Origin of the sequence: Streptomyces sp. NPDC056486 (assembly GCF_042795295.1) — a bacterium.
Lineage (GTDB): Bacteria > Actinomycetota > Actinomycetes > Streptomycetales > Streptomycetaceae > Streptomyces.
Window position 1 is genome coordinate 1 of record NZ_JBHTSF010000061.1, and the last position, 52510, is coordinate 52510.

Annotated in this window: 39 protein-coding genes; 19 read left to right on the plus strand and 20 right to left on the minus strand. The window is 69.4% G+C overall.

All coding sequences use genetic code 11. The features are described from left to right. Nucleotides 1-18: 18 nt before the first annotated feature. The 4 genes from ACFQ7F_RS23505 to ACFQ7F_RS23520 all read right to left on the minus strand — a co-directional run bounded on the left by ACFQ7F_RS23505 (nt 19) and on the right by ACFQ7F_RS23520 (nt 7398). Nucleotides 19-1641, minus strand: coding sequence for an ABC transporter substrate-binding protein (locus ACFQ7F_RS23505; protein WP_383273468.1), 1623 nt, complete (start codon nt 1639-1641; stop codon nt 19-21). A gap of 641 nt (nt 1642-2282) precedes the next feature. Further along, entirely contained in the window at nt 2283-4157 is a 1875-nt protein-coding gene (typA, locus tag ACFQ7F_RS23510; protein WP_383273470.1) for a translational GTPase TypA, read from the minus strand. A 159-nt stretch (nt 4158-4316) separates the two neighbouring features. After that, nucleotides 4317-4943, minus strand: coding sequence for a hypothetical protein (locus tag ACFQ7F_RS23515; protein ID WP_383273472.1), 627 nt, complete (start codon nt 4941-4943; stop codon nt 4317-4319). 136 nt (nt 4944-5079) lie between these two features. Beyond that, a complete protein-coding gene (locus ACFQ7F_RS23520) occupies nt 5080-7398 on the minus strand; it encodes an ABC transporter family substrate-binding protein (RefSeq protein ID WP_383273474.1) in 2319 nt (772 codons plus the stop codon). A 377-nt stretch (nt 7399-7775) separates the two neighbouring features. Between ACFQ7F_RS23520 and ACFQ7F_RS23525 the strand changes: the two genes are divergently transcribed. From ACFQ7F_RS23525 to ACFQ7F_RS23550, 6 genes are all read left to right on the plus strand, one after another. Then, nucleotides 7776-8090, plus strand: coding sequence for a hypothetical protein (locus ACFQ7F_RS23525; protein WP_383273476.1), 315 nt, complete (start codon nt 7776-7778; stop codon nt 8088-8090). 73 nt (nt 8091-8163) lie between these two features. Further along, complete coding sequence (locus ACFQ7F_RS23530; protein WP_383273478.1) at nt 8164-8997, plus strand: hypothetical protein; 834 nt, start codon at nt 8164-8166, stop codon at nt 8995-8997. Then, complete coding sequence (locus ACFQ7F_RS23535) at nt 8997-10964, plus strand: fumarate reductase/succinate dehydrogenase flavoprotein subunit (RefSeq protein ID WP_383273479.1); 1968 nt, start codon at nt 8997-8999, stop codon at nt 10962-10964. The genes ACFQ7F_RS23530 and ACFQ7F_RS23535 overlap by 1 nt, the downstream gene beginning before the upstream one ends. Beyond that, the gene (locus ACFQ7F_RS23540) at nt 10961-11761 is read left to right on the plus strand and encodes a succinate dehydrogenase/fumarate reductase iron-sulfur subunit (RefSeq protein WP_383273481.1); all 801 of its coding nucleotides are present in this window, start codon (nt 10961-10963) and stop codon (nt 11759-11761) included. The genes ACFQ7F_RS23535 and ACFQ7F_RS23540 overlap by 4 nt, the downstream gene beginning before the upstream one ends. A 113-nt stretch (nt 11762-11874) precedes the next feature. Continuing rightward, entirely contained in the window at nt 11875-13248 is a 1374-nt protein-coding gene (locus ACFQ7F_RS23545) for an alpha/beta hydrolase family protein (RefSeq protein WP_383273483.1), read from the plus strand. A gap of 215 nt (nt 13249-13463) precedes the next feature. Next, nucleotides 13464-14594: a LacI family DNA-binding transcriptional regulator gene (locus ACFQ7F_RS23550; RefSeq protein ID WP_383273541.1), complete on the plus strand. Its 1131-nt coding sequence runs from the start codon at nt 13464-13466 to the stop codon at nt 14592-14594. Here ACFQ7F_RS23550 and ACFQ7F_RS23555 read toward each other — a convergent pair. Then, entirely contained in the window at nt 14591-15766 is a 1176-nt protein-coding gene (locus ACFQ7F_RS23555; RefSeq protein ID WP_383273485.1) for an acetylxylan esterase, read from the minus strand. The two genes, ACFQ7F_RS23550 and ACFQ7F_RS23555, sit on opposite strands and share 4 nt — an antisense overlap. A gap of 329 nt (nt 15767-16095) precedes the next feature. Here ACFQ7F_RS23555 and ACFQ7F_RS23560 point away from each other — a divergent pair, with 329 nt between their 5' ends. The 7 genes from ACFQ7F_RS23560 to ACFQ7F_RS23590 all read left to right on the plus strand — a co-directional run bounded on the left by ACFQ7F_RS23560 (nt 16096) and on the right by ACFQ7F_RS23590 (nt 25097). Beyond that, nucleotides 16096-17340 carry a sugar ABC transporter substrate-binding protein gene (locus ACFQ7F_RS23560; protein ID WP_383273487.1) on the plus strand — a complete coding sequence of 415 codons (1245 nt, stop codon included), beginning with the start codon at nt 16096-16098 and terminating at the stop codon, nt 17338-17340. A gap of 5 nt (nt 17341-17345) precedes the next feature. After that, on the plus strand, nt 17346-18350 hold the full coding sequence (locus tag ACFQ7F_RS23565; protein WP_383273489.1) for a carbohydrate ABC transporter permease: 1005 nt from the start codon (nt 17346-17348) through the stop codon (nt 18348-18350). After that, nucleotides 18347-19243 (plus strand): carbohydrate ABC transporter permease, encoded by an 897-nt coding sequence (locus ACFQ7F_RS23570; RefSeq protein ID WP_383273491.1) that lies wholly within the window; start codon nt 18347-18349, stop codon nt 19241-19243. The genes ACFQ7F_RS23565 and ACFQ7F_RS23570 overlap by 4 nt, the downstream gene beginning before the upstream one ends. A gap of 54 nt (nt 19244-19297) precedes the next feature. Then, nucleotides 19298-20539, plus strand: a complete 1242-nt coding sequence (locus ACFQ7F_RS23575; protein WP_383273493.1) for a glycoside hydrolase family 1 protein — start codon at nt 19298-19300, stop codon at nt 20537-20539. Nucleotides 20540-20718: 179 nt separating this feature from the next. Continuing rightward, nucleotides 20719-22131: a glucoamylase family protein gene (locus ACFQ7F_RS23580; protein WP_383273495.1), complete on the plus strand. Its 1413-nt coding sequence runs from the start codon at nt 20719-20721 to the stop codon at nt 22129-22131. Between the two features lie 103 nt (nt 22132-22234). Then, the gene (locus tag ACFQ7F_RS23585; RefSeq protein ID WP_383273497.1) at nt 22235-24328 is read left to right on the plus strand and encodes a TPM domain-containing protein; all 2094 of its coding nucleotides are present in this window, start codon (nt 22235-22237) and stop codon (nt 24326-24328) included. 55 nt (nt 24329-24383) lie between these two features. Beyond that, nucleotides 24384-25097, plus strand: coding sequence for a PspA/IM30 family protein (locus tag ACFQ7F_RS23590; protein ID WP_383273499.1), 714 nt, complete (start codon nt 24384-24386; stop codon nt 25095-25097). 21 nt (nt 25098-25118) lie between these two features. On the opposite strand, the gene ACFQ7F_RS23595 is transcribed toward ACFQ7F_RS23590, so the two are convergent. From ACFQ7F_RS23595 to ACFQ7F_RS23635, 9 genes are all read right to left on the minus strand, one after another. Continuing rightward, the gene (locus tag ACFQ7F_RS23595) at nt 25119-27737 is read right to left on the minus strand and encodes a SpoIIE family protein phosphatase (protein WP_383273501.1); all 2619 of its coding nucleotides are present in this window, start codon (nt 27735-27737) and stop codon (nt 25119-25121) included. Nucleotides 27738-27903: 166 nt separating this feature from the next. Next, the gene (locus tag ACFQ7F_RS23600; protein WP_383273503.1) at nt 27904-28320 is read right to left on the minus strand and encodes an ATP-binding protein; all 417 of its coding nucleotides are present in this window, start codon (nt 28318-28320) and stop codon (nt 27904-27906) included. Between the two features lie 159 nt (nt 28321-28479). After that, on the minus strand, nt 28480-28866 hold the full coding sequence (locus ACFQ7F_RS23605; protein WP_383273505.1) for a (deoxy)nucleoside triphosphate pyrophosphohydrolase: 387 nt from the start codon (nt 28864-28866) through the stop codon (nt 28480-28482). A 10-nt stretch (nt 28867-28876) separates the two neighbouring features. Beyond that, nucleotides 28877-29068 carry an SPOR domain-containing protein gene (locus tag ACFQ7F_RS23610; protein WP_383273507.1) on the minus strand — a complete coding sequence of 64 codons (192 nt, stop codon included), beginning with the start codon at nt 29066-29068 and terminating at the stop codon, nt 28877-28879. A 204-nt stretch (nt 29069-29272) separates the two neighbouring features. Next, nucleotides 29273-30967: a purine-cytosine permease family protein gene (locus tag ACFQ7F_RS23615; protein WP_383273509.1), complete on the minus strand. Its 1695-nt coding sequence runs from the start codon at nt 30965-30967 to the stop codon at nt 29273-29275. A 179-nt stretch (nt 30968-31146) separates the two neighbouring features. Next, nucleotides 31147-31899 (minus strand): GntR family transcriptional regulator, encoded by a 753-nt coding sequence (locus tag ACFQ7F_RS23620; protein WP_383273511.1) that lies wholly within the window; start codon nt 31897-31899, stop codon nt 31147-31149. 204 nt (nt 31900-32103) lie between these two features. Further along, nucleotides 32104-33369 (minus strand): alpha/beta hydrolase fold domain-containing protein, encoded by a 1266-nt coding sequence (locus tag ACFQ7F_RS23625; RefSeq protein WP_383273513.1) that lies wholly within the window; start codon nt 33367-33369, stop codon nt 32104-32106. A gap of 141 nt (nt 33370-33510) precedes the next feature. Continuing rightward, nucleotides 33511-34782, minus strand: coding sequence for a DUF4190 domain-containing protein (locus ACFQ7F_RS23630; protein ID WP_383273515.1), 1272 nt, complete (start codon nt 34780-34782; stop codon nt 33511-33513). Between the two features lie 205 nt (nt 34783-34987). Further along, the gene (locus ACFQ7F_RS23635) at nt 34988-36562 is read right to left on the minus strand and encodes a S8 family serine peptidase (RefSeq protein ID WP_383273517.1); all 1575 of its coding nucleotides are present in this window, start codon (nt 36560-36562) and stop codon (nt 34988-34990) included. Nucleotides 36563-36819: 257 nt separating this feature from the next. Here ACFQ7F_RS23635 and ACFQ7F_RS23640 point away from each other — a divergent pair, with 257 nt between their 5' ends. Next, nucleotides 36820-37926 carry a threonine synthase gene (locus ACFQ7F_RS23640; RefSeq protein WP_383273519.1) on the plus strand — a complete coding sequence of 369 codons (1107 nt, stop codon included), beginning with the start codon at nt 36820-36822 and terminating at the stop codon, nt 37924-37926. A 417-nt stretch (nt 37927-38343) separates the two neighbouring features. Beyond that, a complete protein-coding gene (locus tag ACFQ7F_RS23645) occupies nt 38344-40989 on the plus strand; it encodes a discoidin domain-containing protein (protein WP_383273521.1) in 2646 nt (881 codons plus the stop codon). A 68-nt stretch (nt 40990-41057) separates the two neighbouring features. On the opposite strand, the gene ACFQ7F_RS23650 is transcribed toward ACFQ7F_RS23645, so the two are convergent. The 4 genes from ACFQ7F_RS23650 to ACFQ7F_RS23665 form a co-directional block, all read right to left on the minus strand. Then, a complete protein-coding gene (locus ACFQ7F_RS23650; RefSeq protein ID WP_383273523.1) occupies nt 41058-43025 on the minus strand; it encodes an HEXXH motif domain-containing protein in 1968 nt (655 codons plus the stop codon). Between the two features lie 373 nt (nt 43026-43398). Further along, the gene (locus ACFQ7F_RS23655) at nt 43399-43806 is read right to left on the minus strand and encodes a rodlin (RefSeq protein WP_383273543.1); all 408 of its coding nucleotides are present in this window, start codon (nt 43804-43806) and stop codon (nt 43399-43401) included. Between the two features lie 111 nt (nt 43807-43917). Next, nucleotides 43918-44853, minus strand: a complete 936-nt coding sequence (locus tag ACFQ7F_RS23660) for an LCP family protein (protein ID WP_383273525.1) — start codon at nt 44851-44853, stop codon at nt 43918-43920. Between the two features lie 608 nt (nt 44854-45461). Beyond that, nucleotides 45462-45872 carry a rodlin gene (locus ACFQ7F_RS23665; protein ID WP_383273527.1) on the minus strand — a complete coding sequence of 137 codons (411 nt, stop codon included), beginning with the start codon at nt 45870-45872 and terminating at the stop codon, nt 45462-45464. 206 nt (nt 45873-46078) lie between these two features. Here ACFQ7F_RS23665 and ACFQ7F_RS23670 point away from each other — a divergent pair, with 206 nt between their 5' ends. The 3 genes from ACFQ7F_RS23670 to ACFQ7F_RS23680 all read left to right on the plus strand — a co-directional run bounded on the left by ACFQ7F_RS23670 (nt 46079) and on the right by ACFQ7F_RS23680 (nt 48258). Continuing rightward, a complete protein-coding gene (locus tag ACFQ7F_RS23670; protein ID WP_383273529.1) occupies nt 46079-46489 on the plus strand; it encodes a rodlin in 411 nt (136 codons plus the stop codon). Nucleotides 46490-46697: 208 nt separating this feature from the next. Next, a complete protein-coding gene (locus ACFQ7F_RS23675) occupies nt 46698-46955 on the plus strand; it encodes a chaplin (RefSeq protein ID WP_383273531.1) in 258 nt (85 codons plus the stop codon). A 97-nt stretch (nt 46956-47052) separates the two neighbouring features. Then, entirely contained in the window at nt 47053-48258 is a 1206-nt protein-coding gene (locus tag ACFQ7F_RS23680; protein ID WP_383273533.1) for a chaplin family protein, read from the plus strand. 245 nt (nt 48259-48503) lie between these two features. Here ACFQ7F_RS23680 and ACFQ7F_RS23685 read toward each other — a convergent pair whose 3' ends face one another. Both ACFQ7F_RS23685 and ACFQ7F_RS23690 read right to left on the minus strand, forming a co-directional pair. Continuing rightward, the gene (locus tag ACFQ7F_RS23685) at nt 48504-49775 is read right to left on the minus strand and encodes an NAD(P)-binding domain-containing protein (RefSeq protein WP_383273535.1); all 1272 of its coding nucleotides are present in this window, start codon (nt 49773-49775) and stop codon (nt 48504-48506) included. Further along, on the minus strand, nt 49768-51048 hold the full coding sequence (locus tag ACFQ7F_RS23690; RefSeq protein WP_383273537.1) for an ATP-grasp domain-containing protein: 1281 nt from the start codon (nt 51046-51048) through the stop codon (nt 49768-49770). The genes ACFQ7F_RS23685 and ACFQ7F_RS23690 overlap by 8 nt, the downstream gene beginning before the upstream one ends. A 130-nt stretch (nt 51049-51178) precedes the next feature. On the opposite strand from ACFQ7F_RS23690, the gene ACFQ7F_RS23695 reads away from it, so the two are divergent. After that, nucleotides 51179-52450 carry a glycosyl hydrolase gene (locus ACFQ7F_RS23695; protein WP_383273539.1) on the plus strand — a complete coding sequence of 424 codons (1272 nt, stop codon included), beginning with the start codon at nt 51179-51181 and terminating at the stop codon, nt 52448-52450. The last annotated feature ends 60 nt before the right edge of the window (nt 52451-52510 follow it).

Here is a 52510-nt window from a genome sequence, read left to right on the forward strand (position 1 = left end):
GGAACTGGGCTCCGACGCCTACTTCTCGAAGACCTGAATGTCGGTGAGGACAGGGTCTCCGGCCTGGTCGAACTTGACGTTCTTCACGTTCTTGGAGGACGCGGAGAGCACCTTGTTGTACCAGAGCGGGATACCCGGGAAGGTCTCGGCCAAGCGCTTCTCAGCGGCCTGGTAGAGCTCCGCGGACTCGTCGACGGTCTTGGCCGCATCGGCCTTCTTGGTCAGCTCGTCGAACTTCTTGTCCGAGAAGCCACCCTTGTTGCCGTCGACGCCGGTCCCGTAGAGGTCGGCGAGGAAGTTGCCGTTGAACGGGTAGTCGAGCACCCAGCCCGACCGGTACATCGCCTTGACCTGCTTCTTGTCCCGCACCTCGGTGTCGGCCTGGAAGTCGGTCTTCGGGTCGCCGACGCATGCCACGCCGGTCGACTTGGTGATGCTGTTGCACACCGCCGTGACCCAGCCCTTGTGCGGCTGGTCAGCGTTGTACTGGATGGAGATCTTGTTGCCGGGGACGCCGCCGCCGTCCTTGATGTACTGCTTGGCCTTCTTGGCGTCGAACTTGCAGAACTCGCCACAGGCGTCGTCCTGGTAGCCCTTGACGCCCTTGGCGACCCAGCCGGTGGCGGACTCACGCGTACCGGCGAAGGTGGTCTTCGCGATGGTGTCGCGGTCAATGGCCATCGACAGGCCCTGGATGACCTTGACGTCGATGTCCTTGAACGTCTTGCTGTAGAACGCCGGGTTGACCGTGTTGATCGCCGAGAAGTCCTGCTCGATGGCGCGGTCGCCGAAGTCCTGCTTGAAGTTCGCGAGCTCGCTGTCCGGGATGATCGGCATCGAGTCGACGTTGTCCGAGCGCAGGTCGTTGTACGCGGCCTGCGGCGTCGTGTACGCCTTGAAGTTGACGCCGCCGTTCTTCGGCTTGCTGGCGCCCTTGTAGCCGGACCACGCGGTCACCTGGACCGACTTCTTGTGGTCCCAGCTCTTGAACTTGTAGGGGCCGTTGCCGACCGGCGCCTCGCCGTACTTCTTCGGGTCCTTCAGCGCTGCCGAGGGCATCGGGAAGAAGGGCGAGTAGACGAGCTTGTACGCGTAGTACGGGATGCCCGTGTTCAGCGTGATGGTGAAGGTGTTGTCGTCGACGACCTTCAGGCCCTCCATCGCCTTCGACTTGGCCTTCCCCTTCTCGGGGTGGACCTTGTCGTAACCGACGATGTCGCGGTACCAGGCACTGTTCTGCTGACCGTTGGCCGGGTCGGCCGCCCAGTTCCAGGCGTTGACGTACGACTTGGCGGTGACAGCCTCACCATTGTGGAACTTCCAGCCCGGCTTCAGCTTGACGGTCCACACCTTGTTCGCCTTGTCGGGGGTGACCGACTCGGCGTTCTCGTAGGTGATGTTGCCCTGCTTGTCGTAGTGGACCAGGCCCGTGAAGAGCGAGTCGATGACGACGCTGCCGTACGCCTCCATGGTGTTGGCGGGCTGCAGGGCGTTCTGCGGCTCACCGTTGGCGTAACTGACGATCCCCTTGGGGTCGACCTTGCCGCTGTTGCCGCTGTCGCTGCCGCCGCCGCAGGCCGTTGCCGTCAGCGCCACGACACCCGCTATCGCGACCCACTTGGCGCTCTTGGCACCACGCATGGGGTTCCTCCTCATGAGTCCACTGGTTCACTACAAGAGGGGGTACGGGAATCCGCGCCGACACCCCTGACGGCGCGTAGATCAAGTACCCCAGTGTGCTCGTGAGTCGGCGCTCCCCACAGCGCGTGACCCATTGACCCGAGCTATACGCGGTCAACTATTAGCCATGAGGTACCGCCCGACCACACTCTTTTGGTCTCGGTTCAATCACACCTGGTGCGTACATCTTCCAAAATCCGGACAAACCGATCCGAGATAGATGGTTGCGAAACGGACGTGTTACACATCTAACGGTCAACGGTGTCCGCATTCCGGACAGATGGTCCAGAAAAACAGGTTGCGGAGGCGCGCGCCGGAGACGACTCGCGACGCCTTCGGGGGCGGCTCTGTGGACGCGCGTAGATGCGCGGAGAGTCGCGACGGTGGAGAACCGTCACCCCGGGAGATCTGGGCCAGCGTAGTGCCGCTGAGGGCCGCGCAAGGGGGTAACCCCCGTAGACGCGGGAGAGGCCGGCCCCCGCCTCTCCCGGAGGGAGGGGCGGAAACCGGCCTCAGATGCCGAATTCGCCGAACGTCGACGGCAGTTGTGCTGTGGAGAGCCCGGCGAAAGATTTAGCCGGGCTTTGCCCTTTGCCCCTGCCTTAGCCGTGCTTGGCGCGCGAGGCGGAGCGGCCACGCTGCTTGGCGTCCAGGACGACCTTGCGGATACGCACGGTCTCCGGGGTCACCTCGATGCACTCGTCGTCGCGGCAGAACTCCAGGGACTGCTCGAGCGACAGCTTGCGGGCGGGCACGACGTTCTCGGTCGTGTCCGCGGAAGCCGCACGCATGTTGGTGAGCTTCTTCTCCTTGGTGATGTTCACGTCCATGTCGTCGGCACGCGAGTTCTCACCGACGATCATGCCCTCGTACACCTCGGTGGTGGCCTCGGTGAAGATGACACCGCGCTCCTGGAGGTTGACCATCGCGAACGGCGTGACCGTGCCCGCGCGGTCCGCGACAAGGGAGCCGTTGTGACGGGTGCGCAGGTCGCCGAACCACGGCTCGTGACCCTCGAAGATCGAGTGCGCGATGCCGGTGCCGCGGGTCTGGGTCAGGAACTCCGTACGGAAGCCGATCAGGCCACGCGACGGAACGATCCACTCCATACGGATCCAGCCGGAACCGTGGTTGGTCATCGTCTCCATGCGGCCCTTGCGGGTCGCCATCAGCTGCGTGATGGCGCCGAGGTGCTCCTCGGGCGAGTCGATCGTCATGCGCTCGATCGGCTCGTACGTCTTGCCGTCGATCTGCTTGGTGACGACCTCGGGCTTGCCGACGGTCAGCTCGAAGCCCTCGCGGCGCATCTGCTCGACCAGGATGGCGAGCGCGAGCTCACCACGGCCCTGGACCTCCCAGGCGTCGGGGCGCTCGGTGTCGAGAACCCGGAGGCTCACGTTACCGATGAGCTCCTTGTCCAGACGGTCCTTCACCTGGCGGGCGGTGACCTTGTGGCCCTTGCCGCCCTTGCCGACGAGCGGCGAGGTGTTGGTGCCGATGGTCATGGAGATCGCCGGCTCGTCCACCGTGATCAGCGGGAGCGCGATCGGGTTCTCGGGGTCGGCGAGGGTCTCACCGATCATGATCTCCGGGATACCGGCGATGGCGCAGATGTCACCCGGGCCCGCCTTCTCGGCGGGCTTGCGCGTGAGCGCCTCCGTCATCATCAGCTCGGTGATGCGGACGTTGGACTGCGACCCGTCGCGCTTGATCCACGTGACGGTCTGGCCCTTGCGCAGCTCGCCCTGCTCGACACGGCAGAGGGCGATACGGCCGAGGAAGTTGTCGGCGTCCAGGTTCGTGACGTGAGCCTGGAGCGGGGCGTCCTCGTCGTACTCCGGAGCCGGGACGGTGTCCAGGATCGCGGAGAAGAACGGCTCCAGGCTGTCGCTGTCGGCCGGGACGGTGCCGTCCTGCGGCTTCGTCAGCGAGGCGACGCCGTCACGGGCGCAGGCGTAGACGATCGGGAACTCGATCTGGTCCTCGTCCGCGTCGAGGTCCAGGAAGAGGTCGTACGTCTCGTCGACGACCTCGGCGATGCGCGAGTCGGGACGGTCCGTCTTGTTGATGCACAGGATGACCGGCATCTTGGCGGACAGCGCCTTGCGGAGCACGAAGCGGGTCTGGGGCAGCGGGCCCTCAGAGGCGTCCACGAGGAGGACGACCGCGTCCACCATCGACAGGCCGCGCTCGACCTCACCACCGAAGTCGGCGTGGCCGGGGGTGTCGATGATGTTGATGGTGATGACGTCTCCGCCATCCTTGGGGTGGTACTTGACGGCCGTGTTCTTGGCCAGGATCGTGATGCCCTTCTCACGCTCCAGGTCGTTCGAGTCCATCATGCGGTCGTCGAGGGACTCGGCTGCGTGCGCGGCGAAGGAGCCGGCCTGCTTGAGCATGGCGTCGACCAGGGTGGTCTTGCCGTGGTCGACGTGGGCGACGATGGCAACATTACGAATGTCATGGCGCGTGGGCATACGAGCTGCGCTTCTCCCGGGAAGAGTGGACGGCGGCGCGTACGGTCCGGTACGCGTGCCCTGCCGGGCAAACAACACGCCACGGCCTCACCCCAGTCTACGGCCCATACGCGGAGGTGACCTCCGCGGGGCCCTGCCGAGGGGCCTGACCAGGGCTTTTTACGGCTTATCCGCCGCTGGTGAGCCCCTGGGGCAGCTCTTCAGGGCCGCGGCGAGGGAGGCGGCGTCGGCGTCACCGTTCCGCCGGAAGCAGGGCAGGTAACTGATCCCCGTACCGCTCCAGGTCACGATGTGCCCGCGCGCGGGGTCCGCGTCACCGCATCGGTACGCGAAATTCGCCTCGACGACATCCGCGTACGACCAGGCGAAGTAGGCGCCGGGGCGCATGTCGCCCGAGGCGTCCTCGATGGTGAGCGGCTTGTCGCCGATCTCCTCGCCGAGCGGGGCGAGCGGCTGCCGGCTCCCGATGTGCTTGCCGAGCGACGTGATCGCCGTCTTCGCCTCGAGGCCCTCGGACAGGGTGGTGAAGGTGACCGTACGGCGGGCGCCCTTCAGGGGGTCTATATCCGCCGTGTAGGAGGAGGCCTTCCGCTGTACCGTCACCGGCTTCGCGAGGCCGGTCAGCGTGGACTTCTGCCGGACGTCGGACCAGGAGTAGGTGCCGCCCTTGCAGGCATGGGGAGCGGGGTGCTTCTCGGCGCCGTCAGATGTGCACGCCGTCAGGCCGGCGAACAGCATCGCGGCTGCGGCAACCGTGGCACTTGCGGCGGCCGGGGCGCGCTTCATGAACGTACCGCCGCTGCTCGAAGGGGGGTGGGGGTGGAGAAGAACACGCAGGTCAATGGGTGGAAACGACCTTGCCCGCCGGAGGCGCCGGCGGGCAAGGGAGTTGAGCTGAATCTGAGTGTGACCTGCGGCGGAGCTACTTTTCCGCGGACTTGCCCGCGGGCTTCGCGCCCGGCTTCAGGAAGCCCATGTCCTCGTAGTCCGGGACCTGGAAGCCGAAGGCACCCGCGTTCGCGAGATTCGTACGGGCCGCCATCAGCTGGGGGCGCTGATAGAGGGGAATGGAACCGGCCTCGGCCCAGATGCGGGCGTCGGCCTTCTTTACGAGGGCGCGGCTCTCGTCCTCGTCCAGCTCTCCCAGCGCCTGATCGAACAGCTGGTCGATGTGGTCCGTACCGACCCGCGTGTAGTTCTGCTCGACGTTCAGCGACCCGTCCGCGGCCGGCACCGGCTTGGCGAAGATCGGGCGCGCGTCCGTGGCGGGGAAGGCCGTCGCGGGCCATGAGTAGAGGGCGAGGTCGTACTGACCGGACGCGATGTGGTCCTTGAAGTAGCTCTCGTCGGCGACCTTCGCCACCTCCGTGCGGATCCCGATCTTCTCCAGCATCCGCGAGATCCGGTCGGCCACGGTCCGTAGCGACTCCGAGCCCTCACCGGACGGCAGGACGAAGCGGAGAGTGAGGGGCTTGCCGTCCTTGGCCATGGGACCGCCCGCCGCCGGGGTCGCCGCACCGGGCGCCGCGGTGCCCTTGGGGGCGTACGCACCCGGCGCACCGCCCTTCATGGCCTGCTTCTCGGCGCGCTTCTCGGCGTGCTGCTTGGCGTGCCCGCCGGGGTCCTTCTTCTTCTCCTTGTCCGCCTCGCGGTGAGCCGTGAGGGACGCGGCCTGGCGGGTCAGCGCCACCCGCTGGTACGCCGCCGCCGGAGCGGGCGCGAGCACCGAGGTGCTGCTGTCGCCCGGCTTCTGGTCGTCCTCGCCGACGATGTACGTGCCGTCGTCGCCCGAGTCCTCCCCGGAGCCGGAGTCCGAGTCAGAGCCGGAGCCGGAGTCCGCCTTCGCCTTCTTGGCGTCCGCCTCGCCCCCGGCCGTCTTCCCCTTCGGCTCCTTCACCGGACCGCCCGGCGTCCATCCCGCGTCGGCGAGCAGCGCCCGCGCCTCGGTGGTGTCCTGGTCGCCCAGGGCCCCGCTGTTGTCCGCGTACGCCTGCTGCCCGGCGAGGGCCAGGTGGCTGCCGACCGGCTTGGCGGGCAGGCCGAGCGGCGTGAGGACCGCCTTGGCGAGCTCCTCGCGGTCGAGGGCGCGGGCCACCGCGCGCCGCACCCGGTCGTCGGCGAGCGGGCCCTCGGTGCCGTTCAGGGCGAGCTGGGTGTAGGCCGGTTCGAGGGACTTGCGGACGGCGTAGCCGCGAAGGCCCGTCTGCTCGGTGGCGTACTTCTTGATCGCCTTGTGCGTCTTGTCGCGGGCCTGCTGCTCGGTGTCGGCCGCATCCTCATCGGAGCCGTTGGCGACCGCCCAGGAGCGCAGCGCCTTGGCGGGGGTCAGCCGGGCCTCGGGGCCGTGGGAGAGCGGACCCTGGGCGCCCCGGTCACGGGCAGCGTTCGTGATGCGCCGCGCCTCAGGGGCGTCGATCTCGGCGAGGTCGATCTTCCCCGATGCGAGCGCGGCGGACCGCTGCTCGCGCGGCACCTCGCGCAGGACCAGCTGGGAGAGCTTGGCGGGCCTGCCCCACCAGCGCGGGTTGCGGACCAGCGTGACCTCGTCCGCCTTGCTGTCGAAGTCCTGCACCGCGAACGGGCCCGCGCTCACCTTGAGTTTGCGCCGAGCGCCGTCGTTGAAGGCGTCAGGAGTCCCCATGACCTCCTTGGGATACAGCGGCGAGAACAGCGAACGCCAGTCCGCGTACGGCTTGTTGAAGGTGACCCGCACCTCCAGGTTGTTCGCGCCCCGCTCGATCTTCTCGATGCGGTCGTATCCCGCGTTGCGTGCCGTCCAGTACGCGCTGTCCTTCCCGGACAGGGCACGCTGCTGCGCCGCGAAGTCATCGGCCCCGATCTCCCGGCCGTCGCTCCACACCGCCTGCTGGTTGAGCTTGTAGAGCACGACCTGCTTGGGCTCGCGCTCGACGACCTCCGCGGACTCCAGGAAGTCGGTGTTCTGCTGCGCCCTGCCCTGCGCGTCGAGGCGGAACATCGACGGCAGGACCGCGCCCGCGATCCGCGAGGTGCCCGAATCGGCGTCCGACTGAAAGGAGTTGAGGGTCTCCGGCATCGCGTCGACGGCCCAGTTCATGGTCCCGCCGTCGGCGACGTGATCCCGGGCTGCGGGCGCGACGTCCTGACCGGCGGTCGGCGCGCCCGCCTCGTCCTGAGAGCTGCAGGCGGCGAGGGCGGGCAGAGCCAGCACGCCCGTGGCGAGGAACACGGCAGATCTCAGTCTGGCGCGGTCTGGGGTCATGGCGGGTACCTCCGGGGCTCGCCCGGCCGCCCGCTACCAGGACCGGGGCCGGGTTTGATCACGTTTGGCGGTATATGGAGCTGATCACATCTATCCATCCACTGAAGGGGACACGTCCCGGCACATCAGGGCGACACGGCGTGGGGGCGCCGGATCCCACTCGTGCGGCCCAACCAGGGCCGATCGGGCGTGACCCAGCGTGACGGTGGCATCGACGGGCGCCTCGAGGCACGCCTGGGGCAGCGGCGTACTCCCCGGCGCATTTCAGCGCGTGCGAGCCGGGAATCCCGGCAGATCCCTTCACAAGCCGGGATGTGACGCGCGACACTCGCAGGCGCATGAACGTTGCCGCCGCACCCCTGAAGTGAGGGCAAGTCATGGCTCTGCAGGATGATCTGACGGCTGTTCAGCGCTGCGTCGACGACCTGGTCCGTACCGTCGGCAAGCTGGAGCAGCAGGTCGGCGAGGGTTCCCAGGGTGGTCTTCCCGGGCTCGACGTCCGCCGCGTCCGCACGGACGCCGACCACTTGCGCGAGAGCGTCGCGCTCCTTCGCGCCGCGTCCGCGGACCCCGGCGGCGCCCCACAGAAGCGGCCCGACCTGGTCACCATCCCCGATACGCCGTACGACAGCTCTCTGTGGACGGACTCGGACGACGAGGGACTCGGCGCGAGCGACCGGCGTGCCCCTTGAGGCACCGCCGCGCCCGCCCCGAGCACCGCCGATCCGAGGGCTACCGAACTGACGACAAAGGAGTCGAGCCTCGTTGGCCACTGGCACGGAACCTCATCTGAAAAGCGGTCAGGATCCCGGCGGCGTGAGAGCGGCGACGCGCGCCGCGATCAGTGCTGCCCATCTACGGACCGACCGATGGTGGCTGGCGCCCGCCGCGACCGCCGCCGGGCTCTTCGCCTTCATCGTCTACTCGACGTGGCGGGCCTTCGCGAACGCGGACTACTACGCGGCGCCCTACGTCTCACCGTTCTACTCGCCGTGCCTCGCGGAGAACTGCGAGCCGATGCGGTCGGGGCCCAACTGGGAGATCTTCGGCAGCTGGTGGGGCCTGTCCCCCGCCCTGCTGATCCTGATCTTCCCGCTCGGCTTCCGGATGACCTGCTACTACTACCGCAAGGCCTACTACCGCGGCTTCTGGGCCTCGCCGCCCGCCTGCGCGGTGGCCGAGCCGCACAAGAAGTACTCCGGAGAGACGCGCTTCCCGCTGATCCTGCAGAACATCCACCGCTACTTCTTCTACGCGGCGGTTCCGGTGGCGGGCATCCTCACGTACGACACCGTGCTCTCGTTCCGCGATGAGCACTACGAGTGGGGCCACATGGGCCTCGGCACACTCGTCTTCCTGGTCAACATCACGCTGATCTGGGCGTACACACTCTCCTGCCACTCCTGCCGGCACATCGTCGGCGGCAAGCTCAAGCACTTCTCCAAGCATCCCGTGCGCTACCGCATGTGGCAGTGGATCGGAAAACTGAACGCACGCCACATGCTGCTCGCCTGGGCCTCCTTGGTGAGCGTGGCGCTCGCCGACTTCTACGTGTATCTGATCGCGTCCGGCGTCTTCGACGATCCGAGGTTGTTCTGATGTCTCAAGTGGAGCGGCAGCAGTGGGATGTTGTCGTGGTGGGAGCCGGAGGAGCGGGCCTTCGGGCCGCGATCGAGGCACGTGAGCAGGGTGCGCGTACCGCCGTGATCTGCAAGTCCCTGTTCGGCAAGGCACATACGGTGATGGCCGAGGGCGGCATCGCGGCCTCCATGGGCAACGTGAACTCCGGCGACAACTGGCAGGTCCACTTCCGCGACACCCTGCGCGGCGGCAAGTTCCTCAACCAGTGGCGGATGGCCGAGCTGCACGCGCGCGAGGCGCCCGATCGGGTCTGGGAGCTGGAGACCTGGGGCGCCCTGTTCGACCGCACGGCGGACGGCCGCATCTCCCAGCGCAACTTCGGGGGGCACGAATACCCCCGCCTCGCGCACGTGGGAGACCGCACAGGCCTCGAACTGATCCGTACGCTCCAGCAGAAGATCGTCTCCCTCCAGCAGGAGGACGAGCGCGAATTCGGTGACTACGAAGCGCGCCTCAAGGTCTTCCAGGAGTGCACGGTCACCCGCGTCCTCAAGGACGGCGAGCGGGTCAGCGGCACGTTCTGCTACGACCGCGAGACCGGCCGCTTCTTCGTGCTCGAAGCCCCGAGCGTGGTCCTTGCGACCGGTGGCATCGGCAAGTCCTTCAAGGTGACGTCGAACTCGTGGGAGTACACGGGCGACGGCCACGCGCTCGCGCTGCTCGCCGGTGCGCCGCTGCTCAACATGGAGTTCGTACAGTTCCACCCGACAGGGATGGTCTGGCCGCCTTCGGTGAAGGGCATCCTGGTCACCGAGTCGGTGCGCGGCGACGGCGGGGTACTGCGCAACTCCGAAGGCAAGCGGTTCATGTTCGACTACGTACCGGACGTCTTCAAGGAGAAGTACGCGCAGTCGGAGGACGAGGGCGACCGCTGGTACGAGGATCCGGACAACAACCGGCGGCCTCCGGAGCTCCTTCCGCGCGACGAAGTGGCGCGCGCGATCAACTCCGAGGTGAAGGCGGGCCGCGGCTCGCCGCACGGCGGGGTCTTCCTCGACGTGTCGACGCGTATGCCCGCCGAGGTCATCCGGCGTCGACTCCCCTCCATGTACCACCAGTTCAAGGAACTCGCGGACGTCGACATCACGGCGGAGGCGATGGAGGTCGGCCCGACCTGCCACTACGTGATGGGCGGCATCGCCGTCGAGTCGGACACGGCGGCGGCACAGCGCGTGCCGGGTCTGTACGCGTCGGGCGAGGTCGCCGGCGGCATGCACGGCTCCAACCGCCTCGGCGGCAACTCCCTCTCCGACCTGCTCGTCTTCGGGCGGCGCGCGGGACTGCACGCGGCGCGGTACGCGGCTGGGCTCTCCGGGGCCGGGGCGTCCGGGGCCGGTGTCTCCGGGGCCGACGCGAGGCCTCAGGTCGACGAGGTTCAGGTGGACGCGGCCGCGGCCGAGGCGTTGCGCCCGTTCAGCGCGGAGGGCCCCGAGGACGGGGCGACGCCGGAGAATCCTTACACCCTTCACCAGGAACTCCAGCAGACGATGAACGACCTGGTCGGCATCATCCGCCGCGAGGGCGAGATGGAGCAGGCCCTGGAGAAGCTGGCGGAACTGCGGGTGCGGGCGCGGCGGGCCGGCGTCGAGGGCCACCGCCAGTTCAACCCCGGCTGGCACCTCGCGCTCGACCTGCGCAACATGCTCCTGGTCAGCGAGTGCGTGGCACGGGCCGCCCTGGAGCGCACGGAGAGCCGGGGCGGGCACACCCGCGAGGACCATCCGGGCATGAACCGCGAATGGCGCCGCGTGAATCTGCTCTGCCAACTCACGGACCCCTCCGGAGGGTTGGCGGCCACGGACCCGGTGCGCGGCCAGATCGATCTGGTGCGGGTCACCACCGAGCCCATCCGTCCCGACCTGCTTGCTCTCTTCGAGAAGGAAGAGCTGGTCAAGTACCTGGCCGAAGAGGAGCTTTACGAGTGAGTACCACTACGCCGAGTCCTTCGAGCACGTCGTACGACGCGCGGTTCCGGGTCTGGCGCGGAGACGTCGATGGCGGCGACCTGGAGGACTTCAAGGTCGAGGTCAACGAAGGCGAGGTCGTCCTCGACATCATCCACCGCCTGCAGGCGACCCAGGCCCCCGATCTCGCGGTGCGCTGGAACTGCAAGGCGGGCAAGTGCGGTTCGTGCTCGGCGGAGGTCAACGGACGGCCGCGCCTCATGTGCATGACGCGGATGTCGGTGTTCAGCCGCGAGGACGTCATCACGGTGACACCGCTGCGGGCCTTCCCCGTCGTGCGGGACCTGGTGACGGACGTCGGCTTCAACTACACGAAGGCGCGGGAAGTACCGGCCTTCGTGCCACCGGCGGACCTCGGTCCCGGCGAGTACCGCATGCAGCAGGCGGACGTGGACCGCTCGCAGGAGTTCCGCAAGTGCATCGAGTGCTTCCTGTGCCAGGACACGTGCCATGTGGTGCGCGACCACGAGGAGAACAAGACGGCCTTCGCCGGTCCGCGCTTCCTCATGCGGGTCGCTGAGCTGGACATGCACCCGCTGGACGCGGCGGCGGAGAGCGGCCTCGACCGCAAGAAGACCGCCCAGGACGAACACGGGCTCGGCTACTGCAACATCACGAAGTGCTGTTCGGAGGTGTGCCCGGAGGGCATCAAGATCACGGACAACGCCCTGATTCCCCTGAAGGAACGGGCGGTCGACCGGAAGTACGATCCGCTGGTCTGGCTCGGGAACAAGATCCGGCGGCGGGGAGAGCAGTAGCGCTGCGCGGTCGTGGGCGCGGGCGCTGTCGTGGGCCTGGGGGTAATCCCCCAGGCCGAAGACTCGAGATTTCCCCCATGGTCACGGGGGCGGGGCGAGATCAGCATTGAGGCATGGACTCATCCTCGGCCGTGACTCACTCGGTATCTTGCTCCTCTGCTGAATCGGCATCTCGCTCCTCTGCTGAATCGGCATCTCGCTTCTCTGCTGAATCGGCTTCCCGTTCGGCTCTGACCCGACGCTCGGTCCTTGGCCTCGCGGCGGCCGGTCTGGCGGCGACGCTGCTGGCCGCCCCGGCCCCCGCGCAGGCCCAGGCGCAGATCCAGGCGCAGATCCAAGCGGGGCCCTCGGGCAGCGAGGCGAAACTCCCCGCGCCCACGGGACCCCACCGGATCGGCACGGTGTCGACGCGTCTCGTCGACACCTCACGGCGCGACCCGTGGGTGAAGTCCGTGCCGTACCGAGAGCTGATGATCAGCATCTGGTATCCGGCGGCGACGGAGTCGGGCGGCCCGTCGGACGCGGCGGGACAACGCCTGGCTCCGTACATGACGCCGGGCGCGGCAGAGCGCTGGAACGCGACATCGCCCCACGGGATCCCCAAGGACGTGATCGACTTCGCGGCCATGCGTACGCACGCCCGTGAGGGCGCCCCGGCCGACACGAGCGGTGGCCGGCGACCGGTCCTGCTGTACGCGTCAGGAGCCAATGACCCGCGTACGTGGGGCACTTCGGCGGTCGAGGAACTGGCGAGCCACGGCTATGTGGTGGTGACGATCGACCACACCTATGAGGCCCCGGGTGTGCAGTTCCCCGACGGCTCGGTCAAGGACGACACCCCGCTCCGCAAGGCGCTGGAAGAGGCCCAGCAGAATGACGCGCTGCCGGCGCTCCTGGGAAAGGTCCTGGACGTCCGCGTCGCCGACTCGAAGTTCGTCCTGGACCGCCTCGGCTCGCTGCCGCACGGCCTGTCCAGGGTCGTGGACCAGAAGCGGGTGGGCATGTTCGGCCAGTCGGCGGGCGGGATGGCGGCCGCCGAGACGATGTACGAGGACCGCCGGGTCAAGGCAGGCATGAACATGGACGGCACCCTGGAGAACAACCCCGAGCCGAACGGCACGCATCTGACGCCGGTGGCCCGGCACGGCCTGACCCGCCCCTTCCTCCTCATGGGCAGCCAGGGCAACGACCGCACGACGGAACCGTCGTGGCGCGCGTTCTGGTCCCACACGACCGGCTGGAAGCGGAATCTGACCCTGCGCGGCTCGATGCATCAGACGTACACGGACCTCGCCGCGCTGCTCCCGCAGGCCGGGGTGGACCGCAAGGTCATCGAGGAGAACATAGGCACGGTCGACCCGAGCCGGGCGGTGGCAGCAGAACGGGCGTACGCGAGGTCGTTCTTCGACCGCTGGCTGCGGGGGCAGGACGACCGCCTCCTCGACGGCCCTTCGGGGAAGTACCCGGAGGTGGAGTTCGCGGGCTGAGCCCCACGTTCCCGGCGCTCCCCTCCCGGCCCCGCCCGCCGCCCGCCACCCGCCGCCCGCCGCCCGCCGCCCGCCGCCCGCCGCCCGCCGCCCGCCACGGACCCTGCCTTGCCCACGGTGACCGCGCGCGCCTACTGTGAATGCGCTTTCAATCCGGTTCAGGCCGGTTCCAGAACGAGAAACGAGCAGGCGGTCGGGTGAGCACAACCCCCACGGTGTACGACGTCGCCGAGCGGTCAGGCGTCTCCATCGCGACGGTGTCGCGGGTCTATCGCAACCCGGACTCGGTCCGCGAGACGACCCGGGAACGGGTACTCGCGGCGGCCCGGGAGCTCGGGTATGTACCGAGTGGAAACGCTCGCGGGCTCGCCAGTCGGTCGACGGGCGTCCTCGGGCTCTGCTTCCCCGACTACTCGGACCCGGACACGGAGAACGAGGCCGCCGCGGCCGACGCCGACGACGACCACGCCTTCATGCTCTACTCCGACCAGATCATCCGGGGCATGGAGCGGGCCGCGCGGCGGCACGGGTACGCACTGCTGATCGCCGCCTCCCTCAAGGGCGGCCCGGAGAGCCAGGTCGCCAAGGTCGCCGGGCGGGTCGACGGGTTCGCCGTCCTCGCGAGGACCGTGCCGACCGAGGACCTCGACGTCATCTCGCGGCGGCTGCCCATCGTGATGCTCGCCGGACCCCGCGAGAACGACGAGCTCGACCACCTCGACCACATCGAGGTCGCCAATGCCGACGGCCAGCGCGAGCTGACCCGGCACCTCATCGAGGACCATGGCCTGCGGCGACTCGTCTTCATCGGCGGCGCCAGGACATCACCGGACGCGGAGGCGCGGTTCCGCGGCTACCAGGAGGCGTGCCGGGCCGCCGGTCTCCCCGCCCACGAAGAGCCCGATATGCGCACGGAGATGATGACCCAGGCAGAGGGCGAGCGCGCCACAGACGCCCTGCTGGACCGGACCGGCGGGAAGAGCGGGGACGGCGGAGAGAGCGGGGACGGCGGAGAGAGCGGGAAGGGCGACCTGCGCGACGGCACCCTGCCGGAGGCCATGATCTTCGCCAACGACCAGATGGCCGTGGGCGCGCTGCACGCCCTGGAGCGGCGCGGGGTGCGGGTGCCGGACGATGTGGCGGTCACCGGGTTCGACGGGATTCCGCTGAGCCGTCTGGTGCGGCCCGCGCTGACCACCGTGCGCCAGCCGATGCGCCGACTGGGCGAGGAGGCCGTCGAGTTGCTCGTGCGGCGCCTGGGCAAGGAGCGTGACGACGAGCCGGTGTCGATGATGCTGCCGGTGACGGTGGCGCGTCGGGCCAGCTGCGGCTGCGGGGAGCGCTAGCGGGACACTCCCAACTGGGCAGCGAAGAAACGGTACTTGGCATCAGTCAGGCGCTCGGTCTCCGCCACCTTGCCCTCGTACTCGAAGTGGCCCGCCTGGAGCGCGTGCAGTTCGCGAATGGTGACCGGTAGTGCGTTGTGCACGGCGAACTGGCCAGGGGGCGGTACGGACGGGTCGAAGAGCGCGGGGGCGACCAGGGTCGGGATGCGGAGGCGTGTCGCTGCCGTAGCCGCGTCGAAGTACCGCAGCACTTCGGTGACTTCGGGGTGACCACGGTGGTGGGACCGGACCGATGCGCCGCTGCCCACACAGGGGAGCGTGAGGCGTAGTGGGTGGTTGCCGAAAGTGGGAACGGTCAGCTGGGCCGCGGCGAAGCGGTCGTCCCAGGGGAGGGCGAGGGCGCCGAGGCCACCGCCGAAGCTTTCACCCAGGTATCCGAGGCGGGGCTGTGTCGTGGCCGGGCCCAGCTCCGGGACCAGTTCGAGGAGGGCGGATGCGGCGCACCACAGGTCGGCCGCACAGTCACCGATGACGTAGGTGTCGCGGGATGCGATGCCGTGCAGGACGTGGGAGTCAGCGACCGGGGGGATGGCGGGGCTCGCGCTGCGGGCACCCATGCCTCGTACGCAGGGGAGGATCGCCGCCGAGCGGGGCAGCGGGAGCGGGATGTCGGGGCCCGGGGCTTGGCGGCCGCCGTAGCCGTGGGCGATGACGAAGCCGTGTTCCGCGGAGGCGGGGGTATCCGCGGAGGCGCGGGCGCCCTCCGAGGTGAGAGCGTCCGTGGAGGTGAGGACTCCCGTTGAGGTGAGGGCGCCCGCTGAGGCGCGGGCTCGCTCCAAGGTGAGAGCGTCCGCGGAGGTGGGGACTCCCGCTGGGGTGAGGGCGCTCACGGGGGCGTTCGGGGTGGGGAGCTCGGCGGGCAGGGCCAGCCAGCCGCCGATGCGTGCGCCGCCTACCGACGTGTACGTCACCCCGTGGATCCGCACCCCGTCCCGCTCTTCCTCCAGGGGGCCGATCACGGGGTCCGTGACCACCTTCCGTGCGGCCGCGTACCGCTCCTGCCAGAACTCGTCGAAGTCGGCGGGGGCCGAGGGTGCGGGGACGGCCAGCAGGTCGTCGAGAGTGCACCCGTGGGCGGGGTCGAAGGGGAAGTCGTGCGGGAAGGGCGGCATGCGGGGACCCTAGCGGCGGGGGCTGATGGCGCCGCCGAGGCCGCTCCCCGCCAGCCCCACTCCAGCCTCCCTCCAGCCCCCTCCATCCCCCTCCAGGAACCCCCGGGAACGCGAAGCGGACCAGTAGGCTCCACTTAGCTGCACCCCTGGATGACCGGCCCGTTACGGGAGTGTGACCAGGACCCCCTTGCGGCACCGCAGGACGCTGCCACAGAGTGATGTATGCGCTTACAGACAGCGCATACATCCTGCACCTGAACGTTCCGGGGATCGCACCTGAACGTTCCAGCGATGCCGGACTGTCAGGGAAGCTCAAGGAGGAGCCGTCCATGCACCGCGCCGCCAGAACCGCATCGGTAGCCATCGCGCTGGCGACGGCCTTCGCCGTCACCGCGTGCGGAAGCTCCGCCGGAGGCGAAGTCGCCGCCGACAAGAAGCAGACCCTGACCGTCTGGGCCATGGGCGCCGAGGGCGAGAAGCTCGTAGATGTCGCCGAGGAGTACAAGAAGGCGAACCCGAACATCACCGTCAAGGTGACCCCGGTCGGCTGGGACGTCGCCCACCAGAAGCTCGTCGCCGCTGCCGCCGCCGGGAAGATGCCCGACGTCGCGCAGATGGGCGGCAGTTACATGGGCGAGTTCGCCGAGCTCGGCGTCCTTGAGCCGGTGGACACGAAGACCTTTGACGAGAAGGACTTCTTCCCCGCGGGCTGGCAGCAGGGCGAAGTGGAGGGCGAGGCCTACGGCGTGCCGTGGTACGTCGACACCCGCGTCCTCTACTACCGCACCGACCTCGCCAAGAAGGCCGGCGTCACCAAGGCCCCCGCCGACTGGAAGGGCCTGCGGACCATGGCATCGGCCCTGCAGGACAAGGCCGGCAGCAAGTGGGGCATCTACTTGCAGCCCCGCAGCCTCGACACCGTGCAGTCCTTCTACCCGTTCCTGTACTCGGCCGGCGGCGAGATCGTCGACAAGGACGGCGCTCCCGTCATCGACAGCCCGGCCGCGGTCAAGGCCTTCAAGGAGTACGGCGACTACTTCAAGCAGGGCCTGAGCATGAAGAACTCCCAGCCGGGCTACGACCCGCTGAAGGACTTCAACACCGGTGACGTGCCGATGTTCTTCTCCGGCCCCTGGATCAGCACCCTGATCAAGGACCAGTACCCGGGTCTCAAGGGCAAGTGGGCCGTCGCCCCCGTCCCGGCGGACAAGACCTCCACCTCCATGGCGGGCGGCTCAAGCCTGGTCATCTCCAAGGACAGTTCGCACAAGGCCGCGGCCAAGGAGTTCATCACGTACCTGACGGACGCCAAGGGCCAGACCGACTGGTTCGAGCGGACCAGTGATCTCCCCGCCAACACCACGGCCTGGAAGACCGGCGAGCTCGCCGACAGCCCCAGCCTGCAGGTGTTCAAGAAGCAGATGGAGACCGCCAAGTCCTCGCCGACCCTTGCCAACTGGACCGAGGTGACCTCCAAGGTCGACGCGGCCATCGAGTCGGTGACCCAGGGCAAGGCCTCCCCCGAGGGCGCCGCCAAGAAGGCCAAGTCCGAGATCGAGAGCCTTGTGAAGTAGGAGCCATGAGCACCACGAGCACCAAGACTGAGAAGGTCGCGCGGGCGGCCGGGGTGCGGTCCGCCACCGGTTCGACGGGTTCGGGCCGGGGGCGTGGACAGGGCTCCAAGGGGGGTCCCAAGCGGGGCTCCATGGGCGTGCAGAACTTCGCCGGCTGGCTGTTCTCCACTCCTTTCCTCATTCTGTTCACCGTTTTCATGGCATTCCCGATCGTCGCCACGCTCCTGATGAGCTTCACGGACTTCGGGCTGCGTAATGTCACGCGCCCGCTGGAAGCGAACTTCATCGGGGTCGAGAACTACACCAAGCTGTTCAGCGACGAGAAGTTCCTCAAGGCGCTCTTCAACACCGCCTACTTCGTGGTGATCGGTGTTCCTCTCACCATCCTTCTGGGGTTGGTCGTCGCCGTTCTCCTGAACAACGGAATCGACCGGGCACGGACCTTCTTCCGGGTCGGCTTCTACGCTCCCGTGGTCACCTCCATCGTCGCGGTCGCCGTCGTCTGGCGCTTCGTCCTCGATCCGAGTGACGGCCTGATCGCCGGTCTGTTCTCCGAAGTGGGGCTCACCGCACCGGACTTCCTGGGGAACGAGAAACTGGCCATGCCCTCGCTGATCGCGATGGCCGTGTGGCGGAATCTCGGAACGGTCATGGTGCTCTTCATCGCCGGTCTTCAGGCCATCCCCACCGAGGTGCGGGAGGCCGCGAAGCTCGACGGGGCGGGGATGTGGCAGGAGTTCCGCCGCATCACGGTTCCGCTGCTGCGGCCCACACTCCTCTACGCCACGGTGATCACCACGATCGGCTATCTCAACGTCTTCGAGGAGCCGTTCGTGATGACCCAGGGCGGCCCTTCGGACTCCACTCTCACCGTCTCCCTCGACATGTACCGCGAGGGCTTCAACTTCTTCCACATGGGCTATGCGAGCGCCATGGCGTATGTCCTCTTCGTGGTGATCATGGGCATTACCGTGCTCCAGCTCCGACTGCTGAAGGACAACACGAAATGAGCGCCACGGGCCTGGCGGAGAAGACGCCGCAGAGGAAGCAGGAAGAGCCGCCGCGAAAGGCCGGGCAGTCGGCCGGGATGAAGAAGCGGCTCACGTATGTGCTGCTCGCCGTCGGACTCCTTGTGATGTCCGCGCCCTTCCTGTGGATGGCGCTCTCCGCCTTCAAGACGCCGGGCGAACTCGCGGCGAGCCCGCCCGTGTGGATTCCCACCGAGTGGACCCTGGAAAACTTCAGCGCGCTGCTCGACAAGCTCGATCTGCCGCTCTACTTCATGAATTCGGTGATCGTGGCGGTGCTCGTCACCGTCTCGAATCTCGTCTTCTGCTCGATGCTCGGCTACGCCCTGGCCAAGCTGAACTTCGCGGGCAAGAACAAGATCTTCGGCCTGGTGCTCGGTGCGCTGATGGTGCCCGGCAATCTGATGCTGCTGCCGCTCTTCGTGCTGATGAGCAAGTTGCAGCTGATCGATTCGTATGCCGCTCTGGTGCTGCCGTTCGCCGCCGGTGCCTTCGGGGTCTTCCTGATGCGGCAGTTCATGCAGTCGATCCCGGACGAGCTGCTCGAAGCGGCCCGGATGGACGGCGCGGGTGAGTGGTACATCTTCTGGCGGATCGTGATGCCGCTGGTCAAGCCCGCTCTCGCGACGCTTTCGATCTTCACCTTCCTCGGTTCCTGGAACAACTTCGTCTGGCCGCTGATCGCGACCAACGACCCCGACAAATACACCCTCCCGGTAGCCCTGGCCACGTTCGCCACCGACCCCAACAAGTCGGGCGGCTCCAACGGCATGCTGATGGCCGGTTCGTTCCTGATCGTGCTTCCGGTCCTGATCGTCTTCGCCGTGCTCCAGCGGCATTTCACCCAGGGCATCGCCACCGCGGGCATGAAGTAACCCGCCCGCGCCACGACGGCCCGCGCCCCATCCCCACCAGAGAGACATCTGACGATGACGCACACCCCGAACACCCCGAGCGCCTCGACGGCTCCGACCACCTCGCTCCCGTTCCCCGACGGCTTCCTCTGGGGGGCTTCCACCGCCGCCCACCAGATCGAGGGCAACAACACCAACAGCGACTGGTGGGTGAAGGAACACAGCACCGGCACGCACATCCAGGAGCCAAGCCTGGACGCCTGCGACAGCTACCACCGCTGGCGCGAAGACATGGACCTGCTGTCCGAACTCGGCTTCACCGACTACCGGTTCAGCATCGAGTGGGCGCGCATCGAGCCCGCCGAGGGCCAGTTCTCGCGGGCCGAACTCGCCCACTACCGGCGGATGGTGGAAGGCGCGATCGTACGGGGGCTCCGCCCGATGGTCACCCTGCACCACTTCACCGTGCCGCAGTGGTTCGAGGCGCGGGGCGGCTGGACCGCCGAGGGAGCCGTCGACCTCTTCGCCCGGTACGTCGCCGCCTGCGCGCCCGTCATCGGCGAGGGCGTGCGCCATGTGTGCACCATCAACGAGCCCAACATGATCGCCGTGATGGCGGGGCAGGCCAAGGCGGGCGACATCGGCTTCCCGCCCGCCGGGCTTCCGACGCCCGACGAGGAGACCACGCACGCGGTCATCGCCGCGCACCGGGCCGCCATGAAGGAAGTCAAGGCGATCAACCCGGAGATCCGGGCGGGCTGGACCATCGCCAACCAGGTCTACCAGGCTCTGCCGGGCGCCGAGGACGTCGCCGCCGCCTACCGCCACCCCCGCGAGGACATCTTCATCGAGGCCGCGCGCGGCGACGACTGGATCGGCGTCCAGTCCTACACCCGTACGGAGATCGGCTCCGATGGGCCGATCCCGTGGCCCGACGACGTCGAGCGCACGCTCACCCAGTGGGAGTACTACCCGGCCGCCGTGGGCCACGCCCTGCGCCACACCGCGGAGGTGCTCGGCAACGGGGACGTGCCGATGATCGTCACCGAGAACGGCATAGCCACCGCCGACGACGCGCGCCGCGTCGACTACTACAAGGGTGCCCTTGACGCGGTCGCCGCCTGCCTGGAGGACGGCCTCAACATCGACGGCTACCTCGCCTGGAGCGCCCTGGACAACTACGAGTGGGGCTCCTACAAGCCCACCTTCGGCCTGATCGCCTGGGACCGCGAGACCTTCGCCCGCACCGCCAAGCCGTCCGCGATCTGGCTGGGCGGACTCGGCCGCACGCGTGAACTGCCGCGCGCAGAAGGCTAGTTCGCACCACCCCACCAGACCCGGGGACCGGCCGTACCTGACCACGGCCGGTCCCCGCACATCCACATATCCGCGCATCCAGACATCCGCACATCCCCACACCGCACGCACGTCCAGCCGGCACGACCGGCTCGCCACGAACCTCCCCTTCCACACCTGTCACCGGAAGTTGGACCTTCATGGACCGTCGTACGTTCCTCACCGCGACCGCCGCCGGAACCGGCGCCGCCGCCCTGCCCCTCGGCGCCGCATCCGCACCTGCCTTCGCTTCCCCTTCTCATGCATCTGACGCATCGCTGCTGCGGAAGTGGTTCCGCTCGACGCATCACTCGATCGTGACGATGACGACCGACATCGGTCTCACCGCCGACAAGATCGACGTCAGCGGGTCCGGCGCGCCCGTTCCCTCGCGCCAGACCTCACCCACCAACATCGGCTGCGGCCTGTGGTCCACGGTCGCCGCGCGCGGCCTCGGGCTGCTCGGCGACCGTGCCATGCACACCCGCCTGTCCCGCACCGTCGCCGCCGTCGAGAAGCTCGAGCGCCACCACGGCTTCTGGCTGAACTGGTACGACGCGCACGACGGTTCGGTCCTGACGAGCTGGCCCGGCACCGGCGACCCGGTCCGCCCGTTCCTGTCGTCCGTCGACAACGCCTGGCTGGTCACAGGGCTACGCATAGCCGCCGACGCCGACCCCGCCCTGCGGCCCCGCATCGCGAAGCTCCTGGCAGACGCCGACTGGTCGTACTTCTACACGCCCTACGACGCGGCGGACCCGGTCGCCCACCCCGGCCAGCTGCGCGGCGGCTTCTGGACCGACACCGATGAGCCGACGCCACACCACTACGGCGCCCTCAACACCGAGCCCCGCATGGCCAGTTACCTCGGCATGGCCGACGGATCGCTGCCCACCGACCACTACTGGCACCTCCTGCGCACCATGCTCCCCGGCCAGGAGCAGGAGCAGAGCCCCGGCGGTTCGTACGTCACCCTGGACGGCGTCCGGGTGTGGCAGGGCCACTACACGTACCGCGGACGCAAGCTCGTGCCCACCTGGGGCGGCTCGATGTTCGAGGCGCTGATGGTGCCGCTCTTCGTGCCGGAGAGCGAGTGGGCGCCGCGCTCCTGGGGGACCTCCCACGCGCGCTACGTCCGCAGCCAGATCGAGCACGGCCTCGACGAGGAGAAGTACGGCTACTGGGGATTCTCGCCCGCGAACATCCCCGAGGGCGGATACCGGGAGTACGGCGTCGACGCGATCGGCATGCAGACCGAGGGCTACGACTCCCTCGGCGTCGTCACCCCGCACGCCTCCTTCCTCGCACTCCCCCACGCGCGCGGGCAGGCCATCGGCAACCTGAAGGCGCTCGCCCGCGACTTCGGGGCGTACGACGAGGAGTACGGGTTCCGGGATTCCGTGAACGTACGGACCGGGCGGGTCAGCGATTTCGTGCTCGCGCTCGACCAGGGCATGATCGCGGCCGCTCTGGCGCAGGAGCTCAGGCCCGGACTGCTCCAGGCGCCGTTCCGGTCGGGTGGCTTCCGCGAGCGCGTGCGGCCGCTGCTCGCCAAGGAGCGGTTCAGTATCTGAGTGAGCCGCCGGGGGTCTGGGGCACGTATCGCCGGGGGCTTGGGACACGTACCGCCAGGCTCCCCGGTCGCGCACCCCCCAAGACGGTCATACGCTCCCAAATGTGACGCCGCCCTCGCCCATAGCCGTGCGGGCGACAGCAACAGCCACCGCACTGCTCACGTGGTGCCTGCTGCTCCTGTCCGCCCCCGCAGCGCTCGCCGCCCCGGCCGACGACCCGGTCACGCTCTCCCGCGGCGGCCAGATCACCGACAAGGTGGGCGCGCTCGGCGACCGCGAGGACGCCACCGAAAAGGCGCTCGATCGGCTCTACGACGACGGTGGCCTGCAGCTCTTCGTCGTCTACGTACGTGACTTCTCCGGACGCGGCGCACAGGACTGGGCGGACACGACCGCCGAGCGCAATGGGCTCGGTTTGGACGACGCGCTGCTCGCCGTCGCCACGCACGACCGCCAGTACGCCTACTCCGTGGACGTCGATTCCCAGCTCACCGAGGCCCAGCTCCAGGATGTCGCGACCACCGCGATCAAGCCCGCGCTGCGGCAGAACGACTGGGCCGGCGCGGCCATCGGCGCGGCGAACGGTTACCGCGCGGTCCTCTCCGGTCGGCCCGTTCCCACTCCGACGCCCACCCCTGGGGCCGCCGATCCGGGCGGCGGAAGCGGCAACGGCAGCGATGACGCGGCCACCGGCGACCTGGTCCTGCCGATCGTGGTGGTCGGCGGCGCGGGCGCCCTCGCCGCAATCGCGTACGGCCGCCGCAGACGGCGTACCAACACGCGTACGACGCCCGGAGGCGGTGGCTGGGGCAAGGGGGCGGCGGGCGAGCAGCCGACCCCGCTCCCGGAGCTCGACAGACAGAGCAAGCAGCTCCTGGTGGAGACCGACGACGCGATCCGCACCAGCGCCGAGGAACTCGGTTTCGCCACCGCCCAGTTCGGCGAGGAGGCGGTGCGGCCCTTCACCGACGCGCTCGCCTTCGCACGCTCCGAGCTGACCAAGGCCTTCAAGCTGCGCCAGCAGCTGGACGACGCCTATCCGGAGGACGACGCGACCAAGCGCACCATGCTGGACGAGATCGTCGCGCGCTGCACCGACGCGGGCCGGCGCCTCGACGCGGAAGCCGCGGGCTTCGACCAGCTGCGCGCACTCGAACGTGACGCGGCCAAGGCCCTGGAGCACGCCGAAACGGTGTTCCGGCAGGTCACCGTGCGTACCACCGCCGCGGAGAGCACGCTTGGCACGATCCGGGAGCAGTACGCGCCCTCCGCGTCCGCACCCGTCGTGGGCCACGTGGAGCAGGCCAAGGACCGCCTCGTCTTCGCCACGACGCACCTCAACGAAGCCCGGCAGTCCATCGACGCGGGCGACAACGGCAAGGCCGCCGTCCATCTGCGTGCCGCCGAAGGCGCCGTCGACCAGGCGGGCACCTTCGTGGACGCCGTCGACCGCCTCGCCGCCGACCTTGCGCTCGCCGCTGAGAAACTCCCGGCCGCGCTCACCGAGACGGAGACCGACCTCGCCGAGGCACGCGGCCTCCTTGAGGGCACCACGGCGGGAGCCTCCACGGCCGATCTGCACGGCCGTATCGCTCGCGCGGAATCGGTGGTCGCCGAAGTCCGCAAGAAGATGGCGGCGGGCCCGCACGACCCGATCGACGCCCTGCGCCGGGTCGAGGAGGCCGACACGGTCCTCGACGAGTCCCTCACGGGCGCCCGCGAACGCGAGGTCAGCCGTCAGCGCGCCGCCACCCTCCTCGGCCAGGCCCTGCTCACCGCCCGCAGCGCCGTGGGAACGGCGGCGGACTTCATCGACACGCACCGGGGCGGGGTGGGCAGCGAGGCAAGGACCCGCATCGCCGAGGCCCAGCGGCACCTCTCGGGCGCGCAGACCGCCCAGGACACCGACCCGGCCGCGGCGCTCGCCGAGGCCCAGCAGGCGGACGCCCAGGCCCGCCAGGCGCAGCAGCTCGCCGAACGCGACGTACGCGGCTACGGCACCCCCCAAGGGGGCGGAGGCGGGCGCGGCGGCGGCATGGGCGGTGCGGTCCTCGGCGGCATCATCCTCGGCGAGCTCCTCGGAGGCAGGGGCGGCGGAGGCGACGGCTTCGGAGGCGGCGGTTTCGGCGGAGGCCGTCCCGGAAGCTTCGGAGGCGGCGGGACCCGAGGGCGGATGGGCGGGGGCGGAAGGTTCTGACTCCAATCGGCGCCCCCTATCACCAACCGACCACCCTTCATAGAAGGAAGCCGTGATGACCAAGCAGACGATCCTCGGACGCGTGGCCCAGCTCGCCAAGGCCAACATCAACTCCCTCCTCGACCAGGCCGAGGACCCGCAGAAGATGCTCGACCAGCTGATCCGCGACTACACGAACAACATCCAGGAGGCCGAGGAGGCGGTCGCGACCACCATCGGCAATCTGCGGATGCTGGAACTTGACCACAAGGAGGACCAGGACGCGGCCGCCGAGTGGGGCACCAAGGCGGTCGCCGCCAGCAAGAAGGCGGACGAGCTGCGGTCCGGCGGAAGCGCCGTGGAGGCCGACACGTTCGACGCCCTGGCCAAGGTCGCGCTCCAGCGCCAGCTGCAGTCCGAGCGGGAGGCCAAGGACGCCGAGCCGACGATCGCCTCGCAGACCGAGGTCGTCGACAAGCTGAAGTCCGGGCTCGACGCGATGAAGATCAAGCTGACCCAGCTCGGTTCGAAGCGCGATCAGCTGGTGGCCCGCGCCAGGACCGCGCAGGCGCAGAACCAGATGATGGACGCCGCCCAGAGCATCGATGTGCTCGACCCGGCGAGCGAGTTGGGCCGCTTCGAGGACAAGGTGCGCCGCGAGGAGGCCAGGGCGCTCGGCAAGCAGGAGCTCGCCGCCTCCTCCCTCGACGCGCAGTTCGAGCAGCTGGACAGCCTGGGCGACGAGGCGGAGATCGCGGCCCGCCTCGCCGCCCTGAAGGCCACTACGTGACAAGACCGGTCGAAGCAGCCCTCAGAAGAGGCTGAGCAGCGCCTCCGCCGCGTCCATCTGCCGCACCCCGCTGTCCGGCAACGACAGCTCGAACCACACCGTCTTGCCGCGCGGCGTCCTGCGCGAGCCCCACGCGGCGCTCAGCAGGCCGACCAGCTGCAGCCCACGGCCACCCTCGTCCGTGTCACGCGCCCGGCGGCGGCGCGGCTGTACGAGGCCCGCGTCCCAGACCTCGCACACCAGGGTGCGGTCGAGCAGGAGCCGCACCCTGATGTCGCCTTCGCCGTACCGCAGCGCGTTGGTGACCAGCTCGCTGACCAGCAGTTCGGTCGTGTCGCAGAGCGGTTCCAGGTCCCAGTTGCGCAGCTGCTCGCAGGCCAGCTCGCGCGCCCGGCCCACCGACTTCGGGTCGCGCGGCAGCGTCCAGTCGCCGACGGCCTCGGCGGGCAGACCCTGGATGCGCGCCATGAGCAGCGCGATGTCGTCCTCTCCGTGGTGGGTGTCGAGGGTGTTCAGGACGTGGTCGCAGACGTCCTCAAGGGCGGGCGCGGGGTTGTCGAGCGCGCGTACGAAGGCGTTCAGGCCCTCGTCGAGAGGATGGTCGCGGGATTCGACGAGCCCGTCCGTGTAGAGCGCGAGCAGGGCGCCGTCGGGCAGCTCGACCTCGACCTCCTCGAAGGGCTCTCCGCCGACTCCCAGCGGCATGCCGGGCGGGACGTCGAGCATGAGCGGCGATTCGCCGGGCTCGACGAGCACGGGCGGCAGGTGTCCCGCGTTGGCGAAGGTGCAGCGGCGCGTGACGGAGTCGTAGACCGCGTAGATGCAGGTGGCGAGGTAAACCTCGGAGAGGTCCGTCTCGCTCGCGGAACGCGTCTGCCGGGCCGCTCGCGTGGCCTGCTGGGTGCCTGAGGGGTCGCCGAGGCCGCGGGCGATCTCGTCGAGCGCGGAGAGGACCTCGGCGGGCTCCAGGTCCAGGAGCGCCAAGGTGCGTACGGCGGTGCGCAGTTCTCCCATGGCGACGGCGGCGCGCAGGCCGCGTCCCATGACGTCGCCGACGACCAGGGCGGTGCGGTGGCCGGGCAGTTCGATGACGTCGAACCAGTCGCCGCCGACCTCGGTGGCCGCGTTGCCGGGGAGATAACGGCAGGCGATGTCGAGGCCGGACGCCTCGGGGTCGTCGGGCGGCAGCAAGGAGCGCTGCAGTATCAGCGCGCGTTCGTGTTCGCGGCGGTAGAGGCGGGCGTTGTCGATACAGACGGCCGCGCGTGCGGCGAGCTCGACGGCGAGGGAGCGGTCGCGCTCTCCGAAGGGCTCGCTTCCCTTCGTGCGGGAGAACTGGGCGAGGCCGACGACCGTGTCGTGGGCGACCATCGGCACGGCGAGCGTCGACTGGATGAGCCCGCCGGTGAGCCTGCTCGCGGAGCCCTCGTCGGCCGCGGAGACGAGCCGAGGGCGTGCGGTGCGCAGGGCGTCGGCGCAGGGCGATGTGAAGGCGAAGCGGTGTACGGCGCCCACGTCGACGGGGTGGCCGCCCTCCGGGAAGGGCGCGTCGGAGACGGCGCTCGCGAAGGCGACGCGGCGCAGTTCGGCGCTTCCGTCGGCAAGACCCGGAGGGGTTTCGTCGCCCTCGAGCAGCCCTTGGTAGAGGTCCACGGAGGCGAGGTCGCAGAAGCCGGGGACGGTGACGTCGAGCAGCTCACGCGCGGTCGTCTCCAGGTCGAGGGAGTTGCCGATGCGGGCGCCCGCTTCATTGAGCAGGGCGAGGTTGCGGCGGGCGTGGGCGGCCTCGCGGGCGGCGGCGTGCCGCCGGGTGACGTCGGTGCCGAGGCCCGCCACGCCTATGGGGCGTCCCGAACCGCTGTGCACGCGGTAGAGATTGATCGACCAGTGGCGGCGTTCGTTGCTGCCCGGTGCGGGGCCGACGAGCTGCATGTCCGTGACGGAGTCGCCGGTCTCCAGGACGCGCTTGAGGGCGGCGGCCATGCGGTCGGCCTCGTGCCGCGGCAGATAGTCGCGGACGGTGCGGCCGCGGTGATCCTCGATGCCGCCTCCGAAGACCGCGGCGAAGCGGCGGTTGGCCCGCTGGACCTTCAGGTCCGTACCGAACAGCAGGAAGCCGAAGGGAGATTGGCCGAAAATTGCCTGCGACGCGGCGAGGTCGGTCTCGATCTGCCGGAGCGCCCGAACGTCGACGACGATGCAGACGGCGGCCTGTTCTCCGTCCTCCGTCTCGGTCGGCATCACGTAGACCTCGGCGATGCCTTCGGAGCCCCCGAAGGACCTCGCGTCAGGCCCGTCGGGCCGCCCGGGGGCCCGGAAGGGGACGGCCCCGGTCCACTCCCTGCCGTCCAGGATCTCCGCCATCTTGCGGTGCCCTCTGCTGCGCAGCTCGGGCGCGACGAAGGCCTCTATCGGGTCCTTGCCCACGGCATCGCAGGCAGGCACTCCGAACAGCCGCTCGGCCCGCTGGCTCCACTGGTCGATGAGACCGTCCGGGCCGATCGAGAACGAGGCCACCTTGATGTAGTCGTAGATCGAACCGGGCGGGCTGCTCTGCCACACCACGTCATCCGCAGCTACGCCCCTAGCGTCACCCGACGGCCCGTCCTGCTCCGTCGCCTTCGCTGGTATCTCGCTCACGCGAACCGTCCCCTCCAGCTCACCACGTCCGGCACCGGTCACCGGATGCGGCTGCCCGCAGTATCCAGCACTACGGAGCCATGCCACACGGCGTTCACGATCACAGCACGGACTCAACTCTTTTTGGCCCGTGACCGTCTTGTGTCCGCCTCACGCTGCCAGTCTTCTAACCCGGCAGCACCAGCTCGAACCACACCGTCTTCCCCGTCTTTCCCGTCCTGCCCTGTCGTGTCCCCCAGCGCCTCGACACGCGGGCCACCAGCTGGATACCTCTGCCCCCCTCGTCATCAGGGGAGGCGTCGCGTTCCTGGGGCGGGTCGGGAAGCGGATCGGACACCTCTACGAGGAGGGCGTCCGAGGGTCCGGCAGGGCGTACGAGGCGTACCCCGATAGGGCCCGACGCGTGCCGCAGGGAGTTGGTCACCAGCTCACTCACGAGGAGGACGGTGATGTCGCCGAGGACGGCGAGGCCCCAGGCGCCGAGCTGCTCGCGGACAACGGCACGGGCTGTGCGCACGGCGCCCGGGTCCGCGGGAAAATCCCACTCGGCGCAGTCGCCTTCGGTGTCGATCACGCCGATCACTTCCAGACCAGCAACAGCGGACCCTTGTCCGGTTTCATGGGGTTAATGGGCACATACCCGATATCCCGCCGGAACTACCGCTCACCAAGGCGCACTGTGGCACGAACGGCGTAGATGGGGCTCAAGCGCCGGAAGACGTCACCTCGCACGCTCCCTCACTCAGCGGCACTCGACCGCAGCCGCCACCGCGGGGACATCGGCGTCGAGCCACTCCACCGACCAGACCTCGTCCGGCGAGAGCCAGCGCAGTTCGTCGTGGTCCTCAAGGGGCTCGGGGGCTCCCGCGAGGAGCTTCACCGTCCACACCCACAGGACGTATCCCGGCTTGAGCGGCCACTGGCCCGGCACCCTCGCGACCGGTTCGGCGTCGACACCCAGCTCTTCGCGCAGCTCCCGCACCAGGGCTTCCTCGGGGTGCTCGCCGGGCTCGACCTTCCCGCCGGGCAGTTCCCAGCGGCCCGCGAGCTCAGGGGGTGCGCTGCGCCGCGCGGCAAGCAGGCGCCCGTCGTCGTACAGGGCGGCGCCCACCACGATCCGTTCCGTCATACGCGGGAGCCTATGCGGTCGGCGCGCTGCCGTTCTGGCTCAGGTTCTCCACCCAGTACAGCTGCTGCTGTCCACGCTCGTCGAGGCTCTCGGCGATCTTCTCGGCCTCGGCCTTCGTGGCGTACCTGCCCACCCTGTAGCGGTTGCCGTTGTCGTCCTGGCGTATCACGAGCCAGGGAAGCACGACCGTTCCGTCATTCATCGCACCCCTCCGCTCGCCGCCCCGGCGTGCGCCACGCCTCGATCAATAAGGAAACCGCATTCCGCATATGCCCGAGCCTACGCCCGACCTTCACTCAGCGGATACGAGTTTGCACAAAGAGGTACGCAATTGGCCACCGCCGAGGGGGCGCACCCTGCCGGGTGCGCCCCCTCTTGGCAACCGTTCAGCCGGTATGGGCCCGTATCACTCGGCGCGCACCGTCGGCATCGGCATGAGGACGGGCGCCTGTGAGGACGACGTACGGCAGACGTCTTTGCACTCCGCGTCCAACGAGCAGCACAGGGAACAGATCGGGCCCGACTGGACAGGGCAGTCCGCGATGTCGGGGAGTTCGTACGCCGTCTCGCAGACGCTGCACGCGTGCGTGGCCGTCACGTCGGGGACGTCGACATGCGGGCCGTTCACCGGATTCGGGCGCGCCAGGTAGTACTTGCCCTTCGTCGCCCAGGCGATCAGCGGGCACAGGACGACGGCGAGGCCGGCCGCGATGAACGTCGAGAAGGCTTCCGCGTACTGCCCGAAGAGGCCGAAGAAGGCCAGGATCGACACCACGGATGCGATCACCATCGAGCCGAAGCCCGCCGGGTTCACCGCGTACAGGTAGGCCCTCTTGAACTCGATGTACGGGGGACTCCAGCCCATCCTCTTGTTGATGACGAGGTCGGCGGCGACCGCCACGATCCACGCGATGCCGACGTTCGAGTAGAAGCCGAGCAGCTTGTTGAGGGCCGCGAACATGTTCATCTCCATCAGCGTCAGCGCGATGGCGAGGTTGAGGAAGATGTACCAGACGCGGCCCGGGTGCTTGTGCGTGATGCGGGAGAAGAAGTTCGACCAGGACAGCGAGCCGCTGTAGGCGTTGGTCACGTTGATCTTGACCTGGGAGACGATCACGAAGAGGGCCGCGGCGGGCAGCGCGAAGGAGCCGAGCCACGGTTTCAGGGCCTCGATCTGCGGAGCGATCGGCTCCAGGGCGTGCGTCTTGCCGACGGCCTCCAGGGCCACGAACGCCAGGAGCGCGCCGCCGAGCTGCTTGGCCGCGCCGATGATGACCCAGCCGGGACCCGCCGCGAGAACGGCCAGATTCCAACGCCTTTTGTTCTGCTCGGTCCTGGCCGGCATGAATCGCAAATAGTCCGCCTGCTCGCCGATCTGGGCGATGAGCGAGAGCGCGACGCCCGTGCCGAGCCCGAAGGCGACCCAGGAGAAGCCGCTGCCCGCGCCCTCGGTGCCCCCGAAGGAGGCGAAGGCCCCCCAGGCGTCCGGCGCCTCGAAGGCGAGCACCACGAAGGGCAGCACCATGCCGACGAGCCAGATCGGCTGCGTCCAGGCCTGCACCTTGGCCAGGGCGCCCATGCCGCGGAAGACGATCGGGATCACGATGAGCGTCGTGAGCAAGTAGCCGATCTCCACCGGGAGTCCCACGGCCTGGTGCATGGCCTGGGCCATGATCGAGCCTTCGAGGGCGAAGAAGATGAACGTGAACGAGGCGTAGATCAGCGACGTCAGCGTCGAGCCGAAGTAGCCGAAGCCCGCGCCCCGGGTCACCAGGTCCATGTCGAGGCCGTACTTGGCGCAGGCCCGCGCGATCGGGATGCCGGTGACGAAGATGATCGTCGCGGCGCACAGGATCGAGGCGAGCCCGCTGGTGAAGCCGTACGTGAAGACGATGGACGCGCCGATCGCGAAGTCCGCGAGGTAGGCGATGCCGCCGAGCGCGGTGGAGGCGACCATCGTCGGCGACCAGCGCCGGAAGGAGTGCGGCGCGTACCGCAGGGAGTAGTCCTCGCGGCTCTCGTCGGCCGCCATCTTCGCGTAGCTGCGCTTGGGCGGTGGTCCTGCGGCGGCGCTGGTGTCGCGGGTGGCCGTGTCCGTCATGAGGGTTCCTGTCGTCCGACCGGATTGCGGGTACGGGCGATGAAGTTAGGTTCCGTACATGACAAGCCGCTGCAGGACGTGATGGCGCCGGCGTTACGGAAGTCGAGCGCGCGTTAACTCGCGATCACGGCGGGCGGACGGGCCCGTCCGGATTCCGGGCGTACGCCGGAGCGGTCGGTTCACCTCACCGGCAGGTGGTATGCGATCCGATACCGGTCCGCGGGCACCACGACGTCGGCCGTCTCGACCGGCTTGCCCGACGCGTAGTACGTCCGCTGCACGACGATCACCACATGGCCGGGGACACCGCCGAGCGACATGAGCTCCTCCGCGAGACCCGGGCGCGCGCCGACCTCCTCCGCGACGTTGTCCACGACCACGTCGATGGCGGCCATGCGCTCGACCACTCCGCAGCCGCCGAGCGGCCCCTCTTCGGGGAGCATCACCGGAGTGCGTCCGGTGACGGCGAGGGGCTCCCATGAGGTGGAGAGCATCATCACCTCGCCCGCGTCGCGGTAGACGTACCTGGTGCACATCACGCGGTCGCCCGTGCGGACGCCGAGGCGCTCGGCGACCGCGCTGCTCGCCTCCGCCTGTTCGCTGCGGGACTCCCAGGTGCCGCGCGCACCGTCCTCCGCCTGCTCCTGACGGAAGGGGGTCGAGCCGCCGGAGGCCCGGTAGCCGGTACGGGCCACGCGCCGGGGCACCGGTCGCTCACGCACATAGGTGCCGGATCCGGAACGTCCTTCGACCAGGCCTTCGGCCATCAGGACCTTGCGTGCTTCCAGGGCGACCGTGTCCGACACCCCGTACTCCTCGCGGATTCTGGCCTGCGAGGGGAGACGGGTGTGCGGCGGCAGGGAACCGTCGACGATCTTCTTGCGGAGATCACCCGCGACACGCAGATACGCCGGCTGTTCACCGAAAGTCACTGGCCACTCCCATCAGGTTGACAGACAGCAACAGCCTGGCAACCGACGGTTGTTGACCGCAACCCAAGGCCAAAGAATCACCCGATGTGATGACTTTCGCGGGTGCAGGTCTTTACGCAGGAGCTTTACACAGCTATGGCGATCACGTTCCCGCTGGAACGATCACGTTCTCGCGACGATCCAGAAGACGGCGATCAGACGCGATCAGACACTCTCGCCCCGGATGGCGAGGAAGCGGGAGATCGCCGCTCTCGCGACCTGACTCCCCCATCCGCCCCAGTTCACGTCGAAGCAGTGGTCCGCCCAGGGGAGTTCGACATACGTCGCGGACGCCCCGGCCGCGTCGAGGCGCCGCGCCAGCTCCCGGGCCTGCGCCACCGGCACCGCACGGTCCGCGCTGCCGTGCAGCAGGAGGGTGGGCGGCACATCGGTCCGTACGAGCTTCGCGGGCGAACCCAGCAGGTAGCGGGCGGGAACGGCCTTCGCCGAACCGCCCATCAGGCGCGGGATCATGGGGTCGCCACGCAGCGCGGTCCCGGCGATGAGGCGCCCCATGTCGGTCGGCCCGTAGAGGGAGATCACTCCGGAGACCGAACTGTCACGCACCGCACAGGACGCGGGGACACGGTCATCACCCTCCGTGTAGGCGGCCGAGAGCGCGAGATTGCCGCCCGCCGAACTCCCCGCCAGAACAAGGCGGTCGGGATCGATGCCGTACGCGCGCGCGTGGCGCCGCACCCAGCCCACGGCGCACTTCACGTCGCCGATCTGGTCGAGCTGGGTCACCCGGGGGGCGAGCCGGTAGTCGATGTCGAAGACCGACCAGCCGCGCGCGTTGAACCAGCGGTTCCACGCGGGGCTCTGACTCCGGTGCCCCTTGTTCCAGCCCCCTCCGTGCACCCAGACCACAGCCGGGTGGCGCACCCCCTCCCGCTTCGGCAGGGTCCAGAGGTCCAGCTTGCCGCGCTGCTCGCCGATGCGGGCGTAGCGGCGCGTACGGTCGCCGTCGGGGGCCTTGGCGTAGTTGATGCCATCGAAGTAGGCGGTGGGGGCCAGAGGTTGTCCGTGGTCCTGGGCGGTTCGGTACGTGGCGGCGTACGGCATGACTCCGTAGACGAGTGCGACGAACGCCGTAAGGACGGCGAATCCGGCGCACCAGGGGTGCCGTCGCCCCGCGATCACGCCGACCAGCAGGCCGATGACCGCGGACGGCACGAGCACGAGCCCCCAGGATGTGACCGCCGCGGCGACGAGCACCAGGAGCGGGACGCGGGGCAGCGGGGAAGCGACGAGCACGACGAGGGCGGCGTTCAGGAGGGCCACGATGACGAGGAGCCCGCGGGAGAGGTGCGCGACGCACGAAACCCTGGGCTCTTTCCTGCCGTTGTGGCTACCCCTTCGGGGAGAGTCCGGTGCCGCGGGCCCCGGAGTGCGCTGGGGCGCGACGGTCGGCGTCATGACGGTCGTCACGCCGAAGAACTATCACAGAAGCGGACAAAAAGCCCTTAGGGTGAGTGGTGTGAGAGGGGCCTGAGGGTGCACGAGCAACCAGACGAGCGCCCACCCGGGCAGCACGAACACCCACCCGAGCAACCACCGGACCCGCGCTCGTCACACCGCCATGCCCGCCCCGCCCTCATCGTCCTCATGGCTCTCGCCGTCGCCGCCGCCGAAGCCCCCGCCGTCGCCCCCGGGGTTCGCGTCACGAGGCGAAGTGGTCGCCAGGCCCAAGGGCTTGCGGGCCGCGGCCTCGCGCTTGCCGCCGACGTGCCGTTGCGCCGGCACGTAGTACGCGCCGAAGTCGTCGGCGTCCTTGGCGGTGGACGCCTTCTTCCACTGCTCGCGGTTCTGGTCGATCGCTGTGACGAGGGCGGTGACGTCGGCGTCCGCCTTCGCGGGCCAGTCGTGCGCGCGCAGCAGCCGCGCCTGCTCGGCGAGGCCCTTCTCGACCCGGCCCGCCCACTCCTTGTGGCCCGGCAGGTCGTCCTCGAAGCTCTCCGTCTCGGGATCGGCCCCGAACGCGTCGTAGAGGGCCTTGTCCGCCTTCAGGTAGGCGAGCTGGTCGGCGTCGAGATTCGTCCCGTCGCGGCGCAACGAGCCCTTCAGGGAGCGCTTCTCCTCCGCGTCGCCGAAGAGACAGGTGACGTCACGGCCCCCCTGTCGCCAGGTGTCCCGGTCGGGCGCGAAGTAGTTGATCTCGGCGCCACCCCGGTCGGCCCAGGAGTCGAGGACGTAGGCGGCCTGGAGATCCACGCATTTCTTCTCGGCGAGGGACGTGAGTGCGAAGTCGCCCGGGTAGCTCTCGTAGTCCACCGGGAACGAAGCGAAGACCTCCCCGTCGTGCCGCGACGCACAAGGCACCTCGTCGACCTGGAAGGCGTGCTCGGCCCCTCCGAGCTTGCCGCCGGGGACGTTGAAGCACTCCCCCTTGCCGACAGGGAACCCGGAGTTGCTCCGTGCGGCATCGCGCGCCCCCTCCCTGAAGCCGTGCATGAAGTCGCGTGCGGCCCCGGTGGTGACGGCGAGCACAAGGAGCACGATGCCGACGACGGAGAGGATGCTGCCCGCGATCGCCATGCCCTTGCCGCGCTCGCCCTTCTTCGAGATCTGCGCGAGTGCGACGAGGCCGAGGATCAGGCCGACGGCGGGCAGGAAGCAGAGGATGCCGAGGACGAGCGAGGCGATCGCGAAACCGTTGACCGGAGGGCGGGAGTACGGGGAGTACTCGCCGGGCCATCGCTGGTACGGCACCTGGGGCCCGCCCGGATACGGCCCTTGGGGTCCGCCCGGGTACGGAGGCTGCGCGGGCGGCGGTCCGTAAGGGGCCTGCCCGTACGGCTGCTGAGGGCGGCCACCGAGGTCGGGCGGCGGGGGGATGTCCACGGGTGGCGTGCTCCTGGTTCGGACGGTTCAGTCGGTGCGGGCGGGGCTTCGCATCGAATGAGCGTACGCAAGGCGCACCTCGTCCTCGCGGCAGGCCGGATCACGGACCCGAAGCCGTACCGCGAGGACGAGAACCAGAGAACGAGAACTGAGAGAAGCTAGAAGAAGCTAGGAGAAGAAGCTGCCGAGAGCCAGGAGAAGCTGCTCAGAACTGCAGCCCCCAGGAGTCGATCTTCCCGACATCCTGCGCCGCGTTGTCGCTCACCCGCAGCTTCCACGTCCCGTTGGCCGTCTCGGAGGACGCGTTCACCGTGTACGTGGTGTTGATGTCATCCGAACTGCCGCCGGTGCCATAGCCCTTCAGCGTGTACGCGGTGCCGTCGGGCGCGGTCAGCTGCACCTGAAGGTCGCCCACGTAAGTGTGCTTGATGGCGACCGGCACGCTCAGGGCGGCCGGAGCCGAACCCGGGACGCCGCTCACGGTGACCGGCGATTCGGCCGTGGCGTTGTCGTTGATCGCGAAGTCGGTCGCGTTCTCGAACTTGGAGCCCGGCGGGTTCGTCGAGCCCGTGCCCACGTTCAGGAGGCGGTTGGGCGAGCCCGATCCGGGGCTGGTGACGACGCCGGTGGAGGCCGCGCTGACCAGAGCCGCGGACACCTGCGCGGGGGTTGCCGTGCGGTTGTCCGCGAGGTAGAGCGCCGCGGCGCCCGCGGTGTGCGGGGACGCCATCGACGTACCGGAGATGGTGTTCGTCGCGGTGTCGCTGGTGTTCCAGGACGAGGTGATGGACGAGCCGGGCGCGAACAGGTCCAGGATGGTGCCGAAGTTGGAGTAGCTCGCCTTGGCGTCGGTGTTCGTGGTGGCGCCGACCGTGATGGCCTCGCTCACGCGCGCGGGAGAGCGCGTCGAGGCGTCGACCGACTCGTTGCCGGCCGCGACGGCGAAGGTGATGCCGGACGCGACGGCGTTGCGTACGGCCGTGTCCAGGGCGCTGTCGGCGCCGCCGCCGAGCGACATGTTCGCGACGGCGGGCTTGACCGCGTTCTGGGTGACCCAGTCGATGCCGGCGACGACCTGCGCCGTGGTGCCCGAGCCCTGGTTGTTCAGGACACGGACGCCGACGATCTTGGCCTTCTTGGCGACGCCGTGCAGGGTTCCCGCGACGGTGCCCGCGACGTGCGTGCCGTGGCCGTGGCCGTCCTGCGCGGTGTTGTCGTTGTCGATGGCGTCGTATCCGTACGAAGCGCGTCCGCCGAAGTCGCTGTGGCTGATGCGGACTCCGGTGTCGATGACGTACGCCGTGACACCCTCACCGGCGGAGTCCGGGTAGGTGTACGAGTTGTTCAGCGGGAGCGTCTTCTGGTCGATGCGGTCCAGGCCCCAGGACGGCGGGTTCGGCTGGGTGGCGTCGACCGTGAACGTCCGGTTCTGCACGACGGACTCGACCGCCGGGTCCGCGGCGAACTTCTTGGCCTCGGCCGCAGAGAGCTCGACCGCGTAGCCGTTGAGGGCCTTCTTGTACGTGCGCTTGATCTCGGCGCCGTACTCCCGGGCGAGTTCCTTGCCCGCCTTGGAGCCCGCCTTCGCGGCGTCCTCGTCGAGGCTGACGATGTAGCTGCCGGGTATCGCGCCGGGGACTCCGGCGTTCTCGACCGTGCCTTCGGCCTGGCCCGGCCGAGCATCCGCGGGAAGGGCGGAGACGACGCCGAGGGTGAGGGCCGCGACTGCTGCCGCGCTGATCCCGGCCAGTCTTCGGCGGGTATGACGCATCACTGCCATCTGAGGGGTCCTCCTCAATAGGTGGTGCGCTGGTGGGGGAAGGTGCTGGCGGTTCTGGTGGTGCTCGTGGTGCCCACACGCACGGAGGCAGGACTCAGAGACATGCAGTCAGGGACATGTCAAGCGACATGCCCATTCTTGCCACCGTCGGGACGAAAGATTGGCGGACCCATAGGAATCCCACAAGGGTCAGGACCGGACGTAACATGACCGCCACGCACCCGTCATGACACATCGGCCCCAACTAGCCTGCCCACATGACAGCATTGCCGGATTGTTTCTGCCCCACCGACGGAACCCGTGTCCCAGCGGGGACTCTCGCCTGGTGCTGCCCCGTCTGCCGCGGGCCGCTCGACCTGGACTTCTCCCCCAATCCAGCGCCGCTGAAGTCCCTCAACGGAAGAGTCAATTCCCTGTGGCGGTACGCGGAGTCCCTGCCGCTGCCCGCCCCCGCGTTCTCGCTCGGCGAGGGCCGCACACCGCTCGTACCGCTGGATGGCGCGATCTCGGCCAAGCTCGACTTTCTGATGCCGACGCTCTCCTTCAAGGACCGCGGTGCGGTCGTGCTCGCCGCGCTCGCGCTGCGGCTCGCCCCGGAGCGGGTGATCGCCGACAGCAGCGGCAACGCGGGCACGGCGGTCGCCGCGTACTGCGCGCGGGCCGGGCTGCCCTGCACCGTGTACGTCCCCGAGGGCACGTCGCCGAAGAAGCTGGAGCAGATCGGCGCGCACGGGGCGCGGCTCGAAGTCGTCCCCGGTGACCGTGAGCAGACGGCACGGACAGCGCGGGAGGCGGCCGACGCACCCGGCACCTTCTACGCCTCGCACGTCCACAATCCCTACTTCCTGCAGGGCACCAAGACGTACGTCCATGAACTCTGGGAGGACCTGGGCGGCCGCCTGCCTGACGTGCTCGTCGTGCCCGTGGGCAACGGCACCCTGCTGCTCGGTGCGGCCCTCGCGGTGCGGGAGCTGCACGCGGCGGGCCTGATCGCGAAGGCACCCACGCTGTACGCCGTGCAGGCAGCGGCGGTCTCCCCGCTGGCCGACGCCTGGCACGCGGGCGCCGACGAGCCCCTGGGCGACACCCCGATGGCACCCACGCTCGCGGAGGGCATCGCGATTCCGCGACCGCCTCGCGCGCGGCAGATCCTGCGGGCGGTACGCGGATCCGGCGGCGGCTTCCTGACGGTGACGGAGGATCAGATCCGGTCCGCGCAGCTGGATCTGGCGGGGCGCGGCTTGTACGTCGAGGCGACCGGGGTGGCGTGCTGGGCGGCTGTGCGGGACGGCGCCCTCGGCGACCGCACGGCGGTGGTACCGCTGTGCGGAGCGGGCCTGAAATCCGGCCTGCCCAGCGCGTGAGATCCGCGCCGACTCACGCCTGAGCCCGGACCGACACGCGTCCCAGATCCGGACTGGCGAGCGTGTCGGAGCCGAACCGGCGAGCGTCTGGCATCCGGATCAGCGCGCGTCTGAGACCCGGGCCGTCACGCGTGTGAACTCCGGGCCAGCACGCGTTGAGGCCCAGACCGGCACGCGTCCGGCGCCCGGATCAGCGCGCGTCTGAGACCCAGGCCGTTACGCGTGTGAACTCCGGGCCAGCACGCGTTGAGGCCCAGACCGGCACGCGTCCGGCGCCCGGATCAGCGCGCGTCTGAAATCCACACCGGCGCGCGCCTGAAAGAGGGCTGGTCCGGGGTGGCCGGGCGAGCGTCCACCCGTGGGACCCCGGGGCGCGCCGCCCCGCATCCGGTGGCGCGCCCGCGCATCGTCACCCCCGTGACACTCCTCACCGCCACGCTCCTTGCGACCACGCTCCTCGCCGCCGCCTCCCCCGCCCCTGTCCCCGTACCGGAAGCCGACCAGCCCCGGCACAGGACCCCGGACTGCTCCCCCGCCCCGGGCTGGGCCCCCTCCACCACGCGTCGCACCTCTCCGAAGGACACGTACGCCCCCTACGTGGGCAACGGATACCTCGGCACCCGCGTCCCGCCCTCCGGAGCGGGCTACTCCGCGCCGGTCAAGGGCCAGAAGACCGGCTGGCCCCTCTACACCCCCCGCTACGACGGCGCCTTCGCCGCGGGCCTCTACGCGCGCGGGCCCCGCAACACCGCGGGCCGCGAGGCCATCGCGGCGCTGCCCACCTGGACGGCGCTCGACGTCACCGTCGGCGGTGAGACGTACGGCCCGCGCAGCCGCGTGTCGGAGTACCGGCAGACCCTGAACCTCCGCTGCGGTTTCGTCCGGACCTCGCTCACCTGGATCACCGGCGACGGCCGCCGCACCCGCCTGACCTACGACGTCCTGACGGACCGCGACCACGCCCACACCGGTGCCGTACGCCTGCGTCTGACCCCTCACTGGTCCGGCGATGCGCAGGTCACCGACCGCATCGACGGCCGGGGCGCCCGCCGGATGACGCAGACCGGCGGTGGCGCGAGCGGGGAGCGGACCATGGAGGTCGCCTTCCGCACCGACGGCACCCGCACGGACGGCGCGGTGGCATCCACTCTGATGGCCCCTGGAAGCCCCCGACAGGCCCGCCAGGCCGTCCAGGCGCGGAAGTTGAGTGTCAGCCAGTCCGCCGTCTTCCCCGTCCACGAGGGCCGGACGTACGACGTCACCAAGTACGTCGGTGTCGACACCGCCGCCACCTCGCGCACCCCGCACACCGACGCCCGCGCCGTCTCCCTGCGCGCGGCCGACCGCGGCTGGCCCGCGCTGTTCGCCGGGCACACCGCGGCCTGGCGGCAGCTGTGGTCGTCCGACATCGAGGTCCCCGGGCAGCCCGATCTCCAGCTCTGGACGCGTTCGGCCCAGTACGGACTCCTGTCGTCCACGCGCCGGGGCTCGCGCGACAGCATCGCGCCCGCCGGTCTTTCCAGCGACAACTACGCGGGCATGATCTTCTGGGACGCCGAGACCTGGATGTACCCGGCGCTGCTCGCGACCCGCCCCGAACTCGCCCTTCCCGTCCTGGAGTACCGCCACGCGACCAGTGAGGCCGCCCGCGACAACGCGGCAAAGACGGCGGTGAAGGGCCTCTTCTACCCCTGGACGAGCGCGAGCCGCGGCGCCCTGTGGTCGGAGTGCCAGAGCTGGTACCCGCCGCACTGCGTCCAGCAGAACCACCTCCAGGGCGACATCGCGCTCGCCGCCTGGCAGTACTACCTCGCGACCGGTGACCGCGACTGGCTGCGTTCGCGCGGATGGCCGCTCCTGAAGGGCATCGCCGAGTACTGGACGTCGCGTACCACCCGCAATGAAGACGGCAGTTATTCAATCCAGAACATCGCGGGCCCCGATGAGTACAGCAACGGCGTGACGGACGGCGTCTACACGAACGCGGTCGCCGCCACCGCCCTGCGCTCGGCCGTACGCGCGGCCCGCATGCTCGACAAGGCCGCCCCGGCCGCGTGGACCAGAACCGCCGACCGCATCCGCATCCCGTACGACCCGAAGCGCAAGATCTACCTCCAGTACGCGGGCTACGCCGGTTCGACCATCAAGCAGGCCGACACCGTGCTGCTCACCTACCCGCTGGACTGGCCCATGCCCAAGGGCGCCGCGGCCGCGACCCTCGACTACTACAGCGCGCGCACCGATCCGGACGGACCCGCGATGACGGACTCCGTGCACGCGATCGACGCCGCCGCGATCGGTGAGCCGGGCTGCTCGGCGTACACCTTCCTCCAGCGGTCCGTACGTCCCTTCATGCGCCGTCCGTTCGCCCTGTTCTCCGAGGCGCGCGGCGACAAGGCGGGCGCGGGCGACGCGCTCGCGGGCTCACCCGCGCAGGACTTCCTCACCGGAAAGGGCGGCTTCTTGCAGGTGTTCACGCACGGCCTGACGGGGCTGCGGCTGCTCGAGGACTCCGTGAAGCTCGATCCGACGCTTCCGCCCCAGCTCAGGAAGGGCGTGACACTGCACGGGATGCGGTGGCGCGGGCGTACGTACAACATCGCGATCGGCCCCAAGGAGACGACGGTGAGGCTCACTTCGGGAAGCCCGTTCGCGATCGACTCCCCGAAGGGGCGGGTCACCGTCGGCGAGGACTCCCCGGTCGTCCTCAGGACGCGCCGGCCCGACCTGACGCCGACGACGGATCTGGCGCGCTGCCGCCCGGCGAAGGCGACCTCCGAGGACCCGGGCCTGTACGCGGCGGCAGCGGTGGACGGCAGCCCGGTAACCGCCTGGTCGCCGACCGCCGGGAAGGCGGCCCTGACCGTGGACCTGGGGCGGCCGTCCAGGGTCGGCGCGGTCACTCCGAAGTGGCAGGTCGAGCCCGCGGGCCACAGCGTCGCGACATCGGCGGACGGCCGCACATGGCACGCGCCGAACGCGGAACCGGTCCGCTACGTAAGGCTCACGGTCAAGGCGGCGAAGAAGCCCCCCGTCCTGAACGACCTCACCGTCACCGACTGAGCCTGGAGGCACGCCGGCTGAGGCTGAAGGCACGCCGACTGAACGAGGCGTCCCGCTCCTCCCTCTCCTCACTCGCCGAACGGCTCGGCCCCGGCCGGCCGCCTCCAGCGTTCTGTCGTCGCGCCCCGGGCGAGCCACTCGGCGAGCCGCACGGGATCCGCGCCGCGCCCTGTCCCGTCCCGCAGTGCGTCCTGCACGGCGCGGGCCCGCTCCGGATACCGGCACAGGAGCCAGGCCGCGGTCCGACCCGCTGCGCCTCCTTCACCCCTGTCGTCCTCACCACCGGCGAGGGCCCGCCCCAGGCCCACCCAGGCCGCCACGGGTTCGCCGTCGCCGGACAGCTGCGCGGCGTAGGCATCCCGGGCTCGGGCATGGTCGCCGCGGGCCAGCAGCACGTCGGCCGCACCGACGCCCTGGACGCTTCCCACCATGGCCGCGGTCTGCCGCCAGGCCCCGTCGGGCTCGGTGATGCGGTACCGGGCCAGGATGGCCGCGGCGTCGAGGTGCCTGCCTTCCGGGTCCGGGACGAGCCCGGGCTCCGCGGACAGAGCTGCCGGTGGGCGGTCATCGCCCCGCTGCCAGGCCCGTAACGCCTCCTCGACGGCCGCGACGGGAGGGCGCAGATGGTGCGTGCGCCAGCGGGCCCTGTGGTCAAAGGCGACGTCCCGGGCCAGCTGAAGCTCCAGAGCCGGCACCGAGTCGGCCATCCACTCCGCGCACCTCTCCCGCAGAGCCTCGATGACGCGCCGGCCCAGAGGCGTCAACTGCCCATGCCCCGCGACCAGATTCAGGGTGGACCACACCTGGGTGCGCCACAGCGCGAACTCGAAATGAGCCAGCGGGGCGTACGCGGCGTCGGCGGCATGCCGGTGGACGCGCCAGAAGCGGGCGACCCCCGCGAAGGCGTAGATCCCCTGGAGCAGACCGCCCAAGGGGCGGGGATCGTCGCGCCAGGGAGCGTAGAAGAGCTCCCCCGGCTGCTCCGACTGCTCCGGCTGCCCCGGCTGCTCTGACTGCTCCGGATCCGGTGCCGCCCGGCTCAGCGGCCCCAGATGCATCAGACCGCCCAGCTTGGTGTGCTGGAACTCATGCACCAGCGTGGCGGCCAGCTGCGCCGCATCGTCCGGGTGGGAGGCCGTGACACTGCCGAACGCGTCACCCGCCGTCCCGCTGTATGGCCGGAACCGTTCCCTGGCCGACACGGGAGCCACCGACATCAGCCCCTGGCGCATCGCGTCGGCGCTCTCCGCGTCGGCGCGCAGCAGGACCTCCCACGCGGCGGCGAGCGTGTGCTGCCAACTCGCCCTCTCCGCATCGGTCATGAGAGCGGGCGCGCTCGGCCGCGGGAACGTCCGATAGGGGTCGAGCTCCTCAAGGACCAGCCGCTTGGCGCGGCCCGCGGGCCCGATGGCCACGCGGCGCACCGCATGCCAGCCAGGGCCGCTCACCTGCCACTCGGTCGGCACCGCCACCTCACCGCGCGCCCCGCGGACCGAAAGCCGGCCGTGCCGGCCGACGACTTGGGCGGTGCTCCACGGCTCGGTCACCTCGATCACCGCGCATCCCAGTGTCGGCAGGGGCACGACACCGCTGCGCACCGGAACCGTCATCGAGAAGTCCAGACCGGCCCGCGCTCCCGCCGCGGCGGCCAGCGCCGACAGATGCCCGGTCACCACCCACAAGGGCGCCTCGTCGTACGTCCTGCCCCGCAGCTGACGCAACGCGAGCGAGAGCCACATGCCGGTGTGCGGGGACATCAGCACGTCGTCGAACACCTCGGGCGACTGCCTCTGGACGCGCTCGAGCAGGGCCCAGGCCGCCTCATGCGACACGGCCGTCTCGAAGCCGAGCGGCCGTCCGTTCTTCGGGAGTCCGTCGTCCAGCGCACGCAACATCAGCAGCCGTCGGCTGCGCTCCGCGGCGAGAAGCTCGGCCACCACTTCCCGGCCACCCTCGCCGCGCGCGAGGGCACGGACGCTGGACGCCGAGAGGTGATGGAACGACAGGTCCGCCGATATCGCGGACTCACCCGTCATGGGCCCTCCACCGGACCACGGCGAGCGGATCAGTCGATGCGGTCCGGGAGGTTGTACGACACGGTGATGGGCGTACCGTCCATGGAACGCAGCGCTTCAAGTGAAACCCCCGGGAGATCTACGAGATCGGACTCGACGGCAGGCATCGATCGCTCCACGGCTGCCAAGTCCCGTCCCGCGATTCCGTGCGTGCGCAGTCCCTCTCCCCCTCATGGTGACCCAGCACGGCATGCTGCGAAACCCCGCGTCCGAGCCGTGCACATCATCAAGTCAGCAGTTTCACGCGGCCAGTTGAGCCTCCACACGGCGGAGGCGGCACGGGGAATGCCGAAGGGGCCGGTCGGCACGACGACGACCGGCCCCTGAGGGGTTCTTAGCTGTTGCCGGCGCCGTTGCCGGAGAGAACCGGGATGTCGTTCAGGATGTGCGAGATGGGCTCGTCACCCTTGGCCTGGGTGGAGTTCTCGGTGCACTGCTGGTTCTGAGGCGCCGAGAGGATCGGGATGTCCTGGACTCCGACGTTCACGAGCGCGACGAGCGACTGGAGGTTCGCCTTGACCGGGAGACCGATGCAGGGCTTGTTCAGCGTGCCCTGGACGAGCGTGAGCTGGGGGCTCTGGTTCCCCTTGGTGGCGGAGTTGCCGAACGCCGTCTCGGCTCCGTTGCCGCTCAGGGACGTGGTGCCCGAGTCGTCACCGATAGCCATTGCCTGGGGGGCCATCCCTGCCGTGATACCGGCGACGGAGGCGGCGATGGCCGCGGATGCCAGGAGCTTCTTCATTGTGATTCCCTTCAAGAGCGGGCTCCATTGGCAGAGCCGCGTGATGATCAACTGTCTGACACGGTGATGGTTGCGACGTTCGACCCGGTTGGCCTAGTAATCAGAGCGCCGTCAATGGCATTCCAGGGTGTCCCCGCGGACGGTCGCCGGGCTGTCGTACCTCGGCGAATCGCTCATCCTGGCCTTGGAGTTGGGGGAAGTCAGGGGACGGTCCTGACCGAGAGCCGCGAAGATCTTGTCGGCCTTGGCCCGGTCCCAGTCGAGCGAGCCGTTCAGCGTCGTGCTGAAGCCGCGGACCGGCACCGTGGTGAACTCCATGGAGGACGCCGGGAGTTTGCCCAGGTCCGCCGCGAGCGACAGGAGCTGCCCGGTGCTGAACCCCCGGTCGACCCGCGCCGAGCCGATCAGCGACCGGCTCAGCTCTGCCGCCCTGCCCGGGTCAGCCAGGACGTTCTCCGTACGTACGCTGCGCATCGCCCCGATCAGGAAGCGCTGCTGTCGCTGGATCCGCCCGAAGTCGGCGCTCAGGTCGACGTGCCGGGAGCGGACGTACTGCAGGGACCGGCCCCCGTTGAGCAGATGGCTGCCGGGCGCGAGGTCCAGTTTGGTCGTCCTGTCCTTGAGGGCGCGGGGCGTGCAGACCCGCACGCCGCCGACCGTCTCGACGCTGTCCATGAAGCGCCGGAAGTCGAGCTGCAAATACCGGTCGACGCGGACGCCGGTCATCCCCTCGACCGTCCGCACCGACAACGCGGGACCACCTTCCGCGTAGGCACCGTTGATTTTCCCCGGATGCGCCGGGAGCTCCCGGCCCGTGGTCTCGTCGCGGTGCGCGGGGATGTCGGCGTAGGAGTCCCGGGGAAGGCTGACTACGCTGACGCGGTCCCGCGCCTCGGAGACATGGACGAGCATGAGCGTGTCCGTGCAGTCGCAGGCGACTCCGCCGGCGTGGAACTTTCGCTTCTCTGCCCGCGTGATGGTGTCGCGGCCGTCCGTGCCCATCAGAAGGATATTCGTACCGCTTCCCTTGTCCGGTCGGTTCTTCATGTCACTGAATACATCGACGCGTTGGACGGGATGCGGCAGTGCCGTGGCGTTTCCCATTCCGGCGGCGGCAGCGATCAGAAGGACACCCGGAATGGCGAGACGCAGCCTTCGCGCACGCCGGGATCCGGTCGGTGAGTAGAGGTGAGTGAGCAAGCTGATCTCCGCTGCCGGGGGACCGGGACGAAGAAAAGGTAAACCGCTCGACGGCACCTCTGGAGCGGGAGCCGCACGGCGCGCACGAACAACAACTCGTTCGCCGTAGGCTGTTCGGTTTCGCCGGATTGCACGGCTGGAACAGATTGCTCCACACACGCCCGTCAATGGCGAGGGAACATGGCTGACTTCAAGCGCCAATGGAAGCGTCAGATCCTCATTCCAGTGAGCAGGAGCTCTCCGGAACGCCGCGTCGAGGATCCCATCTACACGTCGCTGCAGGATTCCTGGCAGAGCCAGGGGAAGACCGTTCCAGGACGCCCCGACCAGGAATGGACGGCCCTCATGTCACGCGATCACTGGCCACGGAGCTGACAGCCGGTCGACGTCGCACACAACAGCGGGCCGCCGGTGAACAGCGGCCCGCTGAGCGGTGCGTGGGGAGATCAGCCGTATCAGCCGTTGCCCGCGCCGTTGCCCGACAGGACCGGGATGTCGGACAGGATGTGCGACAGCGGCTCGTCGCCCTTGGCCTGCGTCGAGTTCTCGGTGCACTGCTGGTTCTGCGGGGCCGACAGGATCGGGATGTCCTGGACTCCGACGTTCACGAGCGCGACGAGCGACTGGAGGTTCGCCTTGACCGGGAGACCGATGCAGGGCTTGTTCAGCGAACCCTGGATCAGCGCCATCTGCGGGCTCATGTTGCCGTACGTGGCGGAGTTGCCGTACGCCTGCTTGGCGCCGTTGCCGCTGAGCGACGTGGTGCCGTGGTCGTCACCGATGGCCATGGCCGACGGAGCTACGGCGGCCGACATACCGACGACGGAGACGGCAACCGCGGCTGCAGCCATACCCTTCTTGATCACAAGTAATTCCCTTCTGAAGAAACCCCGTTCGCCGGAGCGCTCTGATTAACTCCGCGCCTTGCACATAGTTGCTCCGTTTCACTCCGATGGCCCAACAGGGGGCCGGCGCAGACCCCAATCGAGTGAAGCCCCGAAACTCAAACTCCTGCGGGCATGTTGGTTAGCGTGCAGTGACTCGAGCTTCTGCCAGAAAAGGAACACACAAAATGATGAAGAAGGCTATGGCCACGGCGGCAGTTGCCGTTTCCGTCGTCGGTCTCTCCGCAGCCGCGGCCCCTTCGGCGCTGGCCATCGGTGACGACCACGGCACCACGTCGCTCAGTGGCAACGGGTCCGAGCAGGCGTACGGCAACTCCGCGACGCACGGCGACATGAGCCCCCAGCTCTCCCTCGTCCAGGGTTCGCTGAACAAGCCCTGTGTCGGTCTCCCGGTCAAGGCGAACCTCCAGTCGCTCGTGGCGCTCGTGAACGTCGGAGTCCAGGACATCCCGATCCTGTCGGCCCCGCAGAACCAGCAGTGCACCGAGAACTCGACGCAGGCCAAGGGCGACGAGCCGCTGTCGCACATCCTGTCCGACATCCCGGTCCTGTCGGGCAACGGCCAGTCCAACGGCTGATCCACCGGCGTGAGACCGCTCGGGCTGCCTGCCCCCTCCAAGGACCGGCAGCCCGGGCTCTCGCATTTTCGGATTCGGTAATTCGGGTGAATTTCCCGAATGGAGGAAACAGATGGTTTCCTCCGCTCCTTTAACTCGTTTGCAGGCTGCGGGTCATGGTGCGAGACGTAAACAGAAGTGCTCGCTCGGTTTCGACTGCCAGATCGGCATGACCACAGAGAAGGGAACATCTGTGAAGCACAAGAAGAGCGCAACGATCATCGCTGGTGTCGTGATGGCCATGGGCATGGCGGCCCCCGCGTTCGCCGACTCCGGCGCCGAGGGTGCGGCCGTCGGGTCCCCGGGCGTTCTCTCCGGCAACCTCGTCCAGGTCCCGGTCCACGTTCCGGTCAACGTGTGCGGCAACACCGTGAACGTGATCGGCCTGCTGAACCCCGCGTTCGGCAACACCTGCGCCAACACCTGATAGCACCCAGCCACCAGGCTGTTTTTCATGGCCGGCCTTGGACCGTCACTTCGACACACCAAGGCCGGCTTTCCACTGCTCAGAGGAAGACAACTACATGCGACAGGCCATTGGTAAAGGGATGCTCGCGACCGCGGCCGCCGCGACAAGCATCCTCTCCCTGTCCGGATCGACCGCGTTCGCCGTGGACGGGAGCGCGGTCGCGGCGGGTTCGCCCGGAATCTTGTCGGGCAACAGCGTGCAGGCCCCCGTGGAAGTCCCGCTGAACGCCTGCGGCAACAGCGCCAACGTGGTCGGCGCTGCCAACCCGACGTTCGGCAACAGCTGCGCGAACCCCGGATCCGCCCCGAGGAAGCATGCGAGCGCAGAGCACGCGAGCGCTCCACAGCGAGCGGCGGCGCCGAAGCGGGTAGCGCCGAAGCGGGTAGCGCCCAAGCAGGCAGCACCGGAGCAGGCGGCACCCAAGCAGGCAGCACCCAAGCAGGCAGCACCGGAGCGGGTGGCGCCCAAGCAGGCAGCACCCAAGCAGGCAGCACCGGAGCAGGCGGCACCCAAGCAGGCAGCACCCAAGCAGGCAGCACCGGAGCAGGCGGCGCCCAAGCAGGCAGCACCCAAGCACGCGGCACCAAAGCAGGCAGCACCGGAGCACGCGGCACCGAAGCAGACGGCGCCCAAGCAGGCAGCGCCAAAGCATGCGGCGCCGAAGCAGGCGCCGCAGAAGCACGCGCCGCCGAAGCGGGCGGCCACCAAGGCGGACAACGGACCCGGGTACGGCCAGGACACGGACACGCGCTCGGACGCGAACGCCGGCACCCATTCGCTGGCCGAGAGCGATGCCCTGCAGTCGCCCGGCATCCTGGCGGGCAACGACGCGCAGGCGCCCGCTGACGTTCCGGTCAACGCCTGCGGCAACACCGTGGACGTGATCGGTCTGCTCAACCCGGTGATGGGCAACAACTGCGCCAACGGAACGCACGCTCCGACGCCCCCGCAGCACGAGACACCTCCCTCGCACGAGACACCTCCGACGCCTCCCCGGGCCGCCGAGCCGCCGTCCGATCGCGCCGTCCCCCAGCCGAGGCAGCCCGGTCACCCTGGTCACCCCGGTCAGCCGCCGCGGCACGTCGCGTCCTCGACCGCCCGTCAGATGCCCTCGGCCGACTTGGCGGCACCGCACGCCTCCGCCCGGCTCGCCGAGACCGGAAGCGACCAGGACCTCCTGGCCGCGACAGCGGCGAGTGCCGCACTGCTGCTCGGCGGGGGAATCCTGTACCGCCGGGGGCGCGCCTCATCCGGCCGCTAGTACGCCCCGACATGCCGCTGGCGGGGAAGAGACACCCAAGGGTCTCTTCCCCGCCAGAACGGTAGGGGGGCCGGCCCGCGAGGGGGTGTTGCCGACCTACGGCGAAGACGCCGACGGCTGGCGGAGGGCAACCAGGCCCGTCCCATGACGACAGAGTCCACCACCTGATCGCCGCCCGCGAAGAACCGATTCACCCGTTCGCCGACGGCATCACCTGATCGAGTTCCCGACGGCGGGATTCCCGCTCAGCGCTTGACGGCGCCCATGGGCATACGGCCGCCGCGCTCACCGACCGGCGCCGGAACCGCGGAACTCACCGGCCCCCGCCGCAGGCTCCGTTGGACGCCCCGGACCAGCCTGCCCGCCGTGAAGGACGCCCCGTGCACGAAGCGCATGGCAGGGCCGAAGCTGGCCGCCGTCACCAGGCCCGCCAGGAACAGGCCGGGGTACGAGGACTCGAAATCCCCGGAGGCGTAGGGCTCCTCGGCGGCGTTCACCGCGAGGCTGCCGCGCACGTCCGGGGCAAGCAGGCGAAGGCGCGCGCTCGTGGCCTTGAACCCGGTGGCCGCGATGACGTGGTCCGTCTCGAAGTCGGGTCCGCCGCCGCTCGCGTCGCCCACGACCTCCAGCCGCACCCGGCCCGCCGCGACCGACGCCGTGGCGACCTCGTGGTCGAGCAGCACCTCCACGCGTGACTCGACCCTCTCGCGCACCCACCAGGCCCCCGCAGGGCCGAGCGCCGACGCCGAGACCCGGGCGCGCGTGGCCTCGGGAAGCCGCCGGAAGCCGCCGGGCATCTCGGAGTAGAACCAGTTGCGCCATCCGCAGCCGAGGCCGCTGTGCGGGGCGCGGGCGGACTCCCGCCACGGGCGCTTCCACGCCGGGGGCACGGTGTTCCAGCTCAACTGCTGCGACCGGGCGAGCACCCGCACGCGCGTTCCCTGCTCGGCGAGGAGCGCCGCGGTCTCAAGAGCGGCCTGGCCCCCGCCGATCACGGTGACGTCCTTGCCGCGGAAGCGGTCCAGGTCCCGGTGGTGGCTGCTGTGCGACACGTGCTCGGTGCCGAGCCCGAGCAGCGCCGAGGGGATCTCGACGAAGGGAATCACCCCGACGGCCAGGGCCACCGTGCGGCCGCGGATGGTCTGACCGTCCTCCGTGGTCGCCTCGAACCCCCCGGGGCAGGCGCTGAGCGAGGCCACCATCCGTTCGTCGACGTCCGGTACTGCGTGCTGCGCGAACCACAGGCCGTACGAGGCGAACGTCTCCACGGAGACCGGCTCGCCGTGCCGGGCCTCCATGCCGTTGCGCTTGCAGTACTCGGCAAGGCCGTAGCGGCCCCGGGGGTCGGAGAGGTTCGACGCCCAGGGTTCCGACTTCAGGAACATGCCCCGCGGCATGTGGTCGCGCCAGGAAGCCATGGGTCTGCCGAAGACGCGTACGTCGAGTCCGGCGCCTGCGGCGTGCGACGCGATGGAGAGTCCGTAGGGTCCGGCTCCGACAACCAACAGGTCATACATCAGCAACTGCTCGCTCTCTCGTCGTGGATACGGGTGTCTTCGGCACGGCCGGAGCCGCCGGGCGCACCCTCCGTCTCAGTCGGCCGGAGAGGCGCCGCGTCACATGCCGGCACCACAGCACCCACATGGCGAGCGCGGGAGCCATGTCGTCCTGGGCGTGCCAGGCGAGCTCGCGGCGGTGTGCCGCGGTGGCGGCGGGGCCCGCCGTCATCAGGACGCGCAGGGCGGTCAGCGGGGAGTAGTTCTCCACGACGAACCTGCGGCCCGGCAGAACGGCGGCGGCGGGCAGCGGCCGGTGCGTCATGTCGAGGTGCTGGGCGCGCACCACGTCCAGGTCGGCCCCGTCGGCGAACAGGCGGAACTGGGCGCCGGGCCGTGGGTTGAAGTCGAGCAGGCAGGGCTCGCCCGTCGCGGAGTCCACCCGGAAGTCCAGGTCGAAGATGCCCCGGTAGCCGAGCGTGTCGACCAGTCGCGCCACGCCTGCCCGCAGGCCGGGGTCCGGTGTCCACTCGCCCACCGCCGTCAGGCCCGCCCCGCGCGGCCAGGAGCGGTGTTTGCGGCCCGAGCCGCCGCCGCGCACGACGCCGGTCCGGTCGACGTATCCGTGGACGAACCAGTCGCGGCCGGGGCCGTCGGGCAGGAAGGCCTGCAGCAGGAGGCGGCTGCCCGCCTCGTCGCTCCGCCGGTAGAGCTCCTGGGCCTCCTTCGCCGAGCGCACCAGGACCGTGCTGCGCAGGTCGGTCCCTGCGGGCACCAGCCACGGGCGGCTCCACTTCGCCACCGCGGGGAGCCCCAACTGCCGTACGGCGGCTACTGCTTGGGCCGGGGATTCCGGCAGGAGCGTCACGGGGTGCGGAATGTCGGTCGATGCGCACAGCTGGGCCAGCGTCGCCTTGTCGGCCACCCGTTCCGCGAGCCCGCACGCCTGGTCCGGCAGGAGATAGGTGTCGGCCAGTTCTTTCTGCAGGCGTCCGATGGCGAGGGCGCCCGCGTCGTCCATCGGGATGAGCACGGAAGGGCGGGCCACCCGGCGGGCGATGCGGCGCAGTACGGCGGCGATTTCCTGGAGAGAGGCGCCCGGCGGGGGCGGCGGGTGTGTCTGGTGCAGATAGCGGGATCTGCGCACCGGGCTCTTCGTGGAATCCGCGGCCGCTACATGTACCTCCACTCCCGCACGGCCCAGCGACCGAACGGCTCCGAGTGTGCCGTGATGAAAGGGATTCCGGTCGATCCGCAGCAGAACCGCGGGGACTCGGGTGTCGAGAGTTAGCACGGCCAAATCCTCTCAATTCGATCCCCCATGCGGGCGATGGGCACGCCCGGAGGATTAGGGGCTCGATTGGCGCAATAGAAATACATATGACTGAGTGTCAGTAGATGGAGGAGCAGCATGAGGAGCGGCCATGGCTTTGCAGAGACGCCAGAGCACCAGTAAACGGCTGGCATTCATTGCCGGCGGAATCGTCGTATCGGCAGCGCTCGCCGTCGGTCCTGGCTACGCGTGGGGAGCCGGGCAGGACCCCGAACCACCGGTCCGCCTGCCCGGTCTGCCCGCGCTGCCGACGGCGGTGCCCGCCCCGTCCCCCTCCGCGGCCACCCCAGTGACCCCGGCGAGTCCGGAGACCCCGGCGAGCCCGTCGGCCCCGACCGGCCCGTCGGCCCCGGCCGGCAAGAAGCCCGCGTTCGGCGCCTACCTGAACTACGGGCCCGACGGCGTGACCCGCATGGCCGAGCTCAGCAAATGGCTGGGCGGCGCCGAGCTGCGCGTGGGGCACACCTACCTGCCGGGCGACCGGTGGAGCAACATCGAGGGGGCGCCGAACTTCCTGGAGAGCTGGGCACAGTGGCGGCGTGCGCAGGACGACCGGCTCTTCGTGCTCAACGTCCCCATGATGGAGCGCAACGAGGACCACGTCGGCGACACGGAGGTCCGCGCGCTGCTCCGCCGGGGTGCGGCCGGCGACTACGACGAGCATTACCGCGCCCTCGCCGAACGGCTCGTGAAGCTCAAGGTGCCCGACACCGTCATCGTGCTCGGCTGGGAAATGAACGGCATCACGTACACCCATCGATGTGGTCCCGACCCGGAGGCCTGGAAGAAGTACTGGAAGCGCATCATCACGACGATGCGTTCGGTGCCCGGCCAGAAGTTCAAGTTCGACTTCACGCCGAACAGGGGCCGGGACGCCATTCCCTGGACGCAGTGCTATCCGGGCGACGACGTCGTGGACATCGTCGGCATGGACTCGTACGACCAGCCGACGGGAACTGATTTCGCCCGGCAGGTCAGTGAGCCGTACGGCCTGAAACAGCACGTGGAATTCGCGAAGGCCCACGGAAAGGAGATCTCCTATCCGGAGTGGGGTCTCTTCCGCAACGGCGACAACGAGGAATACATGCGGAAAATGCTCGCCTGGATGGACGAGCACAAACCGCTGTACAACACCGTCACCGACTACTGCCCGCACGGCGTCTGGCAGTGCGAGGACAATCCCAAGTCGTCCAAGGCCTACCGGTCCCTGCTCTTCGGCCGCAAGGACACCGAGCCGACCGTCCCGGAGCCGACGCAGCCCACGACACCGCCGAACTGTTCCCCGCTGAACCTGGGCGACTGGGCCGAGTACTGGCTGGGCGGCAAGCTGTGCATGCGCCTGGACTGGTACAAGCGGCCCTGAGTACGAGCGGACCTGAGTACAGCGGCCCCTGAGTACGAGCGGCCCTGATCAGGACTACTC

Bases quoted from the DNA above. Each gene is read 5' to 3' on its own strand.
- ACFQ7F_RS23505 (WP_383273468.1), bottom strand. From the start codon at position 1,641: ATGCGTGGTGCCAAGAGCGCCAAGTGGGTCGCGATAGCGGGTGTCGTG.
- typA (WP_383273470.1), bottom strand. From the start codon at position 4,157: ATGCCCACGCGCCATGACATTCGTAATGTTGCCATCGTCGCCCACGTC.
- ACFQ7F_RS23515 (WP_383273472.1), bottom strand. From the start codon at position 4,943: ATGAAGCGCGCCCCGGCCGCCGCAAGTGCCACGGTTGCCGCAGCCGCG.
- ACFQ7F_RS23520 (WP_383273474.1), bottom strand. From the start codon at position 7,398: ATGACCCCAGACCGCGCCAGACTGAGATCTGCCGTGTTCCTCGCCACG.
- ACFQ7F_RS23525 (WP_383273476.1), top strand. From the start codon at position 7,776: ATGGCTCTGCAGGATGATCTGACGGCTGTTCAGCGCTGCGTCGACGAC.
- ACFQ7F_RS23535 (WP_383273479.1), top strand. From the start codon at position 8,997: ATGTCTCAAGTGGAGCGGCAGCAGTGGGATGTTGTCGTGGTGGGAGCC.
- ACFQ7F_RS23545 (WP_383273483.1), top strand. From the start codon at position 11,875: ATGGACTCATCCTCGGCCGTGACTCACTCGGTATCTTGCTCCTCTGCT.
- ACFQ7F_RS23555 (WP_383273485.1), bottom strand. From the start codon at position 15,766: ATGCCGCCCTTCCCGCACGACTTCCCCTTCGACCCCGCCCACGGGTGC.
- ACFQ7F_RS23560 (WP_383273487.1), top strand. From the start codon at position 16,096: ATGCACCGCGCCGCCAGAACCGCATCGGTAGCCATCGCGCTGGCGACG.
- ACFQ7F_RS23565 (WP_383273489.1), top strand. From the start codon at position 17,346: ATGAGCACCACGAGCACCAAGACTGAGAAGGTCGCGCGGGCGGCCGGG.
- ACFQ7F_RS23570 (WP_383273491.1), top strand. From the start codon at position 18,347: ATGAGCGCCACGGGCCTGGCGGAGAAGACGCCGCAGAGGAAGCAGGAA.
- ACFQ7F_RS23575 (WP_383273493.1), top strand. From the start codon at position 19,298: ATGACGCACACCCCGAACACCCCGAGCGCCTCGACGGCTCCGACCACC.
- ACFQ7F_RS23580 (WP_383273495.1), top strand. From the start codon at position 20,719: ATGGACCGTCGTACGTTCCTCACCGCGACCGCCGCCGGAACCGGCGCC.
- ACFQ7F_RS23590 (WP_383273499.1), top strand. From the start codon at position 24,384: ATGACCAAGCAGACGATCCTCGGACGCGTGGCCCAGCTCGCCAAGGCC.
- ACFQ7F_RS23605 (WP_383273505.1), bottom strand. From the start codon at position 28,866: ATGACGGAACGGATCGTGGTGGGCGCCGCCCTGTACGACGACGGGCGC.
- ACFQ7F_RS23610 (WP_383273507.1), bottom strand. From the start codon at position 29,068: ATGAATGACGGAACGGTCGTGCTTCCCTGGCTCGTGATACGCCAGGAC.
- ACFQ7F_RS23615 (WP_383273509.1), bottom strand. From the start codon at position 30,967: ATGACGGACACGGCCACCCGCGACACCAGCGCCGCCGCAGGACCACCG.
- ACFQ7F_RS23635 (WP_383273517.1), bottom strand. From the start codon at position 36,562: ATGGCAGTGATGCGTCATACCCGCCGAAGACTGGCCGGGATCAGCGCG.
- ACFQ7F_RS23640 (WP_383273519.1), top strand. From the start codon at position 36,820: ATGACAGCATTGCCGGATTGTTTCTGCCCCACCGACGGAACCCGTGTC.
- ACFQ7F_RS23650 (WP_383273523.1), bottom strand. From the start codon at position 43,025: ATGACGGGTGAGTCCGCGATATCGGCGGACCTGTCGTTCCATCACCTC.
- ACFQ7F_RS23655 (WP_383273543.1), bottom strand. From the start codon at position 43,806: ATGAAGAAGCTCCTGGCATCCGCGGCCATCGCCGCCTCCGTCGCCGGT.
- ACFQ7F_RS23660 (WP_383273525.1), bottom strand. From the start codon at position 44,853: ATGAAGAACCGACCGGACAAGGGAAGCGGTACGAATATCCTTCTGATG.
- ACFQ7F_RS23670 (WP_383273529.1), top strand. From the start codon at position 46,079: ATGATGAAGAAGGCTATGGCCACGGCGGCAGTTGCCGTTTCCGTCGTC.
- ACFQ7F_RS23675 (WP_383273531.1), top strand. From the start codon at position 46,698: ATGACCACAGAGAAGGGAACATCTGTGAAGCACAAGAAGAGCGCAACG.
- ACFQ7F_RS23680 (WP_383273533.1), top strand. From the start codon at position 47,053: ATGCGACAGGCCATTGGTAAAGGGATGCTCGCGACCGCGGCCGCCGCG.
- ACFQ7F_RS23685 (WP_383273535.1), bottom strand. From the start codon at position 49,775: ATGTATGACCTGTTGGTTGTCGGAGCCGGACCCTACGGACTCTCCATC.
- ACFQ7F_RS23695 (WP_383273539.1), top strand. From the start codon at position 51,179: ATGGCTTTGCAGAGACGCCAGAGCACCAGTAAACGGCTGGCATTCATT.